Genomic DNA, 54,927 nt, shown 5'->3' on the forward strand with positions numbered 1-54,927 from the left:
CGGCAACGACCTGTGGTTCAGCCAGAAGCACAAGGCGTTCGGCGGAAGCATCCAGTTCCTGTCGGCCCCGGACGGCACCCCGCTGTGGGTCTCCGACGTCGAGCCGGGCTCCACCCCGGACATCACCGCCGCCCGCATCCACGCCCTACCCGCCCTGTACAAGGCGGCGGCACAGGGCCTGCCGACCCTGGCGGACAAGGGCTACATCGGCGCGGGCATCGGCATCCTCATCCCCGTCCGCCGCCCAAAGGGCAAATCAGAACAGGCACTTCACGTCGATACGCGCATGTTCAACACCCTGGTGCGGCACGTGCGAGCCCTGGGCGAGCGCACCGCTGCCGAGCTGAAGCAGCGATGGCGGACCCTCCAGTACGTCACGCTCAGCCCCAGCCGGATCGGCGACATCGCCCGAGCCGCACTCGTCCTCAACGGAGTCTGGAAGTGATCACCGTTGAGAAACCTCAGTGGCAGGCTCCTGGGGTGAGTGAGGAAGTGGACCCGGCCTGCGTGCCGAACCCGACCCAGGTTGCTCGCCTGCTGACCGCTGTTGGCAAACAACGGGGACGCGGCTGGCAAGGAGTGGACGGACGATGGCTCGGTCCACGAAGTGCACTCCTTGAAGAGGCGAGCCGTCAAGGCCACGCGTCCCGTGCCGATACCGCCGTCGTTCGTGCACACGCTGCGATCACGTCGATCGCTTCGGCGTTGCGCCCGATGGTCGGGTTTTTCGAAATGCGGCCGACGGCTACGTGGACGCAGCAGCCTACGGCAAGACATGGGCGCGGGCCCATAAGAAGGCCCTGGCTCCCAATGAGCAGCCGACGTTCCTCGCCAAGAGGCCCTATGACCTCCGGCACGCCGGGATCTCGTTCTGGCTGCACTCCGGCGTGGATCCTGCCGAATGCGCGCGCCGGGCTGGCCAGAGCATCCAAGTGCTCTTCCAGTAGAAGAGGAGCATTTCGACGCCTCCCCCCATGGGAAGGGCCGGACGCTCCCAGAAGGCGCCTGACCCGGTGAAAACCCCAGGTCAGGCGCCTTCTTTCGTGTCGCTAGAAGAAGCCGAGCTTCTTTGGGGAGTAGCTCACCAGCAGATTCTTCGTCTGCTGGTAGTGCTCCAGCATCATCTTGTGCGTCTCCCGGCCGATCCCCGACTGCTTGTACCCGCCGAACGCCGCGTGCGCCGGGTACAAGTGGTACGAGTTCGTCCACACACGGCCCGCCTGGAGCGCGCGGCCCGCGCGGTACGCCGTCGTCATGTCGCGGGTCCATACGCCCGCGCCCAGGCCGTACAGCGTGTCGTTGGCCGTGGTCATCGCGTCGTCGAAGTCGGTGAACGACGTGACCGCCACCACCGGCCCGAAGATCTCCTCCTGGAAGATCCGCATCCGGTTGTCGCCCTCGAAGACCGTCGGCTGGACGTAGTAGCCGCCCGCCATGTCCCCGTCGTACTCGATGCGCTGGCCGCCCGTCAGGATCTTCGCGCCCTCCTGCTGGCCGATGTCCAGGTAGGAGAGGATCTTCTCGAGCTGGTCGTTCGACGCCTGGGCGCCGATCATCGTGTCGGTGTCCAGCGGATGCCCTGGCACGATCCGCTCCGTACGCGCCACCGCCGCGTCCAGGAAGTCCCCGTAGTGTCCCCGCTGGATGAGGGAGCGCGACGGACATGTGCACACCTCGCCCTGGTTCAGGGCGAACATGGTGAACCCCTCCAGCGCCTTGTCGCGGAAGTCGTCGTCCGCCGCCCACACGTCGTCGAAGAAGATGTTCGGCGACTTCCCGCCCAGTTCCAGCGTCACCGGCTTGATGTTCTCCGAGGCGTACTGCATGATCAGCCGCCCCGTCGTCGTCTCGCCCGTGAACGAGATCTTCGCGACGCGCGGGCTCGACGCGAGCGGCTTGCCCGCCTCCGCCCCGAAGCCGTTGACGATGTTCAGCACCCCCGGAGGGATCAGGTCCGCGACCATTCCCATCCACAGGTGGATGGACGCCGGTGTCTGTTCCGCGGGCTTGAGTACCACCGCGTTGCCCGCCGCCAGCGCGGGCGCCACCTTCCACGCCGCCATCAGCAGCGGGAAGTTCCACGGGATGATCTGCGCCACGACCCCCAGCGGCTCGTGGAAGTGGTACGCGACCGTGTCGTCGTCCAGCTGGCTCAGCGAACCCTCCTGGGCCCGCAGAGCCCCCGCGAAATAGCGGAAGTGGTCGATCGCCAGCGGCAGGTCGGCCGCCAGGGTCTCCCGTACCGGCTTGCCGTTCTCCCAGCTCTCCGCGACCGCCAGTTCCTCCAGCCGCTCCTCCATCCGGTCCGCGATGCGCAGCAGCACGCCCGCGCGCTCTGCGGCCGACGTCCTGCCCCACGCCGGGGCCGCGGCGTGCGCCGCGTCCAGCGCCCGCTCCACGTCCTCTGCCGTGCCCCGGGCGACGTCCGTGAACGGACGCCCGTCGACGGGACTCGGGTTCTCGAAGTACTGCCCCCGAACGGGCGGTACATGAGCGCCGCCGATCCAGTGGTCGTAACGGGACTCGTACGAGACGATCGCGCCCTCCGTGCCGGGCGCCGCATACCGGGTCATCTCCGTGGCCTCCTTGGCCTGCGCGGCCCATCGGGGAGCGCCGGCCGCCGTCCGGCCGGCGCTCGCCCCGGCGAGGCTACGGAGCGGAACGTTGCGACCGCGTTGCGTCGAACGACAGTTCTGTCGACAGTCCTTTCGGTAGTCCCTTCGGCAGTCCCTTCGGCCGCTCCGCCGACAGCTCTGTCGGTCGCCCGGCCGACAGCTCCTCGTCCAGCGCCCGCAGCCGCGCCCGCACTGGAGCCCGCTGTTCCGCCGGCACCGCCGCCGACAGTGCCCGCCATACCTCCAGGTCGTCCTCGCCCCACGAGCTGTGTGCCCAGTCGGCCAGTAACCCGGTGTCCCCGCGCGCGAGGAGCGCCGCCCGCAACTCGTCCGCCAGGCGCCGCCGCAGCCGCACCACCCCCGGCGCGCACGACCCCGGCAGCAGTGGCCCCGCGTATCCGCCCAGCGCCGCCGTCAACGCCCCGGACGCCAGCCGCCGCGTGACCGCCTCGAAGTCCGCGTCCACCGGCGCCGCCAGCCGGTACGGGCGCGAGCTCAGCAGCTCCGGCCCCAGCAGCCCGCGCAGCCGGGACAGTTCGGCCCGCAGCGTCACCGGCGTGACCACCCCGTCCTCGTACAGCGCCGCCATCAGCTCGTCACCGCACAGTCCCTGCGGATGGGCGGCCAGCAGCACCGCGATCTCGCTGTGCCGCGGGCTCAGCCGCACCGTGCGGCACCCCGCCACCAGCACCGCCTCGTCCCGGCCCAGCGCCGACAGCCGCACCCGGTCCCTGGCCGGCGCCGGGGCCAGGAGCGCCAGCTGCGACTCCGCCGCCCGCGCCACCGCCTGCACGAACGCCATGCTGTGCGGATGCGCCAGCCGGTCCCCACCCGTGATGTCCACCGCGCCCAGCAGCCGCCCGGTCCGCGGATCGTGGACCGGCGCCGCCGCGCACGTCCACGACTGAACCGGGCGCCGGAAGTGCTCCGCCGCGAACACCTGCACCGGGCGGTCGATCGCCAGTGCCGTACCCGGCGCGTTCGTTCCCATCGCAGACTCCGACCACCGCGCACCCGCGACGAAGTTCATCCGCCGAGCCAGGCGCAGCGTACGGGGGTGCCCCTCCACCCACAGCAGCCGCCCGTACGAGTCGCACACGGCCACCAGATGCTCCCCGTCCGTCGCGTACGCCCCCGTCAGCTCGCGGATCACCGGCATGGCCGCCGCCAGCGGATGCGCCGCCCGGTACGCGGCCAGCTCGTCCTCGCCCAGCTCCACACTCGCGGCGCCGTCCGGACTCACCCGCGCCCGTACGCACCGCCGCCACGACTCCGCCACCACCGGCCGCACGTTCGGACGCCCTCTCGCGCCCGCCGCGGCGTCCGCCGCTGTCCCCGCCCTGCCGTCCGCCGCCGTGACGAACGCGTCATGCGCCCGTCGCAGCTCCCCGGCGCGCCGCCCAGGGTCCGCGCCCGGCTCCAGAGCCACCCACGCGTCGCTCAACCCGCCCTCCTCGCCGCGGCCTTCGGTGCCAGTGCCATCGTCCCCGCCCCGCCGCGCCCCAGACAACCTGGCCCGCGCCCCACTGGCGTACAGTGGGGGCGGGCCGTGACTGGCGCTTGGGTGGAGTACCACCGGGGAGCGGCCCGGCGGACACCGCCACCTGCCGCGCGCCTGGGCGATCAGCACATATGTTCCTGTCGACGCCCAGGAGGACCCGTGTCCACGACCGCAAGCGCCCGCCTCATGGACGGCAGCGGCCTCGCCCGCCGCCTCGTCGAGGAGACCGCCGCCCGCGCCGCCGACCTCACCCGCCGCACCGGAACCCGTCCCTGCCTCGCCACCGTCCTCGTCGGCGAGGACCCCGCATCCGTGACGTACGTACGGATGAAGCGCGCTCGCTGCGAGAAGGCCGGCATCCGCTCGCACCACGTCGAACTGCCGGCCACGACCACCACCGAAGAGCTGGTCGCCGCCCTGCGCGCCCTGTCGGAGGACCCCGAGGTCCACGGCATCCTGCTCCAGCACCCGGTGGGCCGGCACATCGACGAGCGCGCGGCGTTCGAGGCGATCGCCCCCGAGAAGGACGTCGACGGCGTCACCATCAGCTCCTTCGCCGCGATGAGCTTCGGCCTGCCCGGCTTCGTCTCCTGCACGCCCGGCGGCATCATGCGGCTCCTGGACGCGTACGACGTCGACCCGGCCGGCAAGCGTGCCGTGGTGGTCGGCCGCAGCGCCATCCTCGGCAAGCCCGCCGGGATGTTGCTGCTCGCCCGGAACGCCACGGTGACGTACTGCCACTCGTACACCCCCGCCGCCGACCTCTCCGCCGCCCTCCGTGCGGCCGACATCGTGATCGCCGCCGTGGGCCGCCCCCGCTTCATCAAGGGCGAGGACATCAAGCCGGGCGCGGTCGTCGTCGACGCCGGCTACAACGAGGGCAACGTCGGCGACGTCGACTTCGAGCCCGCCGCCGAGCGCGCCGGCCTGATCACCCCGGTCCCGGGCGGCGTCGGCCCCATGACGATCGCCACCCTCCTCGCCCAGACGGTCGAGGCAGCCGAACACCAGCTGGGCGCGACCGCCTGACGACCCGGAACGGGCCCTCCGGGGCCCGCTCCCGGCGTCCAGGGCGACCCCAGGGCAGGGGCACCGCTCCAGTGCCCCTGCCCGACCGCGGTCGAGAGCACGGGGGAGGGGCGTGGCGGGACGGTGCGGCGGCCGCGGCCGGACGGCGGCGCCACGGGGTCCGTCACCCCTCACCCTCCTCCAGCAACCCCGCCAACACCGCCCCCGGCTCATGCCCGCACGGCCCAGCGGGGGCCCACCGCCCACGCTCCCTCCGGTACGGCCACCATCGCCCGTCCCGCCCCAGCCGCACCTGCACATCAGCGCCCGGCACATCCCAGCGACCGCCGCCCACCGACCGCAGCGCGGGCCGCTCGCCGTCCTCCCACGCACCCGCGAGCAGCGCCTCGGCGCGGGCCGACACATCGGGCTCCGGAGCCCACTCCTCCTCCAGCACCGCGAGGCCCGCCGCACCACCCAGCCGCCACGCGCGCACGGCCAGCTCCAGGTCCACCGAACCACGCCCCGTCCCGGCGGCGAGCCGCGCCACGACCTCGGGGGCGTCCCCGGCGACGGCGGCCAGCCGTACCGCGTCCTGACCCGGGGTCAGCGCCTCGTCCGGCAGCCACGCGCCGCCCGTGGCAAGTGCCTCCGCCAGCATCCGCCGCGCCCGCCCCGCCGCGTCAGCGGCGAGCAGCTCCAGCGCCGCCGGGTGCACCCCCTCCGCGGGGCCCGCCTCGGTGTCCAGCGACGGCGGCTCGCCGGGCTCCGCCGGCACCGGCGGCGGTACGGGAAGCGCCGGCAGGATGCCGCCGACCGCGAACGCCTCGTCGGCCCGTACGCCCTCCGGCTCGGCCACCACCACCTCGTCGGCGGCCGCCGCACCCCGAGCCGTCAGCTCCTCCAGCACCCGTCGCTCTCCCCGCCCCCGCACCAGCAGCAGTACGAACGGGTCCCGGTCGAGCAGCCGCGCCACCTGGTAGGAGAGGGCGGCCGTGTGCGGGCAGTGGTCCCACGCCCCGCACGCGCACTCCGCGTCCAGGTCGCCCATGCCCGGCAGCAGTTCGACGCCCGCCGCCGCGGCGTCCTCCACGAGATGCGGCGGCATGTCCCGGTCGAGCAGCGCGGCGACATGCCCCGCCCGTTCCACAGCCGTCTCCAGAAACCGGTCCCAGTCCCCGTCGGACAGCTCCTGTACGAGCACGTCGGCCCGGTAGGCGGTGCCGTCCCGGTCCTGGACGACAGCGGTGATCCGCCCGGGCCGCACCGTCACGGCGCCCACGGCCCCGGCACGCGCCCGTGCCCGGCCCTTCTTCAGCTGCTCCCCGTCGAGCGCCGTGTCCTCCAGGGCCTTCAGCCACGCCCGGCCCCACCAGGTCTCCGCGAATCCCCGCCCCCGGGCGGGCGGCAGCGCGGCGAAGGTCGACTCGTCCTCGTGGTACGCACCGCTCATCGTCCGCCCCCTCCGTTCGTCCCGCGCAACTCCACCAGCTCCGCCAGCTCGGCGTCGGTCAGCTCCGTCAACGCCGCCTCCCCGGCCCCGCCGAGCACCGTCTCCGCCAACTCCCGCTTGCGGGCCAGCATGTCCGCGATCCGGTCCTCGACGGTGCCTTCGGCGATCAGCCGGTGCACCTGCACGGGCTGTGTCTGCCCGATCCGGTACGCCCGGTCGGTGGCCTGCGCCTCCACAGCCGGGTTCCACCAGCGGTCGTAGTGCACGACGTGCCCCGCGCGCGTGAGGTTCAGCCCGGTGCCCGCCGCCTTCAACGACAGCAGGAACACCGGCACGTCACCGTCCTGGAAGCGGCCCACCATCGCCTCGCGCTCGGCGACCGGCGTGCCGCCGTGCAGCAGCTGAGTCCGTACGCCCCGGGCGGCCAGGTGCTCCTCCAGCAGCCGCGCCATCCGAACGTACTGAGTGAAGACGAGCACGCTCGCGCCTTCCGCGAGGATCGTGTCGAGCAGTTCGTCCAGCAGCTCCAGCTTTCCCGAGCGGCCGTTGAGCCGGGTCGGCCGCCCCTCCTCCTTCAGGTACTGGGCGGGGTGGTTGCAGATCTGCTTGAGCCCGTTCAGCAACGTGACGACCAGGCCGCGCCGCTCCATGCCGTCCGACTCCGCGATGGCCGTGAGGGTCTCGCGCACCACCGCCTCGTAAAGCCCCGTCTGTTCGGGCGTCAGCGACACGGCCCGGTCCGTCTCCGTCTTCGGCGGCAGCTCGGGCGCGATCCCCGGGTCCGACTTGCGGCGGCGCAGCAGGAACGGCCGGACCAGCCGCGCCAGCCGCTCGGCCGCCGCCGGGTCGGCGCCGCCCTCGACGGCCTCGGCGTACCGGCCGCGGAACGTGCCGAGGCTGCCGAGCAGTCCGGGCGTCGTCCAGTCGAGGATCGCCCACAGCTCGGAGAGGTTGTTCTCCACCGGCGTGCCGGTCAGCGCCACCCGCGCACGCGCGCCGATGGTGCGCAGCCGCCGGGCGGTCGCCGAGTACGGGTTCTTGACGTGCTGCGCCTCGTCCGCGACGACCATGCCCCAGTCCACGCGCGCGAGGCGGCCCGCGTCCAGCCGCATCGTGCCGTACGTGGTGAGCACGAACCCGCCTTCGGCCATGCCGTCCAGGTCCCGCGCGGTCCCGTGGAAGCGGCGTACGGGTGTGCCAGGCGCGAACTTCTCGATCTCCCGCTGCCAGTTGCCCATCAGCGACGTCGGGCAGACGACCAGGGTCGGCCCGGCGGCGGACGGGTCGGTCTGCCGGTGCAGATGCAGCGCGACGAGCGTGATCGTCTTCCCAAGGCCCATGTCGTCGGCGAGACAGCCGCCGAGCCCCAGGGACGTCATCCGGTGCAGCCAGTTCAGACCGCGCAGCTGGTAGTCGCGCAGCGTCGCGGCGAGCGCGGCCGGCTGTGCCACCTCCTGCTGCCCGCCCTCGGGGTCGGCGAGCCGGTCACGCAGCTCCCGCAGCCACCCCGACGCCTCGACGCCGACGCGGCGCCCGTCCAGCTCGGTGGCGCCGGTCAGCACGGCCCCGAGCGCCTCCACGGGAGTGACCTTGCGGTCCCGGTACTCCCGCGCGCGCCGCACCTCCTCCGGGTCGACCAGCACCCACTGGTCACGCAGCCGCACCAGCGGCCGGCCGGCCTCGGCGAGCCGGTCGAGCTCGGCCCGGCCGACCGGCTGGTCGCCCAGTGCGAACCGCCAGTCGAAGGCCAGCAGCGCGTCGGCGGACAGGAGGGACGGCAGCCCGGAGTCTCGTCCCTCCGGACCGGCGCCCCCTTCGCCCCGCGGCGGCCCGACCACGGCCCGCGCGGTCAGCGAACGCGCCAGCCGCCTGGGCCAGTGCACCTGTACGCCGGTCTGCGCGAGCGCCCGCCCGGCCTCGCCCAGCAGCTCGGCTACCTCCTCCTCGGCCAGCTCAAGGGCCTCCGGCACGGCCGCCGACAACAGGGGCGACAGGGCGGGCCATACGCGGGCGGCGCGGCGCAGCGCGAGAAGCGCGTCCCGGCGCGCCGACACCCTCAACGCCTCACCCGCCGCACCCGACCACACGGCGGCGGCGTCCGCGACGAGTCCACCGTCCCCGACGCTGTGCAACTGCGGTACGGCACGGAAGCGGGGGGCCGCTGGAGGGCCGTTCCTGTCGGCGGACCCGTTACCGTCGGCGGCGCCGTAACAGTCGGCCGCCCCGTTCCCGACGGCGCCGCTGCCGTGGTCGGCGGGGGTTCCGCCGACGGCGTCCGACCCGTCAAGGTCCGTCACCTCGATCCGCAGGGAGAGCCGTACGCCCGCGTCGTGCCCGGCGGCGACATCCGCGGCCCAGTCCCGCAGCCCGGGGACGTGCTGGGGTTCGTCCGCCGCGAACGCCGCCGCGCCTGCCGCGAGCGGCGCCGCCGGGGTACGGGGCAGCACGTCGGCCACCGCGTCCAGGAAGGCCCGCAGCAGCCCCTCGGGCTCCGGCAGCAGAACCGTCCCGTCGGCGGCCCTGCCGGCCGGCACCGCGTGGGCCGCGGGCGGCATCGACGCGGCGAGCGTCCGCAGCCGGTCCAGGTCCTCGGGCGCGAGCGGGCCGACCCGCCACGCGTCGTGGCCGGCGGCGGTCAGGCCGGGCAACAGCCGCCCACGCGCGACCAGGTGGAGGGCGAGCAGCGCGGCCGCGCCCCAGAACGCCGCCGAGCGCGAGGGGTCGGTGGCTGCCCCCGCCCCCGTACGGATCAGCAACGGGAGTGCGTCCCGTACGGGCAGGCACAGAGCCGTCACCCGCCGGGGGAGGGCGTCGTCGGCGACGACGGTCACCCTCTCGACGTCCCCGGCGACGGCGCCGGACGCGGGCGGCGGCTCGCCGTCGGGTGACCAGAGGACGACGCGTCCGGTGCGGGCGGGGTCGGCGGGCAGGAAGACGGTGGAAAGGCGGGCGAGGCCGGATATCGCGGAGTCCCAGTGCACAGTGCTGATGCAGTCCTCAAATTTGACTAGTCGGGAATCAAGGTGGCCGACAGTACCCGACAGGGCGGTTGGAGGAAGTCGTTCCGCGAGTGATGTGACTCACATGTGCTGAAGGGGGTGGCGTCGGCACCACCCCGGGACAGGGGCGGCCCCCCGACCGCGTCCGGGGGCTGCCGCCATGGTTCCGGACCGGGGTCCCCACGTACGTTTCATGAGGCGATGTGGTGCGGGAAACGCCGAGCCCACGCCTCGCCGAGCACATCCGTGCCCACACCTGTGCCCACACCCGAACCCCGCACCCCGCACCTGCCGAGCCCTCGGCCCACAGACCGGAGACAGCCATGCCACAGGCCACCGCCGCCCTGCCGGAGCGGGCCCCGGCCCCCACGCGCGCGGGCGGCAGCGAGTTCGCACCCCTCCTGCGTACGGTCAGGGAGCAGGGACTCCTGGTACGGCGCCCCGGCTGGTACGCCGCCGGAATCACGGTCAACCTCCTCGCCCTCACTGCGATCGCCGCCGCCCTGGTCCTCTCCGGCCACTCACGCTGGGCCCTGCTGCTCGCCGTCCCGCTGGCCGTGTTCTCCGCCCGCACCGGCTTCATAGCCCACGACGCCGGACACGCCCAGATAGCCGCCCGTCGCCGCACCAACCATCTCCTGCAACTGCTCCACGCCAATCTGCTCCTCGGTATGAGCCAGGAGTGGTGGAACGACAAGCACAACCGCCACCACGCCCATCCGAACCACGTGGACAAGGACCCCGACGTCGCCCCGGATGTCCTGGTGTTCGCCCGCCACCAGGCGGCGGGCCGCACCGGCCCACGCCGCTGGCTCACCCGGCACCAGGCGTGGCTGTTCTTCCCCCTGACCACCCTTGAGGGGCTCGCCCTCAAGGTGTACGGCTTCCAGTCGCTGTTCTCGCCGGACGGGCGGCGTCGCACGGGCCGTGAACGCGTCGTCGAGGGCGGCCTCCTCGTCGTCCATGTGGCCGGCTACGCCACATTGCTCCTCACCACCATGTCCGTGGGCCAGGCGCTGGTCTTCGCACTGATCCACCAGATGCTCCTCGGGCTGCACCTGGGCATGGCGTTCGCGCCCAACCACAAGGGCATGGCGATGCCCGGCCAGGACGGCGACGGCGAGCGGTGGGGCCATCTGCGGCGCCAGGTGCTGACCTCCCGCAACATCCGGGGCGGCGCCCTGACCGACTGGCTGCTCGGCGGCCTGAACTACCAGATCGAGCATCACCTGTTCCCGAGCATGCCGAGGCCGCACCTCCGGCTGGCCCAGCCCCTGGTCCGCGCACACTGCCGGGCGCTGGGGATTCCGTACACGGAGACGGGGGCGGCCGAGTCGTACCGCCAGGCGCTCGGCCACCTGCGCGCGGTCGGCGAGCCCCTGCGCCGGACGTGAGCGCGCTGTCGGGTGGAACCGAACAGCCCGGCCGGCCGTTCATCCCGTAGACAGCCGTTAAGGAGGCGTCCGCATGTCGACGAGAACCAAGATCGTGATCGGGGGAGTGGCCGTAGGGCTGCTGCTCATGCCCCTGATCGGCTTCTGGATGTCCCTGTTGGTCGTGGTCGGGCTGCCCGCACTCGCCTACCTGGCGCTCGACCCGGGTCAGCGGCGCCGGCTGCGCCGCGTCAGCCGTAAGGAGCTCGGCCGCTGAGCCGGGCCCCGGCCGGCCCGGTGCGGGGCGTCTCGGGAGTGTCCGGCGGATCATGCCGGCATCCGAGCCGGGTGCCAGACCCCGCGGCCCAGGCATGATCCGCCGGATACGACCTAGCCGGGGCGGACCGCCATGGCGTCGAGCCCCGCCAGCAGACCCGGCAGGTTCGCCCCGCGCCCCACGGGCAGTACCTCGCCCGGGCGCTCGTCCACCAGGACGAACGCGATGTCGTCCGTGCGCGCGACGAGCGACCAGCCGGGTCCGTCCGCGCGCAGAGTGCGCGCCCCGCCGGGTGCGAACGTCGACCGCACCCGCCCGGGCGGCGGCGGATCCTCCAGGTACCCTCGGACCTCCTCCAGCACCCGCCGCACCGCCGCGTGCGGCCCGAGCCCTCCGGCCGCGCCGGGCTCGGCCTGCCCCGCCGGTGTCCCATCCAGCCCGGCATGACCCGCGTCGGCGTCGGCCGTCTCTCCGGCTGCCATCCGCGCGCCGTCCGGGGCCGCACCAGCCTCCCGCGCGGCGCCTTCCCGCGCGGCGCCCGCGCCCCCTACCGCAGCCGCAGCCGCCCGCGCCCCCGCCACTACCGGCGGAGCGAAGTCGTCCGGCGCCAGTTGCTCGCGCCACGCCGCCCACTGCAGGGCGATCTCGTCGGCGCCGAGCCGCCGCTGGGCCGGGCCCCACGCCGAGCCGTCCGGCGGGGCGAGCGGGGCCGGGTCCCCCGCAGCGGTCTCCGGGTCGTGCGGCTCGGGCACCCCCGGCGCCGAGACCGCGACAGCGAGCGGCCAGCCCGGCAGCGCCGCGACGACACTGTGCTCGTCGGGGGACAGGTCGTACTCCATGCCGCAGTCCCATGCGGCGATCGCGACCGCGACCAGCGACACGTCGTCCACGGCGACAGTCCATCGCGCTCCGTCGCCGTCCTGCCCCAGCACCAGCCCGTAGCCCTCGGCGTACGGTTCCAGGCCCAGCGCACGGCAGGCTTGCGGGTAGTCGTCCCCGAGGACGCTCGGGAACTGCGCGGGCGTCAGCAGTACAGCCGTCAGCACGTACAGGGGGTCGTCCGCGTCGCCGGGCGCAGTCCTGTCGACGCGGGAGGCGCGCCCCGTGTCGGTGCCCGTGTCCTCGCCCGTCGTCCCGGTCACGGCGGCCTCCCGTCGTCCTGTCGAACCCCGTGTCGAACTCCCGTCGAAAGGGTCGGTCGGCGGCACCTTAACCAGCGAGTAACCCAGCCGTCGAGAGCCTGGGCGACACTCCCGGCGGCGTGGACGTCAGACGGTCGGGAGTCCCAGGAGGCCGCGCGCCACTGTCTGCGGGGACTCGTCCCGCTCGCGCGCGAGGGCGATGACCGCACGGCAGGCCAGCTCACCCACCCCGAACGACAGCGCCTCCGGCGACACCCAGCCCGCCGCCTCGTCCATGGCGTCCTCGTCGTCCTCGGAGCAGGCGGCGACATAGGCCGCAGCGGCCTCGAAGATATTGTGCTGCCGCCTCCGTGCACCGTCGCCCGGGCTGCCGTCGCCCGCCGCCTCCGCCGCCCGCTTCCGGGCTCGCGAGGGGAATGCGAACGGGAGGGACGTACGCAGTCTGCTGAACATGGGGCCCAACCTTCCCGCGCGGCGCACGCGCCGCGGCCTGCCGTGTCCGTACGTCCAACGTAAGGTCACGGCCGCGGCAGCAGAAGAGGGGCCGGGCGGCCTGCGGAGTCGGTCAGCCCACGCGGGCGGCCAGTACCAGAAAGCGGTTGTCCTCGTCCACGTACGACATCATCCGCCAGCCCGAACGGGCCAGCAGCGGCCGCAGGTTGGGCTCCGCGCGCAGGTCCTCCTCGGTGATCTGCCGCCCGTGCCGCGCGGCCAGCGCTGCTCGCCCGACCGGATGGAACAGCGCCAGCCGCCCGCCCGGCCGCACCACCCGTGCCAGTTCGCGCAGGTCCTCCACGGGGTGCGCGAGATGCGAGATCAGGCCGGCGCCGAACACCGCGTCCAGGGCGCCGTCCCGCAGCGGCAGCCGCCCCACGTCGCCGAGCAGCAGCGCCCCGCTGTCGTCCCGGCCCGCGCGCCCCGCCGCCGCCAGCATCGCGGGAGTCAGGTCCACACCGACGACCGTGCCCCCGGGCCCCACGGCGCCCCGGAGCGCGGGCAGCGCACGCCCCGTGCCGCAGCCCGCGTCCAGTACGGCGTCCCCCGGCCGAAGACCGATATCCGCGACCGCCGCGGCGTACGCCGGACCGTCGTCCGGGAAGCGGGCGTCCCAGTCGGCCGCCCGCGCGGAGAAAAACTCCTGCACGTCTCTGTGCTCGTCGCTCATACGTCCATGATTCCTCACCCCCACGTGAGGCGCCCTGTGCACACGTTCGAGCTTGTGTGGTCGTTCGAGGGCGCCGCTCTGTCGTGTTCCGGTCAGCTTTCGAACTGGCCCCTGGAGTGCGCCCCTCCAGGGCTACCGTCGCCGCCTGTGGGGACATCTGGAACACGCCGCCTACGGCGACTGAGCCCCGTGCCGTCGTAAGGCTGGCATGGCCTGCGTCGGCGCCGCCCTCGGCCTGCGCTGCACCGTACGCGCCCTCGCGACGACCGGCGCCCCGCGCCGCAACTGGCCGCTCACCGCCGCCTCCGCGATCGGCACCGGCATCCGCTATGACGTGCCGCTCACCATCCTGAGCCTGCTCGTCGCCATGGCCGTCGTCGGCCTCGGTGTCTTCGCCGTCACCCAGGGCCACGGCAGCGACCGCTTCAGGTCGCTGCTCGTCGGCGGCCTGACCACCGGCATCGCGTGGCCGGCATGCACTACCTCGGCATGGCCGCCCTCCGGCTGCAGGGCACCGTACGGTGTGACCCGCTGCTCGTCGCGCTCTCCGTCGGCATCGCCGTCGTGGCCGCCACCGCCGCCCTGTGGGCAGCCCTCAACATCAGGCCGCCCGGCCGCGGTCGCCGTCGCATCCCCGGTCACGGGAGCGGCTGTGAGCAGCATGCACTACACCGGGATGGTCGCCGTCACCGTCGAGGTGGCGCCTTGCGCGGCGCCGCTCCCGGGGGCGACTGCGATGCAGTTCATCTTCCCGCTCTTCCGTTCCTCGTCGCCGTCAACTGCTTCCCCGACGCCCGCTCCTACGGCACACCCGTCGTCCTGTGCGACGCCCGCTCCTACGGCACCCCCGTCGTCCTGTGCGACGCCCGCGACCGCGACTCCGGCAAGGGGGTTCTCATCCGGCTCGTCGAACACGCCCGACGGGTCCGTGCGGCCCGCCTTCTCGAGTCGGTGTCGTGACGCGGTGTCCGGGACGGTGCTTGCCCCGCCCATCCCCGTGGGTAAGGCTTACGCGGACACGGGGAACAACGGGGACATACGGAAACGGGGAGGACCGAGCATGGCGCTCGACAAGGAACTCGACTGGCTCCTGGACGATCTGACCAAGCGTGTCGCGCACATACGCCACGCCCTTGTGCTGTCGAACGACGGACTGGTGACCGCCGCCAGCAGCGGACTCGCCCGGGAGGACGCCGAGCACCTCGCCGCGGTCTCTTCGGGCCTCCACAGCCTCGCGCGCGGATCCGGCCGCCACTTCAGGGTCGGCCATGCACGTCAGACCATGGTCGAGTTCGATGACGCGCTGCTTTTCGTCACAGCGGCGGGCGAGGGCAGCTGCCTGTGCGTGCTCACCGCCGCCGAGGCGGACGTCGGGCATGTCGCGTACGAGATGACACTGCTGGTCAACCGCGTCGGCGAACACCTCGCGGTGGCCACCCGCCAGCCGGGCGCCCACCACTCGTCCTAGCGCGCGACCTGACGCCCCGGGCGGCGCCCTGGCGGCACCGTGGCCGCGCCCTGACGGCACCCCGGCCGCGCACCGGCGGCCCGGGAGGTTATCCACAGGCCGAGCGGCGAACGACTCCATCGCGCTACCTTCGTCACAGAGCGTAGTCGAAGGGATGGGGGACGCCGTAATGACGGTCGAACAAGCCACACGGACGGTCGCCTACGGGCGGGCGGCGCAGGAACTCGCACTGCGCAGGAGCGAGTTGGAACTGGCGGTGCATCTCGGCCACGTCCGCACCGTGCCGTCGCCGGGCGCCGACCGCCGACGGGTGCCACAGGACGAGATCGACCGGCTGCGGGCTGAGCCGGACTTCCCGGACGGGCTGCGCGAGCGCGTCCGCACCGTCGGCACGGCGCAGGCGGCCGAACTGGCCCGCATCACGGGCGACCGCTTCACCAGACTGGCGAGAACCGGCCACTTCACACCCGTCGCCTTCTACCTCAACCGGTACCGTTCGGTCGTCTGGCTCTACCTCGCCCGTGAGGTGGGGGAAACCGCGGCCCGCCTGCCGGAACTGCTCACCGGCCGGGCGCCCCGAGAAGTGCGGGACCGGCTGGAGGCGGGCGAGGACGCCCGGCCGCGCGACTGGCGCGCCAGGCGCCTCCAACTGCTCCTGCGGCAGGCGCCCGACGCCTGGGCGAGCGCGGCGGCCATCGCGTCGTTCCTGGACCCGCTCCAGCTCGCCGAAGTGACGCCCGACCCGTACGAGCGGGCCCACCTCGAACAGCTCCGCCCGGCGCCCCCGCCCGGCCGCCCGGAGTCGGACGCCGCCCGGGCGATCGCCGACCGGCTGCTACTGGCCGACGACCCGGACGAGATCCTCCGGCTCCGTACGGTCCTCACTCACGCCCTCCGGGCAGCCCGGGCGGACCGGCCCGCGCCGCGCCCCCGGGCCGCCGCGCCCGTACCGGAGTCCGCCGCGTCCGTCATGCCCGCCGCACCCGCCCCGTCGGCGGAGCCCGGAGCGTCCAAGACACTCGCCCGGCCGACAGCGGCCGGGCACCACCCGCCACCGCGCGGGCCCGCCGACCGGCGCCCCGCCACCCGTGCCGGTCTCCGTACCGCGCTCCTCGCTCGGCTCCGGCTCCGGCTCCGGCTGGGGCGGGCCCGGGCAGGGTGACCGGCTACGCGTCAGCCGCGCGGAACGACCGCCGACAGCACGGCCGGCAGCGGATACCAGTCGGCCGACACCACGCTGGCGTGCCGCCCGGCCAGCAGGCCGACCCGGTCACGGGCCTCGCCCTCGGTCGGACGGGTCCCGTCGATCGCCGGCGCCACGTTGTGGGCGGCGGTCATGACGACCAGGTAGTTCCGCCGCGCGTACCAGGAGGTGTCGACCGAGCCGCCCGCGTAGGCCGACGCGTCCCCGTCGAACAGCACGAACCACGGCCGCAGCCCGGCGTCCGTGTACCGCTCACGCGGATCACCGGCCTGCGCCCCGTGCACCGCCGGGAACGCACCGGCCTCCCGCAGCCGCCCGGCGGCCGCCAGGTTCCGCAGATGCGTGGCGTACTCGCGGTCCGTCCACAGCGAGTCCGCCGGGTTGTCCTCCTCCACCGTGCCTGGGATGAGCTCGACGACGAACTTCCCCGCCAGCGCGGCCCGCGTGGGCCAGCCGTCCGTCCGCACGGCCGTGTCCAGGTCCGCGTGCCCGTCGGCGAGATCCGCCGGCCGGAACAGCGCGTCACCCAGCCGCGCCGTAAGCAGCGCGTCCAGCGCGGCCGGCCCTCGCCCGTGCCTGCTCTGGAACCCGTCCTTCAGCTCCAGCTTCAGCAGCACGGGCCGGTGTCCCGGACGGGCGTCGTGCCAGGCCCGGATGTCGGCGAGGCAGCCGCCGAGGTCCTGGTTCCTGGCTCTGGTGCGCAGCTCGCCCGCGTGAGCCGCGTTCTCGCAGTTGTTGTCGTTGCCGAAGGGATTGCTGTGCGACACCCGCCAGGACCGGCCGAACGCGTTCGTCCACACGTCGATCTCCAGCATCCCGGCACCGGAGTCAAGCGCGTCGGCGAAGTACCTGTACTTGTCCTTCTCGTACGCGTTGTGGACCCCCACGCCCGTCGATGCCGCGTACGACAGCCGGCCCGGATCAGCGGCCCCCGCCGTGGCCGGAGCCGCACCCAGCACCAGCACCCCGGCCGCGACGGCGGCTCCCGCAGTGCGCGCCAACGTTGCCATAACGTCCCCTGCTTCCCGGTCGGCCCGATTGAAGTCGCCGGAAGAGTAGGGGAGTTGGTTGAAGGAAGGGAGACACTCGGCTTGATGTTCCACCACGCTCCGAAGGCCCGCGTGCGACCCCCGTCCGACCCGCCCGACCCGCCCGAGCAGCCGGACAGCGCCCCCGGGGTGCGGGCGGCGGTCACCGCAGGCACCATGGCCGCATGCTGCTGGCCAGACTCGCGGAGGTCTCCGAGCAGGTCGCCGCCACCTCGGCGCGCTCCCGCAAGATCGCGATGCTCGCCGACCTGTTCGCCGCGACCCCGCCGACGGAGGCCACGCTGGTCATCGCCTACCTCGCGGGCCGCCTCCCGCAGGGCCGTATCGGCGTCGGCTGGAGCACGCTCAAGGAGTCCGTCCCGCCCGCCGGGCACGCCACCCTCACCGTCGCCGAGACGGACGCGGCGCTGACCGCCCTCGCCCAGGCGACGGGCCCCGGCTCCCGGACCGAGCGGCAGCGACGGGTGCACTCACTGATGGCCGCCGCCACGGCACCGGAGCAGCGGTTCCTGCTGCGTCTGCTCACCGGCGAGCTCCGGCAGGGCGCCCTCGACGCCATCGCCCTCGAAGGGGTCGCCCGGGCCGCGCACGCCCCGGCCGCCGATGTACGCCGCGCCGTGATGCTCGACGGATCCCTGCCCCGCGTCGCCACGGCCCTCCTCGCCGAGGGCCCGGCTTCCCTGGAGCGGTTCCGGCTCGCCGTCGGCACCCCCGTACAGCCGATGCTCGCCCACACCGCGAAGAGCGTCGCCGACGCGCTCGCCGCCCTCGGACCGTGCGCCGTCGAGGAGAAACTCGACGGCATCCGTGTCCAGGTGCACCGCTCCGGCGACGACGTACGGATCTACACCCGGTCCCTCGACGAGATCACCGACCGGCTCCCGGAGGTCCGCGCCGTCGCCCAGGAACTCGCTGGGGACCGCTTCATCCTGGACGGCGAGGTGATCGCCCTTGACGCGGCCGGCCGCCCCGTGCCCTTCCAGGAGACCGCCTCCCGCGTCGGGTCACGCGTCGACGTGACCGCCGCCGCGGCCGCCCGCCCCGTCTCGCCCGTGTTCTTCGACATCCTGGCCGCCCACGACGCCGTACTCCTCGACCTGCCAGGCCGGGAACGGCACATGGAACTCACCCGTCTCGTCCCCGAACCCCTCCGCGTACGCCGCACCGTCGTCACCGACCCGGCCGACCCCACCCAGTGCGACGCCGCCGAGGCGTTCTTCACCGACACCCTCGACCGCGGCCACGAAGGCGTCCTCGTCAAGGCTCTCGAAGCCCCCTACAGCGCCGGCCGCCGCGGCCGCTCCTGGCTCAAGATCAAACCCGTACACACCCTCGACCTGGTCGTCCTCGCCGTCGAACGGGGCCACGGACGGCGCACCGGACTGCTCTCCAACCTGCACCTCGGAGCGCGCGCCGCCGACGGCACGTTCGTCATGCTCGGCAAGACCTTCAAGGGCCTCACCGACGACATGCTGCGCTGGCAGACCGATCGGTTGCGCGAACTCTCCGTGGACGACGACGGCTTCACCGTCCGCGTACGCCCCGAACTCGTCGTCGAGATCGCCTACGACGGCCTCCAGCGCTCCCCGCGCTACCCGGCCGGCGTCGCCTTGCGCTTCGCCCGCGTCGTACGACACCGCCCCGACAAACCCGCCACCGAGGCGGACACGGTCGACCAGGTCCTGGCGGGCCCTCAGTCCCGCGTCGTATAGCGGTGCCGCGCCCACAGCGGCAGCACGTACCAGCACACGAGGTACCACAGCGCCACCGCCGTCACAAGCCACGGCACGAACGAGTCGTGCGACGCCACCCGCAGCACCAGGAACAGCGCGGAGACCATTGTCGCCAGCAGCAGCAACAGCCCCAGGAACGTCAGCCGCGACGCCCACACCACCGTCTGCGGTTTGATCCGGCGCCCCGACACGATCCGGTGGAACGACACTGGCCCGATCAGCGCCCCGGTGGCCGCCGCTCCCAGCACCACCGTGGTGATGTAGATGCCCCGATCCATGTCGGACAGTTCCGTGAACCGGGGGGCGAAGACCACCGTCAGCAGGAAACCGAAGAGGATCTGCACACCTGTCTGGGCGACCCGGATCTCCTGTACCAGCTCGCCCCAGCGCCGGTCCGCCCGCTCCTCCGGCGTCTCGTGCCGCCCCCGCCACAGTTCGCTACCACCGGATGCGGGCCCGCGGCCCGCATCACCCGCACGACCCGAGCCACCGCGCTCCCGATCAGGCATGCCGGCCTCCCACCTTCGGTCCGCACTGTCCTTCGTATCCCGCCACGACCGTCGCAGCCACCCGACGCGGATGCCGCCCCCCGATCCCGCCCGCCCCCCAGCCCCCGGCCCCCGCCCGCCGATACGGCACCAGAAGGAAGCTCACCGGGTGTCGTACCCCGGAATGTGACTCGGCCGTCCTCGTGCGCCCATGCTCGTCATGCCATGCGCAACAGCGCAGAGAGGAGCGACATGACGCGTGCCGCCGTGTTCGACGTGGACGGCACCCTCGCCGACACCAACCACCTCCATGTCACCACCTGGTGGGAGGCCTTCCGCCAGGCCGGCCACCACGTACCCATGCACGCCGTGCACCGCGCCGTCGGGCTCGGCGCCGGGGACCTGATCGAGTACCTCCTCGACCCGGATCGGGACCGGAGCGGCGACTCCGCCATCAGCGCCGCTCACACCACGCTCTACGGCACCTACTCCGACCGCCTGCCCGCCTTCCGGGACGCCGGGCGCCTCCTGGAGACCCTCGCGGCGCGCGGCTGGAAGGTCGTCCTGGCCACATCGGCCGGGGGAGGGGAACTGTCGGCGCTGCGCCGCGCCATCGCCGCGGACGACGCCATCAGCGCCGTAGCCAGTGCCGATGACATCGAGGAGGGCAAACCGGCTCCCGACCCGGTCCGCCACGCCATGGAACTGGCCGGTGCCCCGGCCGACCGCTCCGTCTTCGTCGGCGACACGGTCTGGGACATGAAGGCGGGCACCCGCGCGGGCGTCACCTGTGTGGGCCTGCTGTGCGGGGGCATCCCACGGACGGACCTCACCAACGCCGGAGCGGCCGCAGTCCACGCCGACCCCGCCGACCTGCTGGCGCACCTGGACGACAGCCCTCTCGGCGGTGGCGGCGCCGCGTAGGACGGCTCGGTCGGCCAGGGGGTTCGGGGGTCACTTGCCCAGCTTGCGTTCCAGCTCCGCCTTGTTCATGGAGGAGCGGCCGTGGATATCGCGCTTCCTGGCCTCCGCGTACAGCTGGTCGTACGTGGGCCCCTGCGAGCCGCTCCGCGAACGCTGCCCGCCGCGCTTCGACGACGGGGTGTCCTGGGTCGAGGTCCTGCTGGCGGACTTCGACTCACCGCTGCGTGCGCGCTCCTTGTTCACCGTCCGTGCGGCGATCTCCTTGGCGCGCTTCTCGCTCGCGCCCCGCTCCCTCGAGCTCTCCTTGATGTGCTCGTACTGCCGTTCACGCTTCGAGCTGGATCCTGCGGGCATGGCTCTGCCTCCTCCTGGCCCCCTGCCGACGGCCCTCTGTGTCTCCCCACCCCGTACCAGGCATCCACCTCCCCAAACACCCGGCGTCACCCTCGCGTCCGGAGTGGCGGATCGACGACATCCATGGCGGTATTGGGGGGACGGGTACCTCATCGGCAAGGACCCGGCATGAGCCCGGCAGAGAGAAGAGACGTGGTGAACGACATGGCGAGTGACCAGGGAAGGGACATGAGGAGCCACGGTAAGGACGACCACCCCGCGGACTGCGATGTCACCGTCCAGCTCAGCGAGTGCGGCCGCGCGGACGCCGAGACGGTCTTCGACGCGCTCGACCACGTCTTCGCGGGCTGTGAGGATGTCGCGCCGGCGCCGCAACCAGCCGCGGGACCCGAGCCGACCGTGTGGATGGCCACATTCGACAGCTCCGCCCACTCGGGTGACATCACCGGCCCCCCACGCATCTCCACGCCCGTCGAGGCGCTGCTGACCGGCGACCACCACGCGGTGGACGAGGTCGAGAAGGCCCTCGGCCGGCTCTTCGAGGTGCGCTCCACGCAGTCGGTGTCCGGCGAGCACGAGAAGGAGTCCCGCCTGCTGCTGGCTCCCCGCTGACAGGTCCCGGACCACCTCCCACCAGGCGCGCCCCTCCAGGCGCGCCTGGTGGTCGCACCCCACTGTGTATCGCGTGTACACCCCCGACTCCTCGACATCCTCAAGGAGGAGCAGGTCCCCGCCGCCCTGTTCCTGGCCGGCGGGAAGCAGGTGCCTCGCCAACTGCAGCCCCGGGCAGATGGTCCGCGCCGCCGATGTGCCGAAGGAGCTGGGCACACCTCTCCTCGTCAACAGCACGCCTGACATGCTGGACCGCACCATCGAGCGGAACGGGCTGATCGACGCCCCAGCCGGGGCCGGCGCCGGCGTGATCGCCCACTCGCCCCTGGCCCAGGGTCGGCTGACGGACCAATACCTCTACGGGCTGCCCGCCGACTCCCGCATGGCCATCAGGCTGACTCGTCCGCGCACCCTGGAGAAGCTCGCGGGCGACCGTGGACACGCCCTCGCCCAGTTCGACCAGAACCTCGGCGTCCTCGACGCCACGCCCTTCGACGAGCAGAAGCCTGCCGAACGGGACCGCCTCCTCGCCGACCCCCACGGAGCCCCCGGGGAGACGGTTTCCGGCCACCACCCAGGACCCGTCTCGTCCCGCACCTGCCGTCCGCGCCCGACCGGGGGCATTCTGGAGAGATGGGGCCGCGTACACATCGGCCCGGCCCCATGGAGCGGAGGTGAGGCACCATGTCCGCCGAAGAGAAGGTCCTGCTGGTCGACGACCACGAAGACAATCTGTTCGCCCTGCGCAGCGCCCTCTCACCGCTCGGCTACCCCCTCGAATCGGCCACCAGCGGGGACGCCGCCCTCAAAGCCGTCCTCCGCGGCGGGATCGCCGTGACCGTCCTCGATGTGGTCATGCCCGGGGTGAGCGGCCTCGACGTGCTGCGCTACATGCAACGCCTGGAACAGACCCGACGCATTCCGGTCATTCTGGTGACCGGCATGGGCGTCGACTCCCGACTGTCCCGTACGGCGATGAGCCTGGGCGCCGCGGACCTCCTCGTCAAACCCATCGACCCCTGGTCGCTGTGTATCAAGGTCCGCTACCTCCACCGCTTCGCCCACCGCGAGAACCCCGTGGAGCCGACCACACCGACGGCATCCACGGCATCCACGGCAGCCGTGACAGCCGCGACAGCCGCGGCCCCGGCGGGCCGCCCGCAGAACGCACCGGCGAACGGGTAGGAACGTCGAACCGATCAGCCGGCGGCCCTCAGAGCGTCCACAAGCTCGTCGCGGGACATCCCCGACCGGCCGCTGACGCCGCGCCGCGCCGCCCGCTCGTACAGCTCCTTCTTCGTGAGCCCCGACAGGTCCTCGCCACCGCGCCGCCGCCCACCGGGCCCACCGTGTCCACCACGCCCACCGCGCCCACCGCGCGTGCGGCCTTCCGTCCCCGCCTCCCGGCCGGACCTGGCCAGGTCGACGCTGCGCCGCAGCGCGTCCATGAGGTCCACGACGTTCGTCGCCTCGGGCGGCACCGCCTCGGCGACGACCTCCCGCCCCTCCCGCTTGGCCTCCACCAGCTCCCGTACCCGGTCCTCGTACGTGTCGTGGTACGCGTCCGGATCCCACGCGATGCCCAGCGCCTCGATCAGGTGCTCCGCCATGTCCAGCTCCCGCTTGGGCGGCCTGGGACGGGCGGGCAGGTCCATCTCCTTGCCGGGGTCCCGCACCTCGTCCCCGTAGTGCAGGGTGTGCAGCACAAGGACGTCCGACTGCGCGCGCAGTGCCGTCAGGTACTCCTTGCCGCGCATCGTCAGCGTGGCGACACCGGCCTTGTCGGCCCGTTCCAGCGATGCCCGCAGCACCTCGTACACCTTGCCGTACTCCTCGCCGCGCGGCGCGACGTAGTAGGTGCGGTCGAAGTAGACGGGCTCGACGTCCTTCAGGTCCACGAAGCCGTCGACGTCGATCACCTGGGACTTGCCAGGCGCGATCTCGTCCAGCTCCTCCGGCTCGACGATCACGTACGTGCCGTCCCCGACGTCGTACCCCTTCACGATGTCCTCGGAGGACACCTCCTCACCCGTACGCTCGTTGACGCGCCGGTGGCGGATACGGTCACCGGTGCCCCGCTGCAGGTGGTGGAAGTGGACGGTGTGGTCCTCGGTGGCCGTGAACAGCCCCACCGGCACGGTGACCAGCCCGAACGAGATCACCCCGGTCCAGATCGCCCTCGCCATGACGTGTCACCTCACTCGCCGGGCCACCCGCCGGACCCGCTCGTCGGCGTTCCCTGCCTGCTCTCTGGCCCGGCGCGCGCCCCGTTCGGCCTCCTCGACCCGGATCCGCGCCGCCCGTACGGCGGCCCGTGCCGCGTCGCGCCGCTCCTCCGCCACCTTCAGCCGCGCGACCAGTTCGGCGACCCCCGCGTCCGCCTCCCGCAACCGCTGCTCGGCCTTCTCCAGCCCTTCCACCACTCGCCTGACGTCCCTCTCCCGAGCCTCCACGTCCCGCCATGCCCCCGCCGCCTCCCGCTCGGCCCGCCGCAGTTCACCCGCAGCACCGGCCGCACCGCCCACGGGTGTGCCGCCGCGCACGCCGCCACCGCCGGGCGCTGGACGCCCACCGGCCGCGGTGTCGCCGTGCCCGCCTGTCCCACGGGCCAGGTGCAAGCCGCCGCGTGCGCCGCCCTCGCGCGTACGGCTCGGGGAGGCGCTCCCCTCGGGTGTATGCAACCCGGCCGCGCCGAAGCCCACCGGTGCGCTCAGCGCCTTGCTCAGGTGTCCGGAGGCCCACTCCCCGGCAGACTCCGGATCGGCGAGCGCCGCGTGCAGGGTCGCCTCGACCTGCTCCCGTGCGGCGCCGGCCACCCTCTCCCCGGCCGCGGCCGCCAGCCGCTGGGCCTCCTCGGCCAGTGCGGCCACCAGGACATGCTGCTGTCGGCCGAGTTCCCGCAGCCCGGCGCCGTCGAGGTTCTGGTGTGCCCGCCGCAGGCCCTCTCCGAGCGCGACGAGCGACCGCACCTCGTCCGGCCGTGCCCGTACGAGGAGATTGCTCGCCCACGCGGCGAGCGTCGGCCGGCGCAGGCCCCGGATGCGCTCGGCGAGCTCCCGGTCACCGGCCGTACGTGCCTCGAGCGCACGCCGGTCCCGGGCTGCGGTGAACTCGGCGGGCCGCAGCCCGTAAAGCTCGTCGACGACACTCTCCACATCCATGGCTCACGCATCCCGGGCGCTGCCGTTCGGCGGCACACGCCACTACTTCACGTATGCCCACTTTCGCCCCGGCGCCCCCGGCACCCCCGGCACCCCCGCATCCCGGCAATTCCGGCCAACCAGCTCCCCCTGCCCTGATACGGCGAACGGCCCGCACCGTTCCGTGGGCAGGGGAGGCCGCCACTGGAAACGGCGCGGGCCGCGGAAAGCCGCTGCCGGCCGAGCTCAGAACACGTTCAGTCGGAACAGGCTCAGAAGGAGAAGACGTCGGCGCTCTCCGCGCGCATGACGCAGGAGTTGCCGTAGGTCCGCTCGTAGTCGACCCGCTGGCCTTCCCAGATGCCCTGCGCGGTGACGACGACCGGGTCGTAGATCTTGATGCAGGCGCGCGTCCCGTCACCGCGCAGCGCGGTGAACTCACCGTCGACTGCCCGTAAGGTGTCGCAAGCCGCCTGCGGCGAGGGGTGCGTCCCGCCCGGCGCCGGTGTGCAGGTGAGCGTCACCGCGCGGAGCGGGGTCGATGTCGCGGCCGTCTCTCCCTGGGCCACGGTGAGGACCAGCGCGTTCGGCGCGTACAGCCGTGTCTCGGCCGTGTCGGCCGCGTCCGCGGCGGCGAAGGCGGCCGGCGCCAGCGCGGTCATGGCCGCGGCGGTCAGCAGACCGCATACGGCGGTACGCCTCAGCGGTGTCCGCAGGTGCGTCATCATCATCACTTTCCTTTGAATCCCGTTCGGTCGGGGTGCGGGGCCCACCCTGCCGCGCCGGGATCGTCGACGCACATGCGGCGGAGCTTTTCGGCTTGGTGCGCGATTCAAGCAGTGGCGTGAAAGCGGCACTCGTGGATCAGGGTGGCGTGCGTGACGCCGTGTCACGACCGGCTGACAGTCGGTCGCCGATCCGGTTGAACTCTGCACGATGCGTGGAACAGTACGGTCGGAGATCCGCAATACGGCCGAAACATGGTGGTAACACCCGCGTTTCACCCATGACTGTCACCATCCATGCTTCCCCTCCGAAGTGAGGAGGAACTCGACAGTGGCGGCAGTCCCGTGCGGTTGATCAACGGCGGCGCGGCGCAGCGGTGTCGTCACCCCGCGCATCCCGGTGAACCGCGCCCGCCGCCTCGTAGGTCGGCCAGTCTTGAAAAGTTCCAGTTGACCTGAATGGCCTATTGGGAGTTATATGGGGATAAAGGGCAGATAAAGGCTTCTACAGGAGGCGGGCCCGCAATGACCACCCACCCGACCATCGAGCAACACCCTGACATCGCCGAGATGCGCTCCCGGTTCGAACGGGCGACCAGTACCCCCCGTGTCCAGGCCGTCGAGGCACTGGCGTTCCTCACGGGTGTCTACCTGGCCGCCTCGCCGTGGATCGCCGGATTCAGCGGGCTTACGGCCCTGGCCGTGACGAACCTGATCCTCGGTGCCGCGTACGCCCTCTGCATGGGCGGCCTGGGCTCCGCGTACGAGCGGACCCACGCCATGGCATGGTGCGCCGTGGCCATCGGCGCGTTCACGATCATCTCGCCGTGGCTCGTCGTCGGTAACGTCGACACGACCCGCACCGTGTGGAACAACGTCGTCGTCGGTGCCGTCGCGCTGCTGCTCGGCGCCGCCATGGCGGCCACCGGTGAAGGCGGCGCAGGCAGGGCCCGCGCCCGCCGCAGGGGCAGGATGCCTACGCCGTGACCTGAGAGGCTCGGTCGTCGGACCCCGGCTCGCCGCACAGGCGGCCGGGGCCCGCGCGTTCCGCACGGACCCCGGCCGACAGCACCGGCACACCGCCGGGGTGTCGTGCCGCACCGGCGCGGCCGCTCTTCACCCGTCCGCCCCATCTCACCGCGCGAGCACCCCGTACGGCAGCCACCTGGTACGACAGCCGTGCCCGGAACCGTCGGGCGGTGGTCGGTGGGCGGAGGAGCGGATGCGTGTCAGGTCGCGCCGACGGACGATGGGCGAATGCGCCACCATCTGCGGATAGTTCACGGTTCACCGACCAGTGCGGAGCTCGCCGCCATCACCGCCGTACTCAGCGCGGTCCTCTACGGCGCCGAGCGCACCGCCGGCCACCACCGCACGCACCGCGCGGAGTGGGACCGCGCCTGGCACCCGCATCCCGTGCCGCACTCGTGGTGCGCCCGCGTGCCGAGGCTGCCCTTCCACCGCCGCTGAGCGTCCCCGCCGCCCCGTCGTCCGGCAGGGTGGTGGGCAGGGGCACCGCGCCCGTCCCCCGGGTCCTCCCAGCGTCTGCCCGCCGCGGCCGGCGGCGCCAGGGAGACGGACAGCGCCGGCGTCGCGCGGTGCTCAGCCGAACCGCTTGGCCATGGCACGGAAGAATCCCGGCGCCGCTCCCCGTACCCGAGCGGGCGCCTCCAGCCACGCAGGCACGAACTTGTCGTCGTCCCGGCCGTGCACGACCGCACGCCACACCACGTCCGCCACCCGCCTCGCGGGCACCGGTCGAGGCAGGTCCCGGTGGTACGGGGCGCCCCGGTGCGCGAAGAACGGCGTGTCGACCGCCCCGGGCAGCACCGTCGTCACGCGCACCCGCGTACCGGCCAGCTCATAGCGCAGGCTCTCGGCGAACGCCGAAAGACCGCCCTTCGTCGCCGCGTACACCGCCTCGTTGGCCACCCCCACACACCCGGCCATGGAACTGATCAGCACCACCCGTCCCACGCCACGCTCCACCATCCCCGGCAGCAGCAGCCGCACGAGCTGCACCACTCCTGTCAGATTCACCGCCACCAGCCGCTCCACCGCCGCCCCCGGCATCTCCGTGAAGGGGCCCGCCCACCCGATCCCGGCCGCCGCGACCAGCACATCGACGCGCCCCTCCCGCTCCAGCGCCTGCTCCGCGAGCCGCTCGACCCCGGCCGACTCGCCCAGGTCGCCCAGCAGCCCCGCGCCGCCCATCCGGCGCACGACCGCCTCCAGCCGTTCCTGGTCGCGCCCGGCCAGCAGCAGCCGCCACCGCCGCGGGCTGTCCACGGCGAACCGCTCGGCGACCGCCTCCCCGATGCCCGAGGACGCACCCGTGATGAGTACGACCGGCCGTACCGTTCCCGCCATGCCTGACCTCCGGACTCACCCGCCGCCGTTCCCTCCAGCCTCCTGGTTTGTGCCCACGCCGCCCCCCGGGACGGGGCAGCCGGGCCGCCGAACCACCCGAACAGCCCGCCCGCCCCCGCCACGCGCCTGACAGCGGCCCCAAGACGAGGAGTCAGGAACCGGCCCCGGGAGGCCGACCACATGACGCTCCGTTGCGTCGTCCTCAGCGCGAGCGCGAGTGTGCGGCCGCGACGAACGGCTGCGCCGCCGTACGGCCGAGGGCCTCACCACCACCGCGGCGGTCCCGCCCGCCCTGTCGGCCGACCGCCGACCGGCTCGTACCCGACGGCCCGGCCCGCGACCGGCGGACGGCCCGCGCCGGGGCGATCTTCCGCGACGACGCGGCACACCTCCTCGCAACCCCTGCCCCGGCCCCGGCCACGGACAACCGACCCGCCGGCCGCCGACAGGAGGCGCCGGGCATGGCGCGGCTCACCCCAGCGGCAGGTACACGACATGCGGCGCGCCCGTCACCGGATGCGACCCGATACGCGCCGGCACCCGGTACACCTCCGCCAACAGTTCCTCCGTCAGCACCTCACCAGGCGTCCCGGCCGCCACGACCCGCCCCGCCTCCAGCACATACAGCCGGTCGCAGTACGCGGCCGCCAGGTTCAGGTCGTGCAGCACCAGCAGGTTCGTCGTTCCCAGCTCCCTCACGAGAGTGAGGATCTCCAGCTGGAACCGCACATCCAGATGGTTGGTCGGCTCGTCCAGGGCCAGCAGCCCGGGCTCCTGAACCAGCGCCCGCGCCACGAGCGCCCGCTGCCGCTCGCCGCCCGACAACTCGTCGAACCGCCGCCCCGCCAGCCCCTCGACCCCCACGGTGCTCAGCGCCTCGGTGACCCGCCGCGCGTCGTCCGGGCCGTCCTGCCGCCAGAACGGCTTGTGCGGAGCCCGCCCCATCGCCGCGACCTCACGCACCGTCAGCCCGAAGGCGCCCACCGCGTCCTGCGGCACCACCGCGACCCGTCGCGCCCGCTCCTTCACCGAGAGCCCGGCCACATCCAGCCCGTTCAGCACCACCCGGCCACCCGCAGGCCGCAGCGCCCCGTACACGCACCGCAGGAACGTCGTCTTGCCACTCCCGTTGGGCCCCACCAGCCCCACCGTCTCGCCGGGCGCCGCGCGCAGATCCACCCCGTCCAGCAGCATCCGGCCGCCCCCGACCGCGTACCGCACTCCCTCGGCCACCAGCTCCACCGGCCGCACCACCGTCACCGTACGACCCCCTCTGCCCCGTCCGCCCCATCGGCACGCCGCCCCGAGCGCCGCAGCAGCCACAGGAAGAACGGACCGCCCGCGAGCGCCGTCACCACCCCGACCGGTATCTCCTCCGGAGCGGCCACCGTACGCGCCACCAGGTCGGCCGAGAGCAGGAACACCGCCCCGCCCAGCGCCGCCACCGGCAGCAGCGCGCGATGGCCCGCCCCCACCACCAGCCGCGCCGCGTGCGGCACCATCAGCCCCACGAACCCGATCGCCCCGCTGAACGCCACCAGCACCCCCACCACCAGCGACACCAGCACGAACACCCCCGCCCGGAAACGTCCCGCGTCCAGGCCGAGCGTCCGCGCCCCCTCCTCACCGGTCAGCAGCAGATCCAGCGGCCGCGCGAGCCCCACCAGCACCACCACTCCCGCCGTGAGCACCCCCACCGGCAGCGCGAGCCCCTCCCACCGGGCGCCGCCCAGCCCGCCGAGCGTCCAGAACAGCACCGCCCGCATGTGCTCCGCCCGAGCCGACAGCACCAGCAGGAGGCTGGTGAAAGCCGACAGGACGTACTGCACCGCCACCCCGGCCAGGACCAGCCGCCCCGTCGTCATCGCACCGCCCTGCCGGGCCATCGCGTACACCACGACCAGGGCGGCCAGCGACCCGGCGAACGCCGCCACCGGCAGCGCCACGTTCGACGCGACCCCGGCACCGACGCCCAGCACCACCACGACCACCGCACCCGCCGACGCCCCGGACGAGGCCCCGAGCAGAAACGGATCGGCCAGCGCGTTCCGTACCAGCGCCTGCAGCACCACCCCCGCCACGGCGAGCCCCGCACCCACGACCGCGCCCAGCACGATCCGCGGCATGCGCACGTCCCACACGATCGACCCGAACGGCCCCGTCCGCTCGCCGCGCAGCACGGCGCCCAGCACGTCACCGGGAGGAATCCGTACCGTCCCCAGCGCCAGCCCCGCCACCGCCACGGCGGCCAGCGCCACCGCCAGCCCGCAGAGAACCAGCGGCCGCCGCACGGAGACCGCACCCTCAGCACCCCTCATACCGCACCGGGGTGCAACTGCCGCGCGAGCGACTCCACGGCATCGGCCACCCGCACCCCCAGCACGGCCGACGACAGCGGCAACACCGCGAACCGTCTGTTGCGCACCGCCGGCACATCCGCCAGAGCCGGATCACCGAGCAGCCGCCGCTTCTTCGCCTCCACCGACGTACCGCCGTAGTCGAAAATCACGATCACCTCGGGCCGTCGCGCGATGACCTGCTCCCACGACACGTCCCCGAACGCCTTGTCCACGTCGGCGAAGACGTTCTCACCCCCGGCCAGCGACACGATCCGGTGCCCGATCCCCGCACCGCCCGCGGTGAACGCCGACGCGTCACCGGAGTCGTACACGAACACCGAAGGCCGCGCGACGCCCTTCAGCCGCTCCCGCACCGCGTCGATCCGCCGCTCCTGCTCCCGGACCAGCCGCTCACCCCGCTCCGGAACCCCGAAGGTCCGCGCCACCTCACCGATCTCGGTCCGCAACTGCTCGAGCCCGACCGGCCCTTCCGTGCAGTACTCGACGTTCAGCCGCGTCCGGATCCCCCGCTCCTCCAGCCCGCCGCGGTCACGCCCGGCGCCCTGGTCGAAGGCGCTTGCGTAGCCGCCGTACACGTAGTCGGGGTCGGCCGCGAGGAGCACCTCCTTCGACGGGTACTTCTCCGCCAGCACCTTCACCCCCGAGTACGCGTCCTGGAACCGCGGCAGCACCGCGTCGTCCAGATACGCGGTCCCCACCATCCGGTCCCGCAGGCCCAGCGCCAGCAGCACCTCCGTCGCGTGCTGGTTCATGGCGACGGCCCGCTCGGGCGGGGCCTGGAAGGTCGTGGTCACGCCACAGTTGGTGACGGTGTACGGGAACCCCGGCACCGGGGCGGCAACCGCAGGGGAGCCGGGGGAGTCACCGCCGCCCGCCACCCCGCAGGCGGCGACCGGGAGCACGAGAACAGCGGACAACAGAGCGCGCAGGGCGGCGCGAGAACGGGCCATCGCCGTACCTTTCAAAGGGATCACGCCAGCGCAGCAGAAGAACCGCCGACCGGCGTCCAGACATATGACCCGTGCGGCGGGCCGATGCGTCACCATCTCCATGGCTTTGACGGACAGCTGGCTTTGTTGGGAGCTGAGGGGCGGCGGATAGCGTGGGGGGCATGACGATGACGAGGAAGCGGCGAGTCCTTTACCGGCAGGGCACTGGGTTCTGGCGGATGACGGCGAAGTGGGTTCTGGTCTTCGGGGCCCTGTACCTGTTGGACGGCGGGCTGCTCCGGTCGTGGGGCGACGCTCTGGTCTGGCCGCTGATCGGGCTCCTGCTGTGGGTGCCGTTCGGGATCGGCGTCGTCTGGTATCCGAAGAAGGACCAGCGGGTCGCGCTGACGACGCGTGAACTGCGTATACGCCGCAAGCGGCTGCCGATGGAGGAGGTGAACCTGCTGCACGTGGCGCGGCTGTGGCTGGAGGGACGGTCGACCGCGGACGACCAGCCGGTGCTGGAATGGACACGGCTCGACCGGGTGGTGTGGGTGCCGCTGCGGGACGGCCGGGCGTTCGGCGTGGAGTTTCGCGACCCGGCCGCGTTCGCCAAGGTTTTCGGCGCCTTCGCGGTCACGGCGTGCGGCGGGCCGGAAATCGTCCGCGCGAGGGCCGCAGCGGCAAACTACCCGGAGCCGCGCCCGATGAGGGCCCGCCCCGCCGACGGCGGCTCCTGGCCGGACCTCTTGGACATCTTCAACTGAGAGCCGGAAACGCACGGTACTGGGCAGCGGTCCGCCAGGGGCGCGCACCGAGCATGCGCCTGACGAGCACCGGAACCCCTCGCCCTTCCTGACAGCGGAGGAGCCCCGGCTGGGTCAGGCCGCCGCGACAGTGCATGGGTGCCAGGAACGGTGGATGTGCCCAGGGAACACGCGCTCATCCAGGCTAAATCCGAGGATAAAGAATGGGGTAAAACCTGCTAGCCTGGCGCCGGAGGTGAAGCATGCCGACCGAGGACGAGCTGTTCGCGGCAGTAGACGCACTGCTGGAAGGCGAACCGCGACTGCCGCCCCCCGCCGAGCGAGCCCGGCTCCGCGAGGCCGCGGGCGTCACCCAGGCCCGCCTGGCGCAGGTACTCAAGTCGACGACGCAGACGGTCAAGAACTGGGAGAACGGCCGCTCCGAGCCGCGCCCCCCGCGCCTGCAGGCATATCTGCGTCTGCTGGAGGGCTGGGCCGAGAAGCACCCGCCCGAGCCCGAAGAGCCGGCGCCTGCCTCGCAGGCCGCCACCGCGCTTCCGCCACCCCCCACCCCCGCAGAAGCCCCCGCACCGGCACCCGCCCCCGTAAGCGCACCGGAGCAGGCCGGGCCCGCCGCCCCCCGGTCCCGCCGCCCGGCGCGGACGACATCCCCGTCCCGCCGTCCCGCAGCCCCGCCGAAGACCGTGCCCCCCGACCACCACTTCCCCCACGGCCCGCTCGCGGTCCTGGACGGTGACGGCACGGCGTACTGCGTCGGGGGCCTGGTCCTGGAGTGCCCGGCCAGTACGATCCCGCAGCTGGTCGAGTGGACGCTCGGCGAATCCGGCATCGGAGCCCCGCGCCTGCACCGGCACGGCAGGGACTCCGACCCGCTGATCGTGCTGACGGAGTCGGCGGCCGTACGCTTCGGGCTGCCGCCCCGCCTGGAGGGCCCGGAGGCCCGCCGGTCGCTGCGCCTGCCCCAGGACCACCCGGTCGTCCAGCAGATCACCAAGGCCGAGTGGCAACTGACCCAGCGAGGCTTCGGCCCCTGGCCACGGATCTTCCGCCGGGCGGAAGGCTCGCAACGGCGGTGCGTCCAACTGGCGATCCTTCCCTGGGACGCCCTGGACCCGCGAGCCTGGAGCGGTGTCGCGGAGCTGCCCCCGCCGCAGCTCGCCCGCGTCCTCGGCGTCTACGCCCAGCGCGTGATCACCCCGCGCGGCTCGACGGCGGTGTCGGGCCTCGAGCTGATGACGGCGCTCCGCCCGCCGACACGCGCGGTCAGAGACCCGGCGACCGGCGCCTGGGTACCGGGCGAGAACCCCGGCAGCCTGGGGGAGAGGGGCATCGACCCGGCACCGCCCGAGGCCCCGGCCGAGCACCCTGTCGCGCGGGGCTGGACTCTCGGCTCCCTGGACGAGGAGGCGTACCAGTGGGTCCGTGACCCGCGCCTCCTGTCCGACGAGGAGTGCTTCCTCCCCTGGGCGGTGGGCATCGACCTCAACACGGCCTTCCTCGCGGCCTCCGCCCGCCTGACGGTGGGCCTCGACGAACCGGTCGAGGTCGACCACCCGCGCTTCGACAAGAAGCTCCCCGGTTCATGGCTGGTGGACCTCTCCCACATCGACCTGGACCCCCGCCTCCCGTCGCCGTTCACGCCGTCGGGCCGTCGCCCCGAGGGACCGGCCTGGTACGCGACGCCCACGGTCGCGTACGCGGTCGAGCTCGGCCACGAGGTGGCACCGCTCAAGGCGTTCCTCCGGCGGGAGACCGGCGCCTACCTGGACCCCTGGCACGACCGCCTCAAGGACGCCTACACCACGACGCTCGCGGACATCGGCGTCACGAAGGACCTGGACGAGAAGGGCTTCCTGGCCCGTACGGCCTTGCACAACCTGCTCAGGACAGCCGACCGCACGGACCTCGACGCGATCAGGACCTTCGCCGCCGCGAAGGCTCCCCTGACGGACCCGCACACCCTCCGAGCGGCGGTCGCGGAGAACCAGCCCCGAGCGACGGCCCTGCTGCTGGCGGACGAGTCGGCCCTGACGGCACTGGCCCGTATGGACGACGAAACCCTCCTCCGCACCATCGAAAGACACCGCATGGTGGAGATGGCCCTGTCCGCCGTCAAGTCCACGGTCAAGGGTGGCATCGGCAAGCTGCGCGAACGCCCGCAGGGCCGCCACTACCGCGACGGGGAGCGCTGGCCCGCGCTGGACCGTCCGACGTGGCGCCCCGACATCCGGGCCGCGGTGATCTCCAAGGCCCGGGTGAACATGCACCGCAAGATGCTCAACACGGCGAGGACGACCGGCCAGTACCCCCTCGCCGTACTCTCCGACTGCGTGGTCTACCCCTCACCCGGCCCGGCACCGCTCGACTTTTTGCCCCGCACCCCCGACGGCGGCCCGGTCCCCGGCGCGTTCCGTCTCGGCCCGTCCCCCGGCCTGGCCAAGCACGAGGGCACGCAAGAAATGGCGTGGGCGGTCGACTTGATGGAGAGGCACTACAACCCGGCCCGTCACATCAAGGGCGGCGACGCCGTCATGGACGAAGGAGAGTAGGCCATGGGCGACATCGACGACGCCCTCCAGCGCGCCGACGAGGAGACGTTCACCCGCGAGCCACCGAAGTCGACGCAGGCCAGAGTCAACTTCCTCGTCAGCAGACTCAAGACGACACGGGCGGTCGCCGGACTGCTGGGCGTCACGCAGCGCTCGGTGGAGCGCTACCGCAAGGGAGAGCGGAAGAGCCCGCCCAAGGACATCGCCGACCGCATCGAGGCCGAGGTGAAGGCGAGGTGGCAGCCGCGCGTACGCGGGCAGCGCCGCCGACAGGCCGCCACGAGCACCGGCATCACGGTGGAGACCCGTGCGAGGTTCGGCTACACCGCGCCCATCGGCACCACCGACGACGGCCGGCTGCGCCGCCTGACCGTGCACCTTCCACCCGACTACGCGAGCCGCCTCTTCGACGCCCAGCAACAGGGGGCCACGGACCGCCAGCTGCGCGCGATCGTCGCGGAGGGCCTGCAGGAGATCTATTTCAAGGACGGCGGTCGCCGCGCCGACAACCTGGAGGTCGAGTTCACCGACATCGACTACGTCGACGTGTCGTTCTGAATCGTGTCGAAAACGCTGTTGCCGACCTAGGCGGCCGCCTAGGACCCTCCAGGCATGAACCTTCCACAGCCGGTGGTCCGGCGGGACGACCTGACGCTGCGTCGCTTCGACGGCGAGGCGGACCTTCCGGAGTTGTTCCGGGTCATCGAGGAATCGCTGGATCATCTGCGCCCGTGGATGCCGTGGGTCGCCGAGCACAGCCTGGCCAGGACCACCGACTTCCTGGCCGGCCGCGCGGAGAGCTGGGCGAGCGGTGAGGAGTTCACCTACGCGATCGTGCTGGACGGGGCGATCGTCGGCGCCTGCGGGCTGTACCGGCACGACGGCACCCCGGACGACGCCCGTGAGATCGGGTACTGGCTGCACCCGGCCGCCACCGGCCGGGGCGTGGCCACCCGGGCCGCCCGCGCCCTGGCCGAGCAGGCATTCCGCCTCCCCGGAGTCGACCACGTGGAGATCGTCCACGACCTGGCGAACCGGGCCAGCGCCGCCGTCCCGGCCCGACTCGGCTTCACCGAACACCGTCGCCGCCCCGCCGAGCGCCTCGCCCCGGCCGAGACCGGCGAGGTACAGGTCTGGCGGCTGACCCGCCGCGCGGGCGGGGACTCCGCCACCCCGGCTTCAGCCCGCGCAGCAGCGAATCGAGCTCACTCGGGGTAGGACCTTCCACCCGGTCACCGCCCACCGGGAGGTCTCCAGAGCGGCACGTGCCGCGGTGGGCCCGTCCGGCGCCCATGCCACGATCAGCGGCCGAACCGGGGCCGGCCCCGGTCGTGCGGCCAGAGGGCGACCGGGCGACGGCGCCCGTGGAACGCGGCCACCAGGTTCGGGCCCGACGGCACCGGGCACGTACGGGAGAAGCTCGCACGACGGCCGCTTCCACGGCGGGGGCGGCTCCGCCGGACCGGTCGACGGTCCGCCTGACGGCCCGCCGCTCGTGTCAGTTCTGTGCGGACGGCGACACGAGCATGTGGAATCCGGGCTGTTGAGGCAGGTCGGGCAGCTGGTACGCGGCCCAGCCACGGGCGTACGCGGGAACGGTCCCTCCCCGGGACAGCAGTACGGCGACCGGCTGCCGCTCGGCCGCACGTGCGAGGCCGGCCGGAGTGATGGCGGCGTCGTGTCCTGCGGGCTGCCGGGAGGCGCAGCCTGCCCGGTAGGCGATGCGGATCGCGTCCTTGCCGGTCACGACACAGGGTGGCCGTACGCCGTGGGCCCGGAGTTCCGCGGCGATCCGCGACAGCGTGACGGTGTCGGTGCGCACCCGCCGCGTCACCGAGTCGAGCACCTTGTACTGGACGGCCAGGTGTCCCAGCAGCGCCAGCGCGCACAGGCCGAGGAGAGCGGGCCGCCAGGAAGTGCCGATGCCCGCGAGCCGTACGAGGAGCACCGCGACCGGCAGGGAGAGCAGGGCGTACGCCGGGAACAGGAAGCGGGGCGCGGCGTAGTCGATGGTGAACAGATAGGGCAGTGCGAGCGCGCACCCGGTCACGGTGGCCATCACCGTGGCCGTGCGATGCCGCGTCCGGGCGGCCGCCCGGACGCCGCCGGCGACAGCCAGTGGCAGGGCGAGGAACCACAGAGCGGTGACCGGGTTCTCCCAGGGCACGTCGCACGGGCGGCACAGCGTACGCCCGCCCAGTGCCCGGACATGGTCGTCGACCGCGACGTACCAGCCGACATCGCCCTGGATCTCACTGGCCCGGTCGAGCCGCGCGACCAGGCCGCCGTAGCGGACATACGCCTCGATCACCCACTCGGCGCTGCCGACGAGGACCCCGGCGGCGAGTACGCACCACAGCACCGGTCGCCGCCAGGCGCGCACCAGCAGCGAAGCCGCTGCCAGAAGCAGCACGAGCGGCACGGCGTCCGGCGGTCGCATCAGCGCCACGAACGCCACGGCGGCCGCGAGCCCCACCAGGGACAGGGAGTCGCCGGGGTCGCGGGCCGTGCGCAGGAAGAAGCCGACCGCGGCCAGGGCGCCGTAGGCCACCCATAGGTTCGGCATCACCTGCGGTCCGTAGTAAAGCGTGATCCACAAGCTCGCGAACAAGGCACCCGCCAGGGCGATTACCGGCGCCGGAAGCAGCGGCCGCCAGACCCGCAGGGCCAGGAACAGGCCGAGGCCCGACAGCACTGCCAGCCAGATCCGCAGCGCAAGTACCGAGGTGGAGAGGGCCGCGACGGGGGCGGCGAGGAAGGAGACGCCCCGGGCGCGGGGCGCGCTCAGGAACGCGGCCGGCCCCTGTCGGCCGACCTGGCTGACGTACACCGTCTCGTCCCAGCCCAGGCCCAGGCCCGGCGCCACCAGCATCAGCTGAGCCAGCACGAACGACACGGCGACGGCGGCGGGCCACAGCGTCGCGCGGGCGGACCGGCCGTCCGTGCCGGCGGCGGGCGATGACCCGTCCGGTGCCGGGTCACCGGCGGGGCGCGGCTCGCCTCGGGAACCCGGCAGCAGGTGCGGTTCCTGCATGGGACCTCGTCGGTACGGGGCCGGGGCGGTCCCGGCCTGCCCGTTCCACGCTGGGCGCCACAGCGGCCGCCCGCCACACCGGCGCGGCGATAGGCGCAGCACCTGCGCCCGATGGTGTGACGTACGCGCACGGCATCGGCCGCGCCCTCAGCGGGGCGCCTCCCCTGACCGGCGGTCAGCCGGGGCCGCGGCGCCCGCTGGTGGCGGCGTAGTACTGGAGGTCCTGGACCTCGACCGTGTGCCGCACCCGGTACGGCAAGGTCACCGTGGCATCGACACGGTCGCCGCGCACCGCCCTCGCCGAGACCGCACCGGGCCGCAGCGGCAGCAGGACCGTGTTCATGCCCGCCGGGGCCTTGTGCGAGGACGTGGTCCGGCCGACGGTCGCGCGGACGGTCGCCGGGCGGGGCAGGAAGGCCAGCACCTCCACCGTGTCCCGGGCGTCCGCGCTGCCCTCCCGCAGCGACATCAGCCGGGACTGCGAGCTTGTGGGCACCGTGTCGGCGAACTGGGTGCGCGAGGTCACGTACAGGGTGTCCCGCACGATCTTGGGCCACGCCCCGGTCTTGAAGCGCGTGAGGTAGTACGACATCAGATCGAGGTAGGCGTGGCCGTTGTGCTGCGAGGGCGCGAAGTGGGTGCCCTCGGAGTAGTCGTTCCACGTGGTGAGCTGCACCCAGTCCGCCTCGCCCTCGATGGCCCGCGTCCAGGTGGCGCGCAGCGTGGCGGTGTTGCCCGCCTCGTGGTAGGTGCCCTGGTTCGGGCGGGCGTCCTGTACCGACACCGGCTGCATCCAGATCTTGCCCATGTCGTGTGCCCGCCGCGCGTCACGCGAGCCCTTCTCCCGCCCGGTGTAGCTTCGGCTGCCCCAGTCGGAGAAGCCGTGACTGATCGCGGCGAAAGAGCCGTCGTGGGAGCCGAAGTCCAGGAAGAGCGGGACGAACGCGGTGCGCACACCGTGCCGTGCCCGCAGATCGTCGATCACGCCGGACCACCAGCGGACGCTCTTCGCCTCCGCCTTGAACGGTGCGACGACCAGACGCCCGTCGTCGAGCCGGTGCGCCGACGGGTAACGGCCCAGTTCGGCGAGGGCGTCGGCGAGCTCCTTCGGATCGCCGGTCCGGAGGGAGGACATGTCCGGCATCAGCATGATCTTGAAGGTGGGGTCGACCGTACGGGCCGCCTTCAGCAGGAGTTCGCACCGCTCCCGGTTCTTCCCCGACAGCGACAGGATGTCCAGGGTGAAACCGTCCAGCCCGGCGTCCCGTGCCGTGCGCACCTCCTGCTGGAGGTTGGCCAGCTCCCAGTCGCCCACCTTCGGGCGCACGGGCAGCGGGCGGTCGCGCAGCAGACCGCCGTACGCCTGGTGCTTGCCGCGCTCGCCGTCCGGAGTGAGGTAGTTGCGGGCGTAGTAGTCGTCGGCGGCGGGCGCGTTGTCCAGGGAGAGCGGGAACGGCGTGAAGTAGTGGGCGAACACCAGTTTCCCGGAGGCTCGCAGGGTGGCCCGGTCGGGCATGTCGAAGGGGAGGGCGGCCGAGGCTTGGGAACGCCCGGCGCCCTTCCCGGCCGTGTCCGCGTCACCGGGGCTCTTCACCGGGGCGGGGGCCGACGGCACGCCGGAGCCCGCGCCGGACGGCTCGGCCGACGGCCTGGGAGGGCCCTCGCGCCGGAGGCCGCCCACACCGTGCGGTACGGGGGATGCGGCGGCCTGCGTGGCGTCGCCCGCCCCGGCACCGCTCGTACGACCTCCCCACGCGGTGGCCAGTGTCGCGCAGACACCGGTCAGCAGTAAGCCCGCCACGATCAGTGCCAGGGTCCCTCTGCGGTGGCGCGGCCCACGACCGCGACGCCGATGGGCCCCCTGACGTCCGCGCCGCCCTGTCCTCATCCCAGCCTCCCTCGTCGGACACGCCTGTGTGTGCGAGCCGCACAGCAGTAGAGCGGACCGCCGGGGTTCGGGCAACCGTTCCCCTCCTCGTGTCGCCTCCTCGTGTCGCCTCCTCGTGTCGCCTCCTCGTGTCGCCTCCTCGTGCGCTGGGCGTGCTCGCGGTCCCGGCGAGCCTCCCGCCGGTGAGATGAAAATCGATGGCCGGGCGGAAGGGGCCGGACTACGGTCAGGCCCGATGACTCTCACTCATGAGGTGACCGGCGACGGTCCGGCACTGCTCCTCCTGCACTCCTCCGTCTGCGACCGGCGGATGTGGGAACCCCAATGGCACGCCTTCGCGGAGGCCGGATACCGCGTCGTCCGCTGCGACTTCCGAGGCTTCGGCGACACACCGGTGGCGACGGCACCGTACAGCGACGCGCAGGACGTGGTCGACCTGCTGGACGCCCTCGGCATCGAACGCACAGCCGTGGTCGCCGCCTCTTACGGCGGCGGCGTGGCGCTGGAGCTGGCCGCGAGGTGGCCGGCCAGGGTCGACATGCTCGCCCTGCTGTGCACGGCCGCCGACGGATTCGAGCCCACCGCCTCCGTCGAGCAGTTCGCGTCACGGGAGGACGCACTGATCGAAGCCGGAGACCTCGCGGGCGCGGTCGAACTGAACGTGTCCACGTGGCTCGGGCCGGACGCCTCTGACGACGTGCGCGCCCTGGTGGGCGAGATGCAGCGCCGCGCCTTCGACGTACAGCTCGCCGCCGAGGAGGACATCTCCCCGAGCGAGACCGAGTTCGACCCCGCCGGTATCACCGCGCCGACGCTGGTGGTCTCCGGGGCGCACGACCTCGACCACTTCCGTACGATCGCCGCCGAACTGGCCGGGCGCGTCCCCCTCGCCCATCACACCGAGCTCCCTTGGGCCGGACATCTGCCCAGCCTGGAACGGCCCGCCCAGACGACGGCTCTGCTGCTCGAATTCCTGCGTCGTCGAGCAGAGAGCCATCAGTCGGCTGAGCACGGGGGTGCGGACGGGATGACATCCGAAGTCCCCTTCGTCGTCCGACCCGCCACCGTCGGCGACGCGCCCCTGGTATGCGCCCTGCTCAACGAGATCGACACCATCGAGACCGGTCGACCGGACACGGATCTGCACACGGTGGAAACCGAACTGGCCCACCCCGAGGTCATCCTCGCCGAGGACTCCTGGCTGGCCTTCCAGGGCGACCGGCTGGTCGCCTACGCGTTCGTGTGGGACGAGTCCGGCGGCGAACGCATCGACGCCGACCACTACGTGCTCCCGGGCTACGGGCACACCGGAGAGCACCTCCTGGCCCTGGTCGAGAGGCGCGCCCTGGAACGGGCACACGCCAACGGCGCGCCCCGGGCCGTCCTGCACCTGCAGCTCAACGCCCGGCCCACCACCGACCTGGACATGATCGGACGACGGGGCTGGGGGCGGGTGCGCGAGTACCACGTGATGACGCGCCGGCTGTCCGGGGACGACCTGACGGTCCCCGAACCGCCCGGGGGCATCGTGTTGCGTGACTGCGGCGACGAGGCCGACCGGCGCCGCGCCCACGCCCTGCTGCAGGAGACGTTCAGCGAGCACTTCGACCACCAGGCGCGTACGTACGACCAGTGGCTGGAGGACATCGGCGCGGCCCACGTCGACTGGTCGCTGGTCTGGATCGCCGCACTGGACGGCGACGACGTCGCCGTGCTGCTCTCCCGCAACGACCGGCGGAGCATGGCCTGGATCAGCAACATCGGCGTGCGCCGGTCCTGCCGTGGCCGCGGCATCGCCGGCCACCTGCTGCGGCATGCCTTCGCCGCGTACGCCGCACGGGGCCGCGACAGCATCGGCCTCGGCGTCGACACGCACAACGAGACGGGCGCCCTGCGGATCTACGAGGCGCACGGCATGCGGACCGACTACGCGGTGGACACCTGGGAGGTGGTCCTCCAGGCACCGGCACCGGCACCGGTCCCGGTCCCGGCGCCGCTTCCGACCGGACCTCGACCCGCACCGGGCCCGGGGCGATGAGGGAGGAGCCGATGCGCCGCAAAGCCCCCGGGATCACCGCACGCTGTTTGGTCGTCGCCCCGACGGTGGGGCCGCTCGGGCACGGGAGCCGCCCCGACGACGTGTCAGGACAGGCGACCGGGCTCCACAACCCTGGTGCGAGGTAACGGGACAGCGCGGGAGGAAGACGCCATGGACACAGCCGACCGAGCCCCTGCCCCCGTGCCCGCCCCGGCGCTGAACAGCCTCCGTGGTCTCGGCCTCGGTGACGCGTTCGGTGAACGCTGGTTCCCGCTCTTTCGGCAGCCGCGGCAGGCCATCGACGAGATCCGTGCCCGCCGCACTCCGCAGGAGCCACGGTGGCACTGGACCGACGACACCGCGATGGCCCTCGGCATCATGCACGTCCTCCAACGGCACGGCGAGATCCGTCCGGCCGAACTCGCCCTCGCGTTCGCCGCCGGATACCGGGCCGACCCCGGCCGGGGATACGGCGCCGGTATGCACGAACTGCTGCCCCGACTCCTCGAAGTGCCGGAGGACTGGCCCACCCTGTCCGCTGAACTGTTCGACGGACAGGGCAGCCTGGGCAACGGCGCCGCGATGCGGATCGCTCCGCTCGGTGCCTGGTACGCCGACGACCTCGGTCTCGCCGTCCGCCAGGCCGAGGCATCCGCACGGGTCACCCACGCCCACCCCGAGGCCGTCGCCGGTGCCGTGGCGGTCGCCGTCGCCGCCGCCCTGTCCGTCCATGACGGCCTCGACCTGCGCATGGTCGCCCGCCACACGCCCGACAGCGCGGTCAGGGCCGGCCTCGCACGCGCCGCCGACCTCCCCTTCACCACGGAGCCCTGGCGCGCCGCCGGCCTCCTCGGCAACGGTCAGCGCGTCCGGGCCGACGACACCGTTCCCTTCGCCCTCTGGTCGGCGGCCCGTCACCCGGACGACCTGACCGCTGCCCTGTGGACCACCGCGGAAGGACTCGGCGACGTCGACACCACGTGCGCCATCACCGGCGGAGTCGTCGCAGCCCGCACGGGCATCGACGACGTCCCCCGCACCTGGCTCGACAGGGTCGAACCGCTTCCGGGGCCCTACGGCACCGTGTCCGGGTGACGCTGACACGCTGACACGCCGACCGCCCATGCCCGCACCCCTCCCGGGCACGGAGGCGCACCTCCAGAAACCGGTGGCTCCCCGGAGGTGGCGTCGTCCGCGGGCGGCTCCCCACCTCGGCAGATCGGTGCCGACCGGACAGTGGGCCGTCGACCGGTACCGGCGTCAGCCCTGCCGCAGCCCCGGGGCCGGGTCGACCCGGCGTCACCGGCCCCGGGGGAGGGGAGGAACCGGGCCGGGGTGCCGAAGCTGCCGCCCCGGTCGTGGCCACCGAGTCCTGGCCGCCCAACGTCGACCCAGGCCACCCGGTTGCCGCATTCGCGCGGTGCGGTGGTCGTCGCGGACGAGGACGAGCCGCCGCTCCCGCTCGCCGACGAGGGGTTCGACGCAGGAGATGCGTCTCAGACGCCACCCCGACGATGCCCGGCGGGCGGCCGAGGCGGCCGGCCGGAGGCCCGTGAACCAGCGTCCGGAGTCCCCGCGCACCGAGTTCCTCGGCATCGGCGCGGTGAGCGACTTCCTGCGCAAGGTGATCTGGATGGTGCCCGGCTGCACCGTCGACCAGTACCGGGAACGCCGACGGCGACTTCACCACCGGAGCCGGAGCGAGGGCGCCTTCGTCGCCCACACCACGCGGTTCCTCATCAAGACCCGCAAGCAGGTCTGAGATCCTCCGATACCGCCGCGCCGGAAGGCCGTCGCCGATGTCACCCCCGGCCGTCCGACGGCGTACGGCGCCGAGCAGGTCGCGAGGCGCGCGGAGAGCCGCCTGCCGCCCCGGCGAGCCCCTGCACGACCGGCTGCGTGCAGGGCTCACCGAGATGGCCGGCCGCCGTCCGCCACGCGGCCGACACCGCCCGATGCGCCTGGGCCGTGCACTCGCCATGGTCGCCGGTCGATGTGAGTGGCGCACCCACATGGACGTGCAGGCGCGGGCGGCGCAGCGGCGCGGTGACCACCCCGGCGAGCTGCTTGGCGGCGTTGCCCGAGGCGATCCGGCGCGCACCGGCCTGGCCGACCGGGACGACGGGCGCACCCGTGCGCTCCACGAGGCGGGCCAGGCCGGTGCGGAAGGAGCGGGGCGGGGCTTCGCCGACGCCTCTGCGGAGCGGGAGCCCGCCCTCGGGGTAGATGAGGACCTGCCGCCCCTCCTTCACAGCGGCTACGGCGAGATCCAGCGCGTCGGCGGCACGCCGGTCCCCGCGATACACGGGGATGTGACCCTCGCGGGCGAGGGCCCGGCCGAGCACAGGTATGCGCCACAGGCCGGCGGCGGCCATGACGACCGGCCGCACACCGAGACACCGCAACGCGGCAAGCACGACGGCGGGGTCCGCGAGCGAGGTGTGGTTCGCCGCGATGATGCTGCCCGGCGCGCAGGCGGCCCCGACGTCCGTGGTGACCGTGAGACGTCCGACGGCGGGCACGAGAACGTCTGCAAGGCGGCTGAGCATGAGATTCTCCAGGGCGACGACGACGAAGATCCTCATCGTCGGCGGTGAGGCGGACCGCGGACCTGAGTGCCCGTACTCATTTCCGTACGCGGGGTGCCACCCCGAGGCGCTCACCGACGGCCAGGACCCGCGGGGGCTTGGGGTCGTACGGTAGAGGCATGGCCGAGTGGGTACGCCCCCGCGCGTACAGCGACTGCTCCGCGCCACCGTCGGCGACGCCCCTCAGGGACCGGCGGTCGCGTCCTGGGGCACGCCCGGCCGCGGTGGGTCCGCCCGGGACGGGGGCTGCCGCGGACGTCCGCTCGTCGGGGGGACTCGGTGCCTGGCAGCGGTGAGGACTCCGGAGACGCCGGCCTGCTGGACGAGGCGCTGGCCGACACGGTGCGGCGTACCGGTGCCTCCGCCGGCGGGATCTTCCTCCTCGACGAGTCGGAGCAGGTGCTCGACCTGGTGGTGATGTGCGGGGTGCCCGCAGAGGTGGCGTTGCCGTGGCGCCGGACACCGCTGGCCGCCCCGGTCCCGGTCAGCGAGGCGGCTCGCGAGGACCGCCTGGTGTGGGTCGGCTCCCAGGACGACATGGCCCGCGCCTACCCGCGCGCGGCCGCCGGCCTGCCCTACCGTTTCGCGCTCGCCGCCGCGCCCCTGCCCGGCCGCACCCGGTGCCGGGGCGCCCTGCTGCTGTTGTGGCCGGCCAGCCATCCCCATGAGGCCACCCGCCGCGAGCGGGCCCACATCACCTCCGCCGCACGCCGTATCGCCCGTGTGCTGGACGAGTCCGCATCGCCACCCGGCGTGCCCGACCAGCCCCGCTCCATTCCGATCGGCGGATCCCCTACGCACGGCCGTGAGCCCCCGCACGCCGCGGCCGACTACGCCGAGCGGCTGCCCGAAGGAGCACTCGCCCTGGACCTGCAGGGCCGGATCACCTTCCTGAACGCCGCGGCCGAGACCATGCTCGGCCGCGGCGCCGACCGGCTGCTCGGCACCCGGCCCTGGCAGTCGCTGCCCTGGCTGGACGACCCCGTCGTCGAGGACCACTACCGCACCGCTGTCATCAGTCGAGACCCGGTCGCCTTCACCGCCCTCCGCCCACCGGACAACTGGCTGCGTTTCCAGCTCTACCCGGATGCCAGCGGCATCAGCGTCCGCATCACCCGGGCCCCGGCAGCCGCCCGCGACGAGCCGCCGCCCGCGACGACACGGGGACGGACCGCCTCCGCGTCCGCCGGCCCCGCACAGACGGGACGGCTCTACCAGCTGGTCCACCTGGCGGCCGCGCTGACCGAGACCGTCGCCGTCCGCGACGTCGTCGAGCTGATCGGCGACCAGGTCCTGCCCGCCTTCGGCGCCGACAGCCTCGTCCTGTCCGCCGCCGACGCCGGCCGCCTGAAGATCACCGGCCATCGCGGATACGACCCCCAGGTCATCGACCGGCTCGACGGCCTGCCCCTGGACACCGGACTCACCCCCGCCGGGCAGGTGTTGTCCGACGGGATCCCAAGCTTCTTCTCCAGCCCCGAAGCGATGGCCCGCCGCTACCCCAGAGCCCCGCGCATCAGCGACAAGCAGGCGTGGGCGTTCCTGCCCCTGATCGTCTCAGGCCGGCCCGTCGGCTGCTGCGTCCTGTCCTACAACCGCCCCCGCACCTTCAGCGCCGACGAACGCGCCGTGCTCACCTCCCTGGCCGGCCTGATCGCCCAGGCCCTGGACCGTGCACGCCTGTACGACGCCAAACACGACCTCGCCCACGGCCTTCAGCAGACTCTCCTCCCGCGCAGCCTCCCCGCCGTACCCGGCCTCCAGGTCGCCGCCCGCTACCTCCCGTCCAGCCACGGCATGGACATCGGCGGCGACTTCTACGACCTCATCCGCCTCGACGAGACCGCAGCCGCGGCCGTCATCGGCGACGTCCAGGGCCACAACGTCGCCGCCGCGGCCCTCATGGGCCAGGTCCGCACCGCCATCCACGCCGCCGCCGGAGCCCCACCCGACCAGGTCCTCGCCCGCACCGACCACGTCCTGGCCGACCTGGAAACCGACCTGCTCGTCTCGTGCCTCTACGCCCACCTCGACCTGGCCCGCCGTCAGGCCACCCTGGCCAGCGCGGGCCACCCGCCCCCACTCCTGCACCAGCCCGGCCGGCCGCCCGGCGTCCCGACGCTCGACCCCGCCCCCATGCTCGGCACCGACCTCGGCGTGTCCTACCCCCTGACGACCCTGCCGCTCACCCCCGGAACGACACTCGCCTTCTACACCGACGGCCTGATCGAAGTCCCCGGCACCGACGTCGACCGGACCACTGCGGACCTCGCCGCGCACCTCGCCGAGAACAGCGGCCAGAAGAACCTCGACGCGGTCATCGACGCCATCCTCCACCGCGCCTGGCCCAACGCCCGGCACACCGACGACATCGCCATCCTCCTGCTGCGCACGACTACCCTCACCTGACGACACCACGGTGACGGGCTCCCGCCACGCCGACGGCGCGACTCCGCGAAGCTGCACAGCCACCTGCCGACGCCTGACCTGATCGACATGCGGGCACTGGCCAACGAGGCATTTGGCGGATGCACGCCCCGCAGGTCCCGCGTACGCGCTCAAGGTGCTCACGCGGGCGTACGTACGCCGAGTACCAGCCCACTACCGCCAGGAACGGCGTCCGTAGGCCAACCGTGGAGACAACCCCTAGCTCTCCGGGACGTCCTTGACGAACACGATGCCGTCGCTGTCCGCCAAGTGGGCCGGGTCGAGCGGGGCGTAGCCGAACCAGGGGGATACGCGGGGCGCCGGCCGCATGTCGCCGAGGACGGTGGACAGCCGTGGGGCGTCGACGACGCAGCGGTCCTCCGGGAGCGCGTACAGGAGTCCTTCGACCGTGTCCGGCGGCGGCGCGTCCACTTCCCGGTGCCGTATCGTGCCGAGCGCCGTGGCCACGAAGGCGTACCCCTCACCGAGCCGGGCGCTCACCAGCGCACCGGCGCTCCACCACTCCAGCGGCATCCCGCCCATCCGCATAGTGCTCTTCTCCCGCTGGAGATGGGAGTTGTGGGCGTGGACGAGCGCCGGGCCCCGAGCGGCGACGGCGAGGAGGTTGTGGGCCATCATCTGGTCCCGCACCCCCACCAGCCGCGTCATGCGGGCCGGTGAGGTGTCGGCCATCCAGTAGTGGTAGCGCAGCAGGCCGGTCGCCGTGCGCCCGTACAGGCACGCCCGGTCCCAGTCGTCCCGCGAGGTCGCCGTGATCAAGTGCGGCATCTGCACGTCGAGCAGCGCCACCAGATCGTCGGCGAGCAGCCGCAGCTGACCCGCCTCAGCAGACCGCCCCACGGACTGGGCCGGTTCCATCATCGCGGCGGGATTGGTCCACCGGTCCTCGGCGCCGAGCAGGCGGTCGAGCGTTTCCCCGGTGCAGGGGAGCAGGTCCGCGTCCACCCGGGACGCGAGGTAGCCGTGGAGTGAGGTGAGGGCCTGCCGGGGGCTCGCGGCGCCGGTGATCTCCAGCGGTCCGTCGAAACCGGCGAAGCGGAGCCGCTCGGACCCGGGCCGGCCGTCGTTGTAGGCGCGCATCCAGCGCACCAGCTCGCGGTTGGCCGCGGACGCGCCCCAGCCGTGGCTGAATCCGCGCTCCATGACCTCGTCGAGAGTGCCCGTGCCCGAGGTGACGTAGTCGTCCACGACCAGGCCCATCATGCAGTCGCTCTCGATCGCGATCGTCCGGTAGCCCTCCTGCTCGACGAGCTGCCGGAAGAGCTCGTTGCGCAGTTCGAGCAGAGTCTCCTCGCCGTGGGTGGGCTCGCCCAGGGCGAGCAGCTGCGGCCGGGCAGGGAACAGCCGCATGACGGCGGCAGCCTCGACGGAATGGACGGTGTCCTTGATGTCGGTAGCCATGCCCTCAACGGTATCGTTGAACCCTCGGTTGAAACTTTCTCGCAATACCATCAGCTCCATGGGGCGAAACCTTCAAAACGCCGAGCGGCTCAGGCCGGTTGACCTGGCGCGCGGGCACGGTCTGTCCACGCAGGCGATCAGGAACTACGAGGAGTCCGGCATCCTTCCGGCCGCCGGGCGCACACCCCACGGCTACCGCACCTACACCTCGCTGCACGCGGGTGCTCTGCGCGCGTTTCTTGCCCTGGTGCCGGGCCACGGCCACCGGACGGCGACGTCGATCATGCGCGCCGTGAACCAGGGTGCGGTCGATGAGGCGTTCCGCCTCATCGACGTCGGCCACGCCCAGCTCCTCGACGACCGGCGGACCCTCCAGGCCGTGGAGAGCGCCCTCCGCGACCTGGTACCCGCCACGGTGCCCGAGCCCGGTGTGGGGACGGAGCCGGCCGCGGTGTCAGGACCCGGCGGCACGTTCATCGGGCCGCTGGCGGCGAAGCTCGGCATCCGACCCGCGACGCTGCGCAAATGGGAGCGCGCCGGGCTGGTGCACCCGCACCGCGACCCGCTCACCGGATACCGCGTCTACGACGAAGCCGACGTACGCGACGCCCGGCTCGCCCACCAGCTCAGGCGGGGCGGCTACCCACTGGAGCAGATCGCCCCGCTGATCACCCAGGTGCGGGCGGCCGGCGGGCTGAAGCCGCTGGAGGCCGCCCTGCGTGACTGGCACGGCCGGCTGTCCGCCCGCGGGCGGGCGATGCTGACCGGCGCCGCAGAACTGGAGGCGTACCTCCGCAAGCGCGGATGAGACCCGCACTGTCCCGGCGAGCTGCGCCGCAGGTTGCCAGGTATCAGCGAGAAGGTGCCGACTCAGGCACTCCGCGAGATGGAGACCGATGGACTGGTGCACCGGAAGGTGCACGACGTGCTTCCGCTGAAGACCGCGTACTTCCTGACACCGTTCGTTCGGTCGAGAACTCTCCGAAGCGTCGGCTCCTTCTCCGACCGGGGCCACCGCCGCCTGGAGAGGCGTCCTTGACGCCCAGTCGGCCTCCTGACCCATCGCATCGCCGCAGGTCTCACCGGCTCCGCCCTCCGGCCAACCCTCGAACAGCATCGACCCGTTGCCGCTCGTCGCCAAGTACCCACAAGAATGCGGCTACGCGGGCGAAGCCGGGGCCGAGGCCGGAGCCGGCTCCGGGGGCGGGGCGGGGCCGGAGAGATCATGGGCAGTCGGTCGGCTCGGGCGCGACGGCCCCGTCCCTCTCCAGCCGAGAGCGGCGTTCGGCGCACCCGATGCCCGCCTCAGGCGCGCCCCTCATGTGCCACGACCGTGAAGGAGTGCCCGGCGGGGTCCGCGTAGACACGTACGTCACCGTGGCCGACGTCATCCCGGGCCTCCATCGGCCGGGCCCCCAGGCTCACGGCCTCACGCTCCGCCGCGTCCATGTCGGCAGCGGCAACGAGGATGTGCAGGTGAGCCTGCTGGGAGTCGTCCGGCCGGGGCCAGCTGGGCGGTGCGTGGCAGTGGTCGCGGCGTATCGTCAGTCGCACGCCGTCCTGGCCCACGACATCGACGAAGTCGGGGTCGGCACAGCGCCGTACACGGGCGTCGAGCAACTGTGCGTAGAACTCGGCGAGCGTCTCGGGGTCGCTGCTGTCCAGCACCAGGACGCTTGTCTTCGATACGGTCATGACGCCCTAGTGCCCGCGTTGGGCACCGTCACGCCTCCCCGGCACGCATACGGCGCCCCTGCCACCCGAGTCGGCCTGCAGTCAAGTGGCGGTGGGGAGCAAGGCTTCGGCTACAGCCCCGACCTGTGCCGCCCTCGACCCATCACTACGGGACCGCACCCGCCCGCACGACCAGCTCATCGCCTTCGGCAGGGAACTCGAAACCGCTCACCCGACTCCGGACGGTTCTCTGGTCCACGAGGGTTTCGTGCTCCTGGCCGACGGCTCCCAGGTGCTCGTGGAGATCACCCGACCATGTCCCACGCCCGCCCGTCGCCGAACTGGAGCGCTACGACGCCCGCTGCTCCTCAGCGCGGGCGCGGGTGATGGCGAGGCGGTAGGGCTCGTAGCCGGTCGCGACGATGCTGCCGTTCGCCTGAGCGGCCAGGATTCACTCCACGCTGCCGAGCACCCCGAAGGCACGAGCCACCCACTGATCCAACCGGCTCCCGAAGTCTCCCGCTGAGGCGATGCCCGAGGCGGGGAGGGGGCCAGAGTCATCGAGCTCGGCAATAAAGTCCACGTCGGCCCAACCACCCCGGAACAGCACAACCGACAACACGGCTTCCGCCGGACCGGATACGACAACACCAACCGAGTCGGGGTCGTGCACCCGAGCCCGGTCGGTCTCCAGCGGCTGAGGCCACGACGCGGCTGCGTCCCTCCAGGTCATGTGGCCGACGTCGAGGCCGGCTGACCTCCAGCTCGCGCTCCGCTCGTCCAGAACGGCGGCGGCCTCATCGAGATCAACGACTCTGTCCATGGGGGCTCCTTCCTGCAGCCGTCGCTCCCCCAACGCATCGACAGAAGTCGCCGGTTGTGGGGGCTGCCGGCTGCAATCCTGTGCCCTGTGACGCAGCACCATGAACCGATGTCCAAGAGCCGGAGGGGGCACCGGACGTCGGGGGAAACAGTACTGTGCGCAGACGGTTGATTGTTGTGAGCCGTCGGCTTGTGTGCCAGGGGCGCCCCCAGTGTGCGGCCGGACCAGCAGGTGACGATCAGGTTCGAGAAGAGCATCGCCGAGTGATGGCCCGCTGCCTCCGCTGCTCAGCCCCGTAACATCGGGGTCGGGCGTCAGGAGGAGAACGGTGCGGCGGCGAAGGCCCGAGAAATCTCGGAAGCGGTGCGAGAACTGCCTTGAGGGCACGTCGGACAGCTGCACCATGTGCCACTCGTGCTGCCCCTGGATGTGGGTGGGGAGCCTGTTCCTGGCGCTGATCCGGCCCGCCGCAGGCCGGAAGGGCCAGCGCACCGGCGACCCCGCCGCCGCGCGCCCGGCCGGACGGGCCGCCCGCGCGCTCTACGACGCCGTCTGCCACTACCGGGTCGCCGTCAGCCCCACCCGCCCGCCCTGCTGCCCCTACACTCCGACCTGCTCCACGTACGCGGTCAAGGCCCTGGCCCGGCACGGTGCGCTGCGGGGCGGCTTCCTAGCCCTCCGCCGACTCCTCCGCTGCCGCCCGGCCACCGTCCGTCGCCACGGAATCCATGCCCCGGTGCCCGACTGACGTACACACGTACCGGACGTGTTCGGGGCCAGGTCGGGTGGGCGTCGTGCGTAGGCTGAGGGGGGGAGGTGATGGGGCGTTGGATGGGCTCCTTGCCGCAAGGAGGGCGTCGAGGCATGTCCAGGCCGCGTTCGGGGAACGTCACCGGGGCCGGTCCAGTACCAGTGGTCCTTTGGTCGCCTCCTGGGCGCTGTCCGGCGGATCATGCTTCGGGGGCGAGGGTCTGGAGGTCGTAGAGGTAGGAGCGGTCGCCTTTGAAGCTGCGCCAGACGGTGGCCGGGGGCTCGGGTTCGTCAGCGTGGCTGTTGAGGGGCTGGGCGGTGACGAGGCCGTCAGCGACCTCGCAGTGCCAGCCAGCGGTCGGAGACCAGACACACCACACGTTCCCGTCTGTTCGGCGGTAGGCCGGGCGGCCGTTGTGCTCGCCGTCACGTTTGAAGCGGTATCGGAGTCCGTCGATGTGGCGAACGAATGCGAAGGATGCAGGTGCCGGCATGTCTTCGGCACTGTAGGCGACGACGCTGCTGGCTGCGGGAAGTTCTGGGCGTGACCAGGTGCAAGGCGCATCTCGCGGTCGGAGCCGGAGCTGGATCGCGGCGGCGGCGACGGTGCCATGGACGCCGCCAGGGGTGTTCCGGCCGGGTGTGCGGCCGATCCGCCCTGCGGGCGGGCAGCGCGGATGACTTCGGCTGCTCGGCGATGCTGTGGCCGCGAGCGGGGACCAGGGTGCCGGCCACGATCAGCACGGTGTCCTTGCGGTACCGCCTGCGGGGCTGCAGCGCGAGCGACGGCCCGAGGTGGTTGATGCGGTCGGCCACGGACTACGAGACCCCGGCCACTGGCGCAAGCTGACGCAAGGTCAGGTTCGTGCGCCGGTACGCGGCGACCGGAAGTACCCGGCCCTCCAAGGGCGGGCTCCAGGGACGTCCCTTGCGGACCCTCTTCGCACCACCCCCTCCGCCGGGACGTGTCGACGAGCTTGGCCGACTGCCGTGGACCCAGCCCTGTGAACGGGGCTACCCACGAGGGCTCCGACGCCATGACCACACCAGCCACACCAGGCGTTCGTGGAGTACAGCGGGCCGCACGGCAAGATGCCGAGGTAGGAAGAATCCCCGTCGTGGCACAGCAACGATGCACGTAGGTCGGCGGGGAGGCGTACGTTCAATGCGCTTTCGAGTCGGTCGATCGCATGTGACGAAGCCGGAGGGCGAAGCTCAGCGAGTCGAGCGGGCGCATGACGGGCCAGCCAGGCGTCGATGCGTTGCCAGGAAGCGGCGACCGGCGGGATCACCGGCGAGATGCCGTTCAAAGGTGGCTCAATCATGACCCGAAGCATGACACCCGGGGGCGTCGGCAGGCCGTAGAGGTGCTTGCTAGAGATCTTTAACAGCTAAGGCTACGGCGATTGCAGGCCAGGTTCAGCCTGACTCGCGCTTGCGACTCAGTCGGCGGATCAGGGTTCGTGTCTCGTCGGGCAACGTCGTTGCGGGCCTGCGACCGCGTCCGTTGAAGCGTTCTGACGTCAGCGTCCGGCTGAGTGTCTTCGGATACCAGCCTTGACGGCACCCTGCCGATGCGACCGGATGACGTCGGCGCCTGGGACAGAGCTGTCACAAGACTCCAATATCGCTTGACCTTGCCCCGGAGGGACGGACAACAGTGTCTCCATAGATCACATCAGCGGGCGTTGTGTGCTCGCCGGCCACAGGGACGAAGAGGGGGAGTTCGCGTGACCGCGACCTGTGTCATTCTCGATATCGGTGGAGTGCTGGAGATCACCCCGAAGACGGGGTGGGTGCAACGGTGGGAACAACGGCTGCGACTGCCGCTGGGCACTGTGAATGAGCGGATGCGCGACGTGTGGCGTGCTGGGAGCATCGGCAGCGTGAGCGAGAGGGAGGTGCACGAGCAGGTGGCTGCCCGCCTGGGTCTCGACGCGCCCCAGGTCGAATCCCTCATGGCTGATCTGTGGGCGGAGTACCTGGGGACCCCGAACGAGGAACTCATCGCGTATGTGCGAGGGCTGCAGGGAATCTGCAGGCTGGGAATCCTGAGTAACAGCTTCGTCGGCGCCCGAGAGCGGGAGGCGGCGCTGTACCACTTCGACGACCTGGTGGAACAGATCGTCTACTCGCACGAGATCGGTATCGGCAAGCCCGACCTGCGAGCCTTCGAGGCCGCATGCGCCAGCTTGGACGTGCTTCCAGAGAACTGTCTCTTCGTCGACGATGTGGCAGTCAACGTCGAGGCGGCCCAGATGGCGGGCATGCAAGGGCACCTGTTCGAGGACAACGCCCGGACGATCGGGCGCATCGCAGCGCATCTGGACGCCGGGCCTCAGGTCTCGGGGCGTGTCCCACTCGCATGACGTCGGCCCTGGCCGGCATCCAGCGCTTGTAATACCACCGCGCCGCCGGGGGCGTCGGGCACCTGGCCGTGCAGACCCCAAGGCCGGTGAGCCGTCGCAGCCGTCGCAGCCGTCGTGGCCGGCACAGAAGGCCCCGCCGAGCACGCGCGAACCGGCGCAATCACCGCCCCGTGGGCCGCCGGCCGTGAGACCGCTGTCCCAGCTCGCGCTCGTCCCTCCGCCTTCGGCCGACCGGGCCCCGGCGCGGTGAACGCGTGACGCACCGTAAGAGCTCAGGGTGTTCAGGTCCCGGTGTGGTTCAGTTCCTCGTCCAGGGCGAGGGCGGCCAGGATGAGCGCCACATGGGTGAAGGCCTGCGGGAAGTTGCCCAGTTGCTCGCCGGTCGGGCCGATCTCCTCGGCGAAGAGGCCGACGTGGTTGGCGTAGGTGAGCATCTTGTCGAACGCGTAGCGGGCCAGGCCGCCCCGTCCCGCGCGGGCGAGGGCGCCGGCGTACAGGAAGCTGCACAGGGAGAAGGTGCCTTCGTCGCCGCTCAGTCCGTCAGGTGACGCGTCCGGGTCGTAGCGGTAGACGAAGCTGTCGACAACAAGGTCCGTCTCTATGGCGTCCAACGTCGACAGCCAGCGGCGGTCCCTCGGGGAGAGGAACCCCACCTCCGGCATCAGCAGAAGCGAGGCGTCGAGCACCTCGCCGCCGTAGTGCTGCACGAACGCCTCGCGACGGGTGCTGTATCCCCGCGTCATGACCTGATGGAAGATGGCGTCGCGTGCGGCGGTCCAGCCGGCCACGTCGGCGGGCCGGGCCAGCTCGGTGGCCAGGCGGATCCCGCGGTCGAAGGCAGCCCAGCACATCACCCGGCTGAAGGTGAAGTCCTTACGGCCCCCACGGGTCTCCCACACGCCTTCGTCCGGGCGGTCCCAGGAGTGCGCGAGCCAGTCGAGGAGCGAGCTCAGGTTGCGCCAGCCGTCGTATCCGGCGAGGTGGGCCAGGTCCCGTGCGTGGCTCATCGCGTAGGCGACCTCGCCGTAGATGTCGAGCTGGAGTTGGCCGGCGGCGTCGTTGCCGACCCGTACGGGAGCTGATCCCCGGTAGCCCTCCATGTGGTCGAGGACCTGCTCGGGCAGGTGGGGGTCGCCGTCCACCCGGTACATGATCTGGAGCGGCTCGCCGGTCACCGTGCTTCCGGCGGCCACGCGGGCGCCCAGCCAGCGTCGGAAGCCGTCCGCCTCCGCGGCGTACCCCAGGTCGAGCAGCGCCTTCACGGACAGGGAGGCGTCGCGTACCCAGGTGTAGCGGTAGTCCCAGTTGCGTTCCCCGCCCAACTGCTCCGGCAGTCCTGCGGTGACGGCGGCTACCGGGGCGCCGGTGGGGGCGTACGTCATCAGCTTGAGCGTGATGGCCGAGCGGTTGACCATCTGCTGCCATCTGCCCCGGTAGGTGCTGTGGCGGATCCAGCCGAGCCAGTGGTCGTAGGTGGAGCTGAAGGCGTGCCTGACACCTTCCTCGGTGAGTGGTTCGGGCGGCCGTGCGTCGGAGTTATGGCAGACGGTCAGGACGGCAGCCGCCCGCTCGCCCTGACGCAACGACAGGCTGGTCTGTACGTCATGGCCGTCTGCCCCCAGCTCGACGAGTCCGCCGGGACCTCCCACGTACAGGAAGGCGGTGGTGTCCGGGCCGGTGAACCGCGCCGTGCCCGCTGTCGTCTCCAG

50 protein-coding genes, 4 pseudogenes and 1 riboswitch (1 of these 55 only partly in view) are annotated in these 54,927 nt (G+C 72.6%); of the genes and pseudogenes, 27 read left to right on the top strand and 27 right to left on the bottom strand.

The window, feature by feature from the left end; translation table 11 throughout:
* On the top strand, positions 1 to 445 hold a 445-nt coding region (locus FVS66_RS08330; RefSeq protein ID WP_149180374.1), incomplete at its 5' end, for a transposase family protein.
* A gap of 604 nt (positions 446 to 1,049) precedes the next feature.
* Here the strand turns inward: FVS66_RS08330 and FVS66_RS08340 are convergent.
* Both FVS66_RS08340 and FVS66_RS08345 read right to left on the bottom strand, forming a co-directional pair.
* Positions 1,050 to 2,573 carry an aldehyde dehydrogenase family protein gene (locus tag FVS66_RS08340; protein ID WP_149180375.1) on the bottom strand — a complete coding sequence of 508 codons (1,524 nt, stop codon included), beginning with the start codon at positions 2,571 to 2,573 and terminating at the stop codon, positions 1,050 to 1,052.
* Positions 2,574 to 2,649: 76 nt separating this feature from the next.
* Complete coding sequence (locus FVS66_RS08345) at positions 2,650 to 4,059, bottom strand: helix-turn-helix domain-containing protein (protein WP_149180376.1); 1,410 nt, start codon at positions 4,057 to 4,059, stop codon at positions 2,650 to 2,652.
* A gap of 95 nt (positions 4,060 to 4,154) precedes the next feature.
* Positions 4,155 to 4,243: riboswitch (ZMP/ZTP riboswitch) on the top strand.
* Positions 4,244 to 4,302: 59 nt separating this feature from the next.
* On the opposite strand from FVS66_RS08345, the gene FVS66_RS08350 reads away from it, so the two are divergent.
* Positions 4,303 to 5,145, top strand: coding sequence for a bifunctional 5,10-methylenetetrahydrofolate dehydrogenase/5,10-methenyltetrahydrofolate cyclohydrolase (locus FVS66_RS08350; protein WP_149180424.1), 843 nt, complete (start codon positions 4,303 to 4,305; stop codon positions 5,143 to 5,145).
* A gap of 163 nt (positions 5,146 to 5,308) precedes the next feature.
* On the opposite strand, the gene FVS66_RS08355 is transcribed toward FVS66_RS08350, so the two are convergent.
* Together FVS66_RS08355 and FVS66_RS08360 are read right to left on the bottom strand one after the other, a co-directional pair.
* A complete protein-coding gene (locus FVS66_RS08355) occupies positions 5,309 to 6,577 on the bottom strand; it encodes an SWF or SNF family helicase (RefSeq protein WP_149180377.1) in 1,269 nt (422 codons plus the stop codon).
* Positions 6,574 to 9,567 (bottom strand): DEAD/DEAH box helicase, encoded by a 2,994-nt coding sequence (locus FVS66_RS08360; RefSeq protein ID WP_149180378.1) that lies wholly within the window; start codon positions 9,565 to 9,567, stop codon positions 6,574 to 6,576. The genes FVS66_RS08355 and FVS66_RS08360 overlap by 4 nt, the downstream gene beginning before the upstream one ends.
* Before the next feature lie 332 nt (positions 9,568 to 9,899).
* Here FVS66_RS08360 and FVS66_RS08365 point away from each other — a divergent pair, with 332 nt between their 5' ends.
* Together FVS66_RS08365 and FVS66_RS08370 are read left to right on the top strand one after the other, a co-directional pair.
* The gene (locus tag FVS66_RS08365) at positions 9,900 to 10,970 is read left to right on the top strand and encodes an acyl-CoA desaturase (RefSeq protein ID WP_149180379.1); all 1,071 of its coding nucleotides are present in this window, start codon (positions 9,900 to 9,902) and stop codon (positions 10,968 to 10,970) included.
* Positions 10,971 to 11,043: 73 nt separating this feature from the next.
* Positions 11,044 to 11,226 (top strand): hypothetical protein, encoded by a 183-nt coding sequence (locus tag FVS66_RS08370; RefSeq protein WP_149180380.1) that lies wholly within the window; start codon positions 11,044 to 11,046, stop codon positions 11,224 to 11,226.
* Between the two features lie 113 nt (positions 11,227 to 11,339).
* Here FVS66_RS08370 and FVS66_RS08375 read toward each other — a convergent pair whose 3' ends face one another.
* From FVS66_RS08375 to FVS66_RS08385, 3 genes are all read right to left on the bottom strand, one after another.
* Entirely contained in the window at positions 11,340 to 12,368 is a 1,029-nt protein-coding gene (locus FVS66_RS08375; RefSeq protein ID WP_399225127.1) for a hypothetical protein, read from the bottom strand.
* A gap of 126 nt (positions 12,369 to 12,494) precedes the next feature.
* Entirely contained in the window at positions 12,495 to 12,821 is a 327-nt protein-coding gene (locus FVS66_RS08380) for a hypothetical protein (protein WP_149180381.1), read from the bottom strand.
* 112 nt (positions 12,822 to 12,933) lie between these two features.
* Positions 12,934 to 13,533 carry a class I SAM-dependent methyltransferase gene (locus tag FVS66_RS08385; RefSeq protein WP_149180382.1) on the bottom strand — a complete coding sequence of 200 codons (600 nt, stop codon included), beginning with the start codon at positions 13,531 to 13,533 and terminating at the stop codon, positions 12,934 to 12,936.
* A gap of 208 nt (positions 13,534 to 13,741) precedes the next feature.
* Between FVS66_RS08385 and FVS66_RS35780 the strand changes: the two are divergent.
* From FVS66_RS35780 to FVS66_RS08405, 4 genes and pseudogenes are all read left to right on the top strand, one after another.
* A pseudogene (locus FVS66_RS35780) lies at positions 13,742 to 13,936 on the top strand (MHYT domain-containing protein); the annotation flags it as partial.
* A 71-nt stretch (positions 13,937 to 14,007) separates the two neighbouring features.
* Positions 14,008 to 14,493: an MHYT domain-containing protein gene (locus FVS66_RS36760; protein ID WP_399225146.1), complete on the top strand. Its 486-nt coding sequence runs from the start codon at positions 14,008 to 14,010 to the stop codon at positions 14,491 to 14,493.
* A gap of 100 nt (positions 14,494 to 14,593) precedes the next feature.
* Positions 14,594 to 15,001, top strand: coding sequence for a roadblock/LC7 domain-containing protein (locus FVS66_RS08400; protein WP_149180426.1), 408 nt, complete (start codon positions 14,594 to 14,596; stop codon positions 14,999 to 15,001).
* A 169-nt stretch (positions 15,002 to 15,170) separates the two neighbouring features.
* Positions 15,171 to 16,163 carry a DUF6397 family protein gene (locus FVS66_RS08405; protein ID WP_149180383.1) on the top strand — a complete coding sequence of 331 codons (993 nt, stop codon included), beginning with the start codon at positions 15,171 to 15,173 and terminating at the stop codon, positions 16,161 to 16,163.
* Between the two features lie 11 nt (positions 16,164 to 16,174).
* On the opposite strand, the gene FVS66_RS08410 is transcribed toward FVS66_RS08405, so the two are convergent.
* Positions 16,175 to 17,215 (bottom strand): phosphatidylinositol-specific phospholipase C domain-containing protein, encoded by a 1,041-nt coding sequence (locus FVS66_RS08410; RefSeq protein WP_149180384.1) that lies wholly within the window; start codon positions 17,213 to 17,215, stop codon positions 16,175 to 16,177.
* A gap of 203 nt (positions 17,216 to 17,418) precedes the next feature.
* Between FVS66_RS08410 and FVS66_RS08415 the strand changes: the two genes are divergently transcribed.
* Positions 17,419 to 18,966 carry an ATP-dependent DNA ligase gene (locus FVS66_RS08415; RefSeq protein WP_149180385.1) on the top strand — a complete coding sequence of 516 codons (1,548 nt, stop codon included), beginning with the start codon at positions 17,419 to 17,421 and terminating at the stop codon, positions 18,964 to 18,966.
* Here FVS66_RS08415 and FVS66_RS08420 read toward each other — a convergent pair.
* Complete coding sequence (locus FVS66_RS08420; protein WP_149180386.1) at positions 18,948 to 19,496, bottom strand: DUF6328 family protein; 549 nt, start codon at positions 19,494 to 19,496, stop codon at positions 18,948 to 18,950. The genes FVS66_RS08415 and FVS66_RS08420 overlap by 19 nt on opposite strands.
* A 231-nt stretch (positions 19,497 to 19,727) precedes the next feature.
* On the opposite strand from FVS66_RS08420, the gene FVS66_RS08425 reads away from it, so the two are divergent.
* The gene (locus tag FVS66_RS08425) at positions 19,728 to 20,399 is read left to right on the top strand and encodes an HAD family hydrolase (RefSeq protein WP_149180387.1); all 672 of its coding nucleotides are present in this window, start codon (positions 19,728 to 19,730) and stop codon (positions 20,397 to 20,399) included.
* 30 nt (positions 20,400 to 20,429) lie between these two features.
* On the opposite strand, the gene FVS66_RS08430 is transcribed toward FVS66_RS08425, so the two are convergent.
* Positions 20,430 to 20,753 carry a plasmid stabilization protein gene (locus FVS66_RS08430; protein ID WP_149180388.1) on the bottom strand — a complete coding sequence of 108 codons (324 nt, stop codon included), beginning with the start codon at positions 20,751 to 20,753 and terminating at the stop codon, positions 20,430 to 20,432.
* 228 nt (positions 20,754 to 20,981) lie between these two features.
* Between FVS66_RS08430 and FVS66_RS08435 the strand changes: the two genes are divergently transcribed.
* Together FVS66_RS08435 and FVS66_RS08440 are read left to right on the top strand one after the other, a co-directional pair.
* Positions 20,982 to 21,365 carry a hypothetical protein gene (locus FVS66_RS08435; protein WP_149180389.1) on the top strand — a complete coding sequence of 128 codons (384 nt, stop codon included), beginning with the start codon at positions 20,982 to 20,984 and terminating at the stop codon, positions 21,363 to 21,365.
* A gap of 684 nt (positions 21,366 to 22,049) precedes the next feature.
* Complete coding sequence (locus tag FVS66_RS08440; protein ID WP_149180390.1) at positions 22,050 to 22,550, top strand: two-component system response regulator; 501 nt, start codon at positions 22,050 to 22,052, stop codon at positions 22,548 to 22,550.
* 14 nt (positions 22,551 to 22,564) lie between these two features.
* Here the strand turns inward: FVS66_RS08440 and FVS66_RS08445 are convergent, their stop codons facing one another.
* The 3 genes from FVS66_RS08445 to FVS66_RS08455 all read right to left on the bottom strand — a co-directional run bounded on the left by FVS66_RS08445 (position 22,565) and on the right by FVS66_RS08455 (position 25,230).
* A complete protein-coding gene (locus FVS66_RS08445) occupies positions 22,565 to 23,551 on the bottom strand; it encodes a Ku protein (protein WP_149180391.1) in 987 nt (328 codons plus the stop codon).
* A 6-nt stretch (positions 23,552 to 23,557) separates the two neighbouring features.
* Positions 23,558 to 24,526, bottom strand: a complete 969-nt coding sequence (locus tag FVS66_RS08450) for a hypothetical protein (protein WP_149180392.1) — start codon at positions 24,524 to 24,526, stop codon at positions 23,558 to 23,560.
* 251 nt (positions 24,527 to 24,777) lie between these two features.
* The gene (locus FVS66_RS08455; RefSeq protein WP_149180427.1) at positions 24,778 to 25,230 is read right to left on the bottom strand and encodes a subtilase-type protease inhibitor; all 453 of its coding nucleotides are present in this window, start codon (positions 25,228 to 25,230) and stop codon (positions 24,778 to 24,780) included.
* A 525-nt stretch (positions 25,231 to 25,755) separates the two neighbouring features.
* Here FVS66_RS08455 and FVS66_RS08460 point away from each other — a divergent pair.
* Both FVS66_RS08460 and FVS66_RS08465 read left to right on the top strand, forming a co-directional pair.
* Positions 25,756 to 26,217, top strand: a complete 462-nt coding sequence (locus tag FVS66_RS08460; protein WP_149180393.1) for an SPW repeat protein — start codon at positions 25,756 to 25,758, stop codon at positions 26,215 to 26,217.
* Between the two features lie 270 nt (positions 26,218 to 26,487).
* Complete coding sequence (locus FVS66_RS08465; protein WP_149180394.1) at positions 26,488 to 26,700, top strand: acyl-CoA carboxylase subunit epsilon; 213 nt, start codon at positions 26,488 to 26,490, stop codon at positions 26,698 to 26,700.
* Positions 26,701 to 26,832: 132 nt separating this feature from the next.
* Here FVS66_RS08465 and FVS66_RS08470 read toward each other — a convergent pair whose 3' ends face one another.
* From FVS66_RS08470 to FVS66_RS08485, 4 genes are all read right to left on the bottom strand, one after another.
* On the bottom strand, positions 26,833 to 27,600 hold the full coding sequence (locus FVS66_RS08470; protein ID WP_149180395.1) for an SDR family oxidoreductase: 768 nt from the start codon (positions 27,598 to 27,600) through the stop codon (positions 26,833 to 26,835).
* A 471-nt stretch (positions 27,601 to 28,071) separates the two neighbouring features.
* On the bottom strand, positions 28,072 to 28,794 hold the full coding sequence (locus FVS66_RS08475) for an ABC transporter ATP-binding protein (protein ID WP_149180428.1): 723 nt from the start codon (positions 28,792 to 28,794) through the stop codon (positions 28,072 to 28,074).
* Between the two features lie 62 nt (positions 28,795 to 28,856).
* Positions 28,857 to 29,918, bottom strand: a complete 1,062-nt coding sequence (locus tag FVS66_RS08480; RefSeq protein WP_149180396.1) for an iron ABC transporter permease — start codon at positions 29,916 to 29,918, stop codon at positions 28,857 to 28,859.
* Positions 29,915 to 30,910: an ABC transporter substrate-binding protein gene (locus FVS66_RS08485; protein WP_149180397.1), complete on the bottom strand. Its 996-nt coding sequence runs from the start codon at positions 30,908 to 30,910 to the stop codon at positions 29,915 to 29,917. The genes FVS66_RS08480 and FVS66_RS08485 overlap by 4 nt, the downstream gene beginning before the upstream one ends.
* Positions 30,911 to 31,071: 161 nt before the next feature.
* On the opposite strand from FVS66_RS08485, the gene FVS66_RS08490 reads away from it, so the two are divergent.
* From FVS66_RS08490 to FVS66_RS08510, 4 genes are all read left to right on the top strand, one after another.
* Positions 31,072 to 31,656 carry a hypothetical protein gene (locus FVS66_RS08490; RefSeq protein ID WP_149180398.1) on the top strand — a complete coding sequence of 195 codons (585 nt, stop codon included), beginning with the start codon at positions 31,072 to 31,074 and terminating at the stop codon, positions 31,654 to 31,656.
* A 242-nt stretch (positions 31,657 to 31,898) separates the two neighbouring features.
* Positions 31,899 to 34,205, top strand: coding sequence for a telomere-associated protein Tap (tap, locus tag FVS66_RS08495; protein WP_262386876.1), 2,307 nt, complete (start codon positions 31,899 to 31,901; stop codon positions 34,203 to 34,205).
* A 3-nt stretch (positions 34,206 to 34,208) separates the two neighbouring features.
* Positions 34,209 to 34,763, top strand: a complete 555-nt coding sequence (tpg, locus tag FVS66_RS08505) for a telomere-protecting terminal protein Tpg (protein WP_149180399.1) — start codon at positions 34,209 to 34,211, stop codon at positions 34,761 to 34,763.
* Between the two features lie 54 nt (positions 34,764 to 34,817).
* Positions 34,818 to 35,423 (top strand): GNAT family N-acetyltransferase, encoded by a 606-nt coding sequence (locus FVS66_RS08510; RefSeq protein WP_149180400.1) that lies wholly within the window; start codon positions 34,818 to 34,820, stop codon positions 35,421 to 35,423.
* A gap of 280 nt (positions 35,424 to 35,703) precedes the next feature.
* Here FVS66_RS08510 and FVS66_RS08515 read toward each other — a convergent pair whose 3' ends face one another.
* Together FVS66_RS08515 and FVS66_RS08520 are read right to left on the bottom strand one after the other, a co-directional pair.
* A complete protein-coding gene (locus FVS66_RS08515; RefSeq protein WP_149180401.1) occupies positions 35,704 to 37,239 on the bottom strand; it encodes a hypothetical protein in 1,536 nt (511 codons plus the stop codon).
* A gap of 175 nt (positions 37,240 to 37,414) precedes the next feature.
* The gene (locus FVS66_RS08520) at positions 37,415 to 39,040 is read right to left on the bottom strand and encodes a glycoside hydrolase family 71 protein (protein WP_262386877.1); all 1,626 of its coding nucleotides are present in this window, start codon (positions 39,038 to 39,040) and stop codon (positions 37,415 to 37,417) included.
* Positions 39,041 to 39,362: 322 nt separating this feature from the next.
* Here FVS66_RS08520 and FVS66_RS36530 point away from each other — a divergent pair, with 322 nt between their 5' ends.
* The 3 genes from FVS66_RS36530 to FVS66_RS36765 all read left to right on the top strand — a co-directional run bounded on the left by FVS66_RS36530 (position 39,363) and on the right by FVS66_RS36765 (position 42,927).
* Positions 39,363 to 41,165, top strand: coding sequence for an alpha/beta fold hydrolase (locus FVS66_RS36530; protein WP_316248173.1), 1,803 nt, complete (start codon positions 39,363 to 39,365; stop codon positions 41,163 to 41,165).
* 171 nt (positions 41,166 to 41,336) lie between these two features.
* Complete coding sequence (locus tag FVS66_RS08535; RefSeq protein WP_149180403.1) at positions 41,337 to 42,260, top strand: ADP-ribosylglycohydrolase family protein; 924 nt, start codon at positions 41,337 to 41,339, stop codon at positions 42,258 to 42,260.
* Positions 42,261 to 42,717: 457 nt separating this feature from the next.
* Positions 42,718 to 42,927, top strand: coding sequence for a hypothetical protein (locus tag FVS66_RS36765; RefSeq protein WP_149180404.1), 210 nt, complete (start codon positions 42,718 to 42,720; stop codon positions 42,925 to 42,927).
* A 40-nt stretch (positions 42,928 to 42,967) separates the two neighbouring features.
* Here the strand turns inward: FVS66_RS36765 and FVS66_RS08545 are convergent, their stop codons facing one another.
* The gene (locus FVS66_RS08545) at positions 42,968 to 43,714 is read right to left on the bottom strand and encodes a lysophospholipid acyltransferase family protein (protein WP_149180430.1); all 747 of its coding nucleotides are present in this window, start codon (positions 43,712 to 43,714) and stop codon (positions 42,968 to 42,970) included.
* Here FVS66_RS08545 and FVS66_RS34870 point away from each other — a divergent pair.
* Together FVS66_RS34870 and FVS66_RS08550 are read left to right on the top strand one after the other, a co-directional pair.
* Positions 43,713 to 43,868: a hypothetical protein gene (locus tag FVS66_RS34870; RefSeq protein WP_187645444.1), complete on the top strand. Its 156-nt coding sequence runs from the start codon at positions 43,713 to 43,715 to the stop codon at positions 43,866 to 43,868. The genes FVS66_RS08545 and FVS66_RS34870 overlap by 2 nt on opposite strands.
* Before the next feature lie 164 nt (positions 43,869 to 44,032).
* On the top strand, positions 44,033 to 46,162 hold the full coding sequence (locus FVS66_RS08550; protein WP_149180405.1) for a SpoIIE family protein phosphatase: 2,130 nt from the start codon (positions 44,033 to 44,035) through the stop codon (positions 46,160 to 46,162).
* A 237-nt stretch (positions 46,163 to 46,399) separates the two neighbouring features.
* Here the strand turns inward: FVS66_RS08550 and FVS66_RS08555 are convergent, their stop codons facing one another.
* The gene (locus tag FVS66_RS08555) at positions 46,400 to 47,602 is read right to left on the bottom strand and encodes an erythromycin esterase family protein (protein WP_149180406.1); all 1,203 of its coding nucleotides are present in this window, start codon (positions 47,600 to 47,602) and stop codon (positions 46,400 to 46,402) included.
* A 58-nt stretch (positions 47,603 to 47,660) separates the two neighbouring features.
* Between FVS66_RS08555 and FVS66_RS08560 the strand changes: the two genes are divergently transcribed.
* Positions 47,661 to 48,410 carry a TioE family transcriptional regulator gene (locus FVS66_RS08560; protein ID WP_149180407.1) on the top strand — a complete coding sequence of 250 codons (750 nt, stop codon included), beginning with the start codon at positions 47,661 to 47,663 and terminating at the stop codon, positions 48,408 to 48,410.
* 3 nt (positions 48,411 to 48,413) lie between these two features.
* A pseudogene (locus tag FVS66_RS08565) lies at positions 48,414 to 48,641 on the top strand (winged helix-turn-helix transcriptional regulator); the annotation flags it as partial.
* 266 nt (positions 48,642 to 48,907) lie between these two features.
* Here FVS66_RS08565 and FVS66_RS08570 read toward each other — a convergent pair.
* Both FVS66_RS08570 and FVS66_RS08575 read right to left on the bottom strand, forming a co-directional pair.
* Positions 48,908 to 49,297, bottom strand: a complete 390-nt coding sequence (locus FVS66_RS08570) for a VOC family protein (RefSeq protein WP_149180408.1) — start codon at positions 49,295 to 49,297, stop codon at positions 48,908 to 48,910.
* Between the two features lie 430 nt (positions 49,298 to 49,727).
* The gene (locus tag FVS66_RS08575) at positions 49,728 to 50,099 is read right to left on the bottom strand and encodes a hypothetical protein (protein ID WP_149180409.1); all 372 of its coding nucleotides are present in this window, start codon (positions 50,097 to 50,099) and stop codon (positions 49,728 to 49,730) included.
* Positions 50,100 to 50,532: 433 nt separating this feature from the next.
* Between FVS66_RS08575 and yidD the strand changes: the two genes are divergently transcribed.
* Positions 50,533 to 50,847 (top strand): membrane protein insertion efficiency factor YidD, encoded by a 315-nt coding sequence (gene yidD / locus FVS66_RS08580; protein ID WP_262386878.1) that lies wholly within the window; start codon positions 50,533 to 50,535, stop codon positions 50,845 to 50,847.
* A gap of 202 nt (positions 50,848 to 51,049) precedes the next feature.
* On the opposite strand, the gene FVS66_RS08585 is transcribed toward yidD, so the two are convergent.
* From FVS66_RS08585 to FVS66_RS36770, 3 genes and pseudogenes are all read right to left on the bottom strand, one after another.
* Positions 51,050 to 51,343 carry a hypothetical protein gene (locus FVS66_RS08585; protein WP_149180411.1) on the bottom strand — a complete coding sequence of 98 codons (294 nt, stop codon included), beginning with the start codon at positions 51,341 to 51,343 and terminating at the stop codon, positions 51,050 to 51,052.
* Between the two features lie 184 nt (positions 51,344 to 51,527).
* Positions 51,528 to 51,903, bottom strand: a pseudogene (locus FVS66_RS08590) (IS5/IS1182 family transposase); the annotation flags it as partial.
* Between the two features lie 49 nt (positions 51,904 to 51,952).
* Positions 51,953 to 52,186 (bottom strand): annotated as a pseudogene (locus FVS66_RS36770) (hypothetical protein); the annotation flags it as partial.
* A 393-nt stretch (positions 52,187 to 52,579) separates the two neighbouring features.
* On the opposite strand from FVS66_RS36770, the gene FVS66_RS08595 reads away from it, so the two are divergent.
* Positions 52,580 to 53,218 (top strand): HAD family phosphatase, encoded by a 639-nt coding sequence (locus FVS66_RS08595; protein WP_149180412.1) that lies wholly within the window; start codon positions 52,580 to 52,582, stop codon positions 53,216 to 53,218.
* A 281-nt stretch (positions 53,219 to 53,499) separates the two neighbouring features.
* Here the strand turns inward: FVS66_RS08595 and FVS66_RS08600 are convergent, their stop codons facing one another.
* Positions 53,500 to 54,927: the 3' portion of a glycoside hydrolase family 15 protein gene (locus tag FVS66_RS08600; protein ID WP_149180413.1), read on the bottom strand. 408 nt of this gene lie beyond the right edge of the window; only the last 1,428 of its 1,836 coding nucleotides appear in the window; the start codon falls outside the window, past its right edge; its stop codon occupies positions 53,500 to 53,502.

The organism is Streptomyces sp. TRM49041 (genome assembly GCF_008271805.1).
In the GTDB taxonomy this organism is placed as follows: Bacteria; Actinomycetota; Actinomycetes; order Streptomycetales; family Streptomycetaceae; genus Streptomyces.

Excerpts from the sequence above, each read along its gene's own strand:
- tap (WP_262386876.1), top strand. The coding sequence starts at position 31,899 with ATGCCGACCGAGGACGAGCTGTTCGCGGCAGTAGACGCACTGCTGGAA.
- FVS66_RS08355 (WP_149180377.1), bottom strand. The coding sequence starts at position 6,577 with ATGAGCGGTGCGTACCACGAGGACGAGTCGACCTTCGCCGCGCTGCCG.
- FVS66_RS08370 (WP_149180380.1), top strand. The coding sequence starts at position 11,044 with ATGTCGACGAGAACCAAGATCGTGATCGGGGGAGTGGCCGTAGGGCTG.
- FVS66_RS08435 (WP_149180389.1), top strand. The coding sequence starts at position 20,982 with ATGAGGAGCCACGGTAAGGACGACCACCCCGCGGACTGCGATGTCACC.
- FVS66_RS08415 (WP_149180385.1), top strand. The coding sequence starts at position 17,419 with ATGCTGCTGGCCAGACTCGCGGAGGTCTCCGAGCAGGTCGCCGCCACC.
- FVS66_RS08460 (WP_149180393.1), top strand. The coding sequence starts at position 25,756 with ATGACCACCCACCCGACCATCGAGCAACACCCTGACATCGCCGAGATG.
- FVS66_RS08455 (WP_149180427.1), bottom strand. The coding sequence starts at position 25,230 with ATGACGCACCTGCGGACACCGCTGAGGCGTACCGCCGTATGCGGTCTG.
- FVS66_RS08515 (WP_149180401.1), bottom strand. The coding sequence starts at position 37,239 with ATGCAGGAACCGCACCTGCTGCCGGGTTCCCGAGGCGAGCCGCGCCCC.
- FVS66_RS08560 (WP_149180407.1), top strand. The coding sequence starts at position 47,661 with ATGGGGCGAAACCTTCAAAACGCCGAGCGGCTCAGGCCGGTTGACCTG.
- FVS66_RS34870 (WP_187645444.1), top strand. The coding sequence starts at position 43,713 with ATGAGATTCTCCAGGGCGACGACGACGAAGATCCTCATCGTCGGCGGT.
- FVS66_RS08400 (WP_149180426.1), top strand. The coding sequence starts at position 14,594 with ATGGCGCTCGACAAGGAACTCGACTGGCTCCTGGACGATCTGACCAAG.
- FVS66_RS08350 (WP_149180424.1), top strand. The coding sequence starts at position 4,303 with ATGGACGGCAGCGGCCTCGCCCGCCGCCTCGTCGAGGAGACCGCCGCC.
- FVS66_RS08420 (WP_149180386.1), bottom strand. The coding sequence starts at position 19,496 with ATGCCTGATCGGGAGCGCGGTGGCTCGGGTCGTGCGGGTGATGCGGGC.
- FVS66_RS08425 (WP_149180387.1), top strand. The coding sequence starts at position 19,728 with ATGACGCGTGCCGCCGTGTTCGACGTGGACGGCACCCTCGCCGACACC.
- FVS66_RS08385 (WP_149180382.1), bottom strand. The coding sequence starts at position 13,533 with ATGAGCGACGAGCACAGAGACGTGCAGGAGTTTTTCTCCGCGCGGGCG.
- FVS66_RS08510 (WP_149180400.1), top strand. The coding sequence starts at position 34,818 with ATGAACCTTCCACAGCCGGTGGTCCGGCGGGACGACCTGACGCTGCGT.
- FVS66_RS08575 (WP_149180409.1), bottom strand. The coding sequence starts at position 50,099 with ATGGACAGAGTCGTTGATCTCGATGAGGCCGCCGCCGTTCTGGACGAG.
- FVS66_RS08465 (WP_149180394.1), top strand. The coding sequence starts at position 26,488 with ATGCGCCACCATCTGCGGATAGTTCACGGTTCACCGACCAGTGCGGAG.
- FVS66_RS08555 (WP_149180406.1), bottom strand. The coding sequence starts at position 47,602 with ATGGCTACCGACATCAAGGACACCGTCCATTCCGTCGAGGCTGCCGCC.
- FVS66_RS36760 (WP_399225146.1), top strand. The coding sequence starts at position 14,008 with ATGCACTACCTCGGCATGGCCGCCCTCCGGCTGCAGGGCACCGTACGG.
- FVS66_RS08485 (WP_149180397.1), bottom strand. The coding sequence starts at position 30,910 with ATGGCCCGTTCTCGCGCCGCCCTGCGCGCTCTGTTGTCCGCTGTTCTC.
- FVS66_RS08340 (WP_149180375.1), bottom strand. The coding sequence starts at position 2,573 with ATGACCCGGTATGCGGCGCCCGGCACGGAGGGCGCGATCGTCTCGTAC.
- FVS66_RS08535 (WP_149180403.1), top strand. The coding sequence starts at position 41,337 with ATGGACACAGCCGACCGAGCCCCTGCCCCCGTGCCCGCCCCGGCGCTG.
- FVS66_RS36530 (WP_316248173.1), top strand. The coding sequence starts at position 39,363 with ATGACTCTCACTCATGAGGTGACCGGCGACGGTCCGGCACTGCTCCTC.
- FVS66_RS08440 (WP_149180390.1), top strand. The coding sequence starts at position 22,050 with ATGTCCGCCGAAGAGAAGGTCCTGCTGGTCGACGACCACGAAGACAAT.
- FVS66_RS08570 (WP_149180408.1), bottom strand. The coding sequence starts at position 49,297 with ATGACCGTATCGAAGACAAGCGTCCTGGTGCTGGACAGCAGCGACCCC.
- FVS66_RS08490 (WP_149180398.1), top strand. The coding sequence starts at position 31,072 with ATGACGATGACGAGGAAGCGGCGAGTCCTTTACCGGCAGGGCACTGGG.
- FVS66_RS08470 (WP_149180395.1), bottom strand. The coding sequence starts at position 27,600 with ATGGCGGGAACGGTACGGCCGGTCGTACTCATCACGGGTGCGTCCTCG.
- FVS66_RS08405 (WP_149180383.1), top strand. The coding sequence starts at position 15,171 with ATGACGGTCGAACAAGCCACACGGACGGTCGCCTACGGGCGGGCGGCG.
- FVS66_RS08365 (WP_149180379.1), top strand. The coding sequence starts at position 9,900 with ATGCCACAGGCCACCGCCGCCCTGCCGGAGCGGGCCCCGGCCCCCACG.
- tpg (WP_149180399.1), top strand. The coding sequence starts at position 34,209 with ATGGGCGACATCGACGACGCCCTCCAGCGCGCCGACGAGGAGACGTTC.
- FVS66_RS08410 (WP_149180384.1), bottom strand. The coding sequence starts at position 17,215 with ATGGCAACGTTGGCGCGCACTGCGGGAGCCGCCGTCGCGGCCGGGGTG.
- FVS66_RS08545 (WP_149180430.1), bottom strand. The coding sequence starts at position 43,714 with ATGCTCAGCCGCCTTGCAGACGTTCTCGTGCCCGCCGTCGGACGTCTC.
- FVS66_RS08585 (WP_149180411.1), bottom strand. The coding sequence starts at position 51,343 with ATGCCGGCACCTGCATCCTTCGCATTCGTTCGCCACATCGACGGACTC.
- FVS66_RS08430 (WP_149180388.1), bottom strand. The coding sequence starts at position 20,753 with ATGCCCGCAGGATCCAGCTCGAAGCGTGAACGGCAGTACGAGCACATC.
- FVS66_RS08380 (WP_149180381.1), bottom strand. The coding sequence starts at position 12,821 with ATGTTCAGCAGACTGCGTACGTCCCTCCCGTTCGCATTCCCCTCGCGA.
- FVS66_RS08475 (WP_149180428.1), bottom strand. The coding sequence starts at position 28,794 with ATGCTGCTGGACGGGGTGGATCTGCGCGCGGCGCCCGGCGAGACGGTG.
- FVS66_RS08445 (WP_149180391.1), bottom strand. The coding sequence starts at position 23,551 with ATGGCGAGGGCGATCTGGACCGGGGTGATCTCGTTCGGGCTGGTCACC.
- FVS66_RS08450 (WP_149180392.1), bottom strand. The coding sequence starts at position 24,526 with ATGGATGTGGAGAGTGTCGTCGACGAGCTTTACGGGCTGCGGCCCGCC.
- FVS66_RS08480 (WP_149180396.1), bottom strand. The coding sequence starts at position 29,918 with ATGAGGGGTGCTGAGGGTGCGGTCTCCGTGCGGCGGCCGCTGGTTCTC.